47 protein-coding genes (2 of these 47 cut by a window edge) are annotated in these 57,671 nt (G+C 72.4%); 29 read left to right on the top strand and 18 right to left on the bottom strand.

The genetic code is table 11. The annotated features are described in order from the left end of the window. A protein-coding gene (locus ACFYYF_RS03920; RefSeq protein ID WP_388771110.1) for a DMT family transporter crosses the window boundary here: on the bottom strand, nt 1–786 show its 5' portion. It extends 687 nt beyond the left edge of the window; the window shows 786 of its 1,473 coding nt (coding positions 1–786); the start codon lies at nt 784–786; its stop codon lies off the left edge, out of view. Between the two features lie 210 nt (nt 787–996). Here ACFYYF_RS03920 and ACFYYF_RS03915 point away from each other — a divergent pair, with 210 nt between their 5' ends. From ACFYYF_RS03915 to ACFYYF_RS03890, 6 genes are all read left to right on the top strand, one after another. Next, the gene (locus ACFYYF_RS03915) at nt 997–1,764 is read left to right on the top strand and encodes a (2Fe-2S)-binding protein (protein ID WP_388771108.1); all 768 of its coding nucleotides are present in this window, start codon (nt 997–999) and stop codon (nt 1,762–1,764) included. A gap of 110 nt (nt 1,765–1,874) precedes the next feature. After that, a complete protein-coding gene (gene glgA, locus ACFYYF_RS03910; protein ID WP_388771105.1) occupies nt 1,875–3,026 on the top strand; it encodes a glycogen synthase in 1,152 nt (383 codons plus the stop codon). 83 nt (nt 3,027–3,109) lie between these two features. After that, nucleotides 3,110–4,330 carry a glucose-1-phosphate adenylyltransferase gene (glgC, locus tag ACFYYF_RS03905; RefSeq protein WP_361675752.1) on the top strand — a complete coding sequence of 407 codons (1,221 nt, stop codon included), beginning with the start codon at nt 3,110–3,112 and terminating at the stop codon, nt 4,328–4,330. Nucleotides 4,331–4,707: 377 nt separating this feature from the next. Further along, nucleotides 4,708–7,041: a GH92 family glycosyl hydrolase gene (locus ACFYYF_RS03900; RefSeq protein WP_388771102.1), complete on the top strand. Its 2,334-nt coding sequence runs from the start codon at nt 4,708–4,710 to the stop codon at nt 7,039–7,041. Between the two features lie 155 nt (nt 7,042–7,196). Continuing rightward, entirely contained in the window at nt 7,197–8,525 is a 1,329-nt protein-coding gene (locus tag ACFYYF_RS03895) for a wax ester/triacylglycerol synthase family O-acyltransferase (protein ID WP_361675746.1), read from the top strand. Between the two features lie 102 nt (nt 8,526–8,627). Beyond that, complete coding sequence (locus ACFYYF_RS03890) at nt 8,628–10,142, top strand: SDR family NAD(P)-dependent oxidoreductase (protein WP_361675743.1); 1,515 nt, start codon at nt 8,628–8,630, stop codon at nt 10,140–10,142. A gap of 8 nt (nt 10,143–10,150) precedes the next feature. Here ACFYYF_RS03890 and ACFYYF_RS03885 read toward each other — a convergent pair whose 3' ends face one another. Further along, nucleotides 10,151–10,972 carry an SDR family oxidoreductase gene (locus ACFYYF_RS03885; RefSeq protein ID WP_388771099.1) on the bottom strand — a complete coding sequence of 274 codons (822 nt, stop codon included), beginning with the start codon at nt 10,970–10,972 and terminating at the stop codon, nt 10,151–10,153. Between the two features lie 194 nt (nt 10,973–11,166). Continuing rightward, a complete protein-coding gene (locus tag ACFYYF_RS03880; RefSeq protein ID WP_388771096.1) occupies nt 11,167–11,838 on the bottom strand; it encodes an HD domain-containing protein in 672 nt (223 codons plus the stop codon). Between the two features lie 525 nt (nt 11,839–12,363). Here ACFYYF_RS03880 and ACFYYF_RS03875 point away from each other — a divergent pair. Next, entirely contained in the window at nt 12,364–12,540 is a 177-nt protein-coding gene (locus tag ACFYYF_RS03875) for a hypothetical protein (protein ID WP_361675734.1), read from the top strand. Between the two features lie 197 nt (nt 12,541–12,737). Here the strand turns inward: ACFYYF_RS03875 and ACFYYF_RS03870 are convergent, their stop codons facing one another. Next, nucleotides 12,738–14,078: an amidase gene (locus tag ACFYYF_RS03870; protein ID WP_388771094.1), complete on the bottom strand. Its 1,341-nt coding sequence runs from the start codon at nt 14,076–14,078 to the stop codon at nt 12,738–12,740. Nucleotides 14,079–14,517: 439 nt separating this feature from the next. Between ACFYYF_RS03870 and ACFYYF_RS03865 the strand changes: the two genes are divergently transcribed. Genes ACFYYF_RS03865 through ACFYYF_RS03855 form a run of 3 tightly spaced genes read left to right on the top strand, consistent with a single transcriptional unit; the run spans nt 14,518 to nt 17,635 of the window. After that, on the top strand, nt 14,518–15,873 hold the full coding sequence (locus ACFYYF_RS03865) for an enolase C-terminal domain-like protein (protein ID WP_388771092.1): 1,356 nt from the start codon (nt 14,518–14,520) through the stop codon (nt 15,871–15,873). After that, nucleotides 15,870–16,634, top strand: coding sequence for an SDR family NAD(P)-dependent oxidoreductase (locus ACFYYF_RS03860; RefSeq protein ID WP_388771089.1), 765 nt, complete (start codon nt 15,870–15,872; stop codon nt 16,632–16,634). The genes ACFYYF_RS03865 and ACFYYF_RS03860 overlap by 4 nt, the downstream gene beginning before the upstream one ends. Further along, nucleotides 16,631–17,635 carry an aldo/keto reductase gene (locus ACFYYF_RS03855; RefSeq protein WP_388771087.1) on the top strand — a complete coding sequence of 335 codons (1,005 nt, stop codon included), beginning with the start codon at nt 16,631–16,633 and terminating at the stop codon, nt 17,633–17,635. Before ACFYYF_RS03860 ends, ACFYYF_RS03855 begins: the two co-directional genes overlap by 4 nt. On the opposite strand, the gene ACFYYF_RS03850 is transcribed toward ACFYYF_RS03855, so the two are convergent. Then, nucleotides 17,632–19,062, bottom strand: coding sequence for a lipase maturation factor family protein (locus ACFYYF_RS03850; protein WP_388771084.1), 1,431 nt, complete (start codon nt 19,060–19,062; stop codon nt 17,632–17,634). The two genes, ACFYYF_RS03855 and ACFYYF_RS03850, sit on opposite strands and share 4 nt — an antisense overlap. A gap of 116 nt (nt 19,063–19,178) precedes the next feature. Between ACFYYF_RS03850 and ACFYYF_RS03845 the strand changes: the two genes are divergently transcribed. From ACFYYF_RS03845 to ACFYYF_RS03835, 3 genes are all read left to right on the top strand, one after another. Next, a complete protein-coding gene (locus tag ACFYYF_RS03845) occupies nt 19,179–20,525 on the top strand; it encodes a DUF6777 domain-containing protein (protein WP_388771081.1) in 1,347 nt (448 codons plus the stop codon). A 79-nt stretch (nt 20,526–20,604) separates the two neighbouring features. Further along, nucleotides 20,605–22,680: a SpoIIE family protein phosphatase gene (locus tag ACFYYF_RS03840; protein ID WP_388771079.1), complete on the top strand. Its 2,076-nt coding sequence runs from the start codon at nt 20,605–20,607 to the stop codon at nt 22,678–22,680. A gap of 38 nt (nt 22,681–22,718) precedes the next feature. Further along, a complete protein-coding gene (locus ACFYYF_RS03835) occupies nt 22,719–23,579 on the top strand; it encodes a DNA-formamidopyrimidine glycosylase family protein (RefSeq protein WP_361675711.1) in 861 nt (286 codons plus the stop codon). Nucleotides 23,580–23,609: 30 nt separating this feature from the next. Here ACFYYF_RS03835 and ACFYYF_RS03830 read toward each other — a convergent pair whose 3' ends face one another. From ACFYYF_RS03830 to ACFYYF_RS03820, 3 genes are all read right to left on the bottom strand, one after another. Continuing rightward, the gene (locus ACFYYF_RS03830) at nt 23,610–24,290 is read right to left on the bottom strand and encodes a zf-HC2 domain-containing protein (protein ID WP_361675708.1); all 681 of its coding nucleotides are present in this window, start codon (nt 24,288–24,290) and stop codon (nt 23,610–23,612) included. Between the two features lie 220 nt (nt 24,291–24,510). Next, a complete protein-coding gene (locus ACFYYF_RS03825) occupies nt 24,511–25,026 on the bottom strand; it encodes a hypothetical protein (protein WP_361675705.1) in 516 nt (171 codons plus the stop codon). 135 nt (nt 25,027–25,161) lie between these two features. Then, entirely contained in the window at nt 25,162–25,710 is a 549-nt protein-coding gene (locus tag ACFYYF_RS03820; RefSeq protein ID WP_388771076.1) for a sigma-70 family RNA polymerase sigma factor, read from the bottom strand. A gap of 275 nt (nt 25,711–25,985) precedes the next feature. Here ACFYYF_RS03820 and ACFYYF_RS03815 point away from each other — a divergent pair, with 275 nt between their 5' ends. Beyond that, nucleotides 25,986–27,134, top strand: coding sequence for a CapA family protein (locus ACFYYF_RS03815; protein WP_388771074.1), 1,149 nt, complete (start codon nt 25,986–25,988; stop codon nt 27,132–27,134). Between the two features lie 15 nt (nt 27,135–27,149). Here the strand turns inward: ACFYYF_RS03815 and ACFYYF_RS03810 are convergent, their stop codons facing one another. After that, the gene (locus ACFYYF_RS03810) at nt 27,150–27,614 is read right to left on the bottom strand and encodes a universal stress protein (RefSeq protein WP_351869090.1); all 465 of its coding nucleotides are present in this window, start codon (nt 27,612–27,614) and stop codon (nt 27,150–27,152) included. A 100-nt stretch (nt 27,615–27,714) separates the two neighbouring features. On the opposite strand from ACFYYF_RS03810, the gene lysX reads away from it, so the two are divergent. Next, entirely contained in the window at nt 27,715–30,993 is a 3,279-nt protein-coding gene (gene lysX, locus ACFYYF_RS03805) for a bifunctional lysylphosphatidylglycerol synthetase/lysine--tRNA ligase LysX (protein WP_388771071.1), read from the top strand. Nucleotides 30,994–31,073: 80 nt separating this feature from the next. Next, nucleotides 31,074–31,907: a polysaccharide deacetylase family protein gene (locus tag ACFYYF_RS03800; protein WP_388771068.1), complete on the top strand. Its 834-nt coding sequence runs from the start codon at nt 31,074–31,076 to the stop codon at nt 31,905–31,907. A gap of 114 nt (nt 31,908–32,021) precedes the next feature. Here ACFYYF_RS03800 and ACFYYF_RS03795 read toward each other — a convergent pair whose 3' ends face one another. After that, entirely contained in the window at nt 32,022–32,687 is a 666-nt protein-coding gene (locus ACFYYF_RS03795; protein ID WP_388771066.1) for a class F sortase, read from the bottom strand. A 331-nt stretch (nt 32,688–33,018) separates the two neighbouring features. Between ACFYYF_RS03795 and ACFYYF_RS03790 the strand changes: the two genes are divergently transcribed. Then, entirely contained in the window at nt 33,019–33,510 is a 492-nt protein-coding gene (locus ACFYYF_RS03790; protein WP_388771064.1) for a hypothetical protein, read from the top strand. A gap of 129 nt (nt 33,511–33,639) precedes the next feature. On the opposite strand, the gene ACFYYF_RS03785 is transcribed toward ACFYYF_RS03790, so the two are convergent. From ACFYYF_RS03785 to ACFYYF_RS03775, 3 genes are all read right to left on the bottom strand, one after another. Beyond that, nucleotides 33,640–34,176 (bottom strand): hypothetical protein, encoded by a 537-nt coding sequence (locus tag ACFYYF_RS03785; protein ID WP_388771062.1) that lies wholly within the window; start codon nt 34,174–34,176, stop codon nt 33,640–33,642. A gap of 225 nt (nt 34,177–34,401) precedes the next feature. After that, nucleotides 34,402–35,166, bottom strand: coding sequence for a hypothetical protein (locus tag ACFYYF_RS03780; protein ID WP_388771059.1), 765 nt, complete (start codon nt 35,164–35,166; stop codon nt 34,402–34,404). A gap of 16 nt (nt 35,167–35,182) precedes the next feature. Then, nucleotides 35,183–35,380: a hypothetical protein gene (locus ACFYYF_RS03775; protein ID WP_388771057.1), complete on the bottom strand. Its 198-nt coding sequence runs from the start codon at nt 35,378–35,380 to the stop codon at nt 35,183–35,185. Nucleotides 35,381–36,117: 737 nt separating this feature from the next. On the opposite strand from ACFYYF_RS03775, the gene ACFYYF_RS03770 reads away from it, so the two are divergent. From ACFYYF_RS03770 to ACFYYF_RS03755, 4 genes are all read left to right on the top strand, one after another. Continuing rightward, nucleotides 36,118–37,059 carry an SCO0930 family lipoprotein gene (locus ACFYYF_RS03770; protein WP_361675676.1) on the top strand — a complete coding sequence of 314 codons (942 nt, stop codon included), beginning with the start codon at nt 36,118–36,120 and terminating at the stop codon, nt 37,057–37,059. Between the two features lie 493 nt (nt 37,060–37,552). Beyond that, on the top strand, nt 37,553–38,365 hold the full coding sequence (locus ACFYYF_RS03765) for an SAM-dependent methyltransferase (RefSeq protein ID WP_365488500.1): 813 nt from the start codon (nt 37,553–37,555) through the stop codon (nt 38,363–38,365). Then, nucleotides 38,362–40,497, top strand: a complete 2,136-nt coding sequence (locus tag ACFYYF_RS03760; RefSeq protein ID WP_361675669.1) for an EAL domain-containing protein — start codon at nt 38,362–38,364, stop codon at nt 40,495–40,497. Before ACFYYF_RS03765 ends, ACFYYF_RS03760 begins: the two co-directional genes overlap by 4 nt. Before the next feature lie 137 nt (nt 40,498–40,634). Continuing rightward, a complete protein-coding gene (locus ACFYYF_RS03755) occupies nt 40,635–41,414 on the top strand; it encodes an SDR family oxidoreductase (protein ID WP_388771053.1) in 780 nt (259 codons plus the stop codon). An 18-nt stretch (nt 41,415–41,432) separates the two neighbouring features. Here the strand turns inward: ACFYYF_RS03755 and ACFYYF_RS03750 are convergent, their stop codons facing one another. After that, nucleotides 41,433–42,320, bottom strand: a complete 888-nt coding sequence (locus ACFYYF_RS03750; RefSeq protein WP_388771553.1) for a LysR family transcriptional regulator — start codon at nt 42,318–42,320, stop codon at nt 41,433–41,435. Nucleotides 42,321–42,440: 120 nt separating this feature from the next. On the opposite strand from ACFYYF_RS03750, the gene ACFYYF_RS03745 reads away from it, so the two are divergent. From ACFYYF_RS03745 to ACFYYF_RS03725, 5 genes are all read left to right on the top strand, one after another. Next, a complete protein-coding gene (locus ACFYYF_RS03745; RefSeq protein WP_388771551.1) occupies nt 42,441–43,112 on the top strand; it encodes a succinate dehydrogenase in 672 nt (223 codons plus the stop codon). Nucleotide 43,113: 1 nt separating this feature from the next. Then, nucleotides 43,114–45,066 (top strand): fumarate reductase/succinate dehydrogenase flavoprotein subunit, encoded by a 1,953-nt coding sequence (locus ACFYYF_RS03740; RefSeq protein ID WP_388771050.1) that lies wholly within the window; start codon nt 43,114–43,116, stop codon nt 45,064–45,066. Continuing rightward, nucleotides 45,063–45,833, top strand: coding sequence for a succinate dehydrogenase/fumarate reductase iron-sulfur subunit (locus ACFYYF_RS03735; protein WP_388771048.1), 771 nt, complete (start codon nt 45,063–45,065; stop codon nt 45,831–45,833). The genes ACFYYF_RS03740 and ACFYYF_RS03735 overlap by 4 nt, the downstream gene beginning before the upstream one ends. Before the next feature lie 286 nt (nt 45,834–46,119). Beyond that, a complete protein-coding gene (locus ACFYYF_RS03730; protein WP_388771046.1) occupies nt 46,120–46,890 on the top strand; it encodes a GNAT family N-acetyltransferase in 771 nt (256 codons plus the stop codon). After that, entirely contained in the window at nt 46,890–47,891 is a 1,002-nt protein-coding gene (locus tag ACFYYF_RS03725) for a lysophospholipid acyltransferase family protein (RefSeq protein ID WP_388771044.1), read from the top strand. The genes ACFYYF_RS03730 and ACFYYF_RS03725 overlap by 1 nt, the downstream gene beginning before the upstream one ends. A gap of 327 nt (nt 47,892–48,218) precedes the next feature. On the opposite strand, the gene ACFYYF_RS03720 is transcribed toward ACFYYF_RS03725, so the two are convergent. From ACFYYF_RS03720 to ACFYYF_RS03710, 3 genes are all read right to left on the bottom strand, one after another. Continuing rightward, a complete protein-coding gene (locus ACFYYF_RS03720; protein ID WP_388771041.1) occupies nt 48,219–48,935 on the bottom strand; it encodes a PH domain-containing protein in 717 nt (238 codons plus the stop codon). A 188-nt stretch (nt 48,936–49,123) separates the two neighbouring features. Further along, nucleotides 49,124–51,478, bottom strand: a complete 2,355-nt coding sequence (locus ACFYYF_RS03715; RefSeq protein WP_388771038.1) for an ATP-binding cassette domain-containing protein — start codon at nt 51,476–51,478, stop codon at nt 49,124–49,126. 358 nt (nt 51,479–51,836) lie between these two features. Next, nucleotides 51,837–52,337, bottom strand: a complete 501-nt coding sequence (locus tag ACFYYF_RS03710; RefSeq protein WP_388771035.1) for a methylated-DNA--[protein]-cysteine S-methyltransferase — start codon at nt 52,335–52,337, stop codon at nt 51,837–51,839. A 204-nt stretch (nt 52,338–52,541) separates the two neighbouring features. Here ACFYYF_RS03710 and ACFYYF_RS03705 point away from each other — a divergent pair, with 204 nt between their 5' ends. The 3 genes from ACFYYF_RS03705 (at nt 52,542) to ACFYYF_RS03695 (ending at nt 57,039) form a co-directional block, all read left to right on the top strand. Next, nucleotides 52,542–53,315, top strand: coding sequence for a nuclear transport factor 2 family protein (locus ACFYYF_RS03705; protein WP_388771033.1), 774 nt, complete (start codon nt 52,542–52,544; stop codon nt 53,313–53,315). Nucleotides 53,316–53,399: 84 nt separating this feature from the next. Next, nucleotides 53,400–54,368 carry an aldo/keto reductase gene (locus ACFYYF_RS03700; RefSeq protein ID WP_388771030.1) on the top strand — a complete coding sequence of 323 codons (969 nt, stop codon included), beginning with the start codon at nt 53,400–53,402 and terminating at the stop codon, nt 54,366–54,368. Nucleotides 54,369–54,834: 466 nt separating this feature from the next. Next, on the top strand, nt 54,835–57,039 hold the full coding sequence (locus ACFYYF_RS03695) for a ricin-type beta-trefoil lectin domain protein (protein ID WP_388771027.1): 2,205 nt from the start codon (nt 54,835–54,837) through the stop codon (nt 57,037–57,039). 35 nt (nt 57,040–57,074) lie between these two features. Here ACFYYF_RS03695 and ACFYYF_RS03690 read toward each other — a convergent pair whose 3' ends face one another. Then, nucleotides 57,075–57,671, bottom strand: partial view of a hypothetical protein gene (locus ACFYYF_RS03690; RefSeq protein ID WP_388771024.1) — the 3' portion only. Its footprint extends 651 nt past the window's final position; only the last 597 of its 1,248 coding nucleotides appear in the window; the start codon falls outside the window, past its right edge — the gene reads right to left on this strand; the stop codon is at nt 57,075–57,077.

Here is a 57,671-nt window from a genome sequence, read left to right as displayed (position 1 = left end):
CGCGACGACGCCGCAGCCCAGGGCGAGCGCGGTGCCGGCGGTGCCGTAGCGGAAGGTCTCGCCGAACATCGTGATGCCGACCGCGGCCGCCACGACGGGGTTCACGACCGTCAGCGTGGCCAGCGGTGCCTCCAGGCCCGCACCTCGGTAGGAGGCCTGCGAGATCAGCATGCCGGCCGTCGCGAACACGCCGATGGCCGCGAGGCTCGACAGGTCCGCGAGCGAGACGTGCTCCGACCAGTCGACCGCGACGGTCTTGGTGAACACGGAGGACATGCTGAAGGCGACACCGGCGGCGACCGCCAGCAGCACGCTGCGCACGGCCGGGTGCCGGTGCGCCGCGCGCCCCGCGACCATCAGGGCCGCGACCGCGCCGCCCGACACCACGCCCAGCGCCAGCCGCTGGGCGTGGCTCAGCGACTGCGCGTCGGAGGCGCCGACCAGCGACAGCAGGCCGGCGAGGCCCACGGTGGCCATGATCGCGCCGCGCCAGGCGCCGGCTCCGGCCTTGCGGCCGACGAACAGGGCCGCCATCGGAAGCGCGAAGACGATGGTGAGCGCGCCGAGCGGCTGTACGAGGCTCAGCGGGCCGAAGGCGAGGGCGACCACGTGCAGCAGCCCGCCCAGGCCGGTCAGCGCGACGGCCGCCCACCAGCCCGGCCTGCGCAACGGAGCGTAGGTCTGGCCGGGAGAGGTCACCGCGACCTGCTCCTGGATGATCGCGCCGCCCGCGTACGCGACGGCTGAGACGAACGAGAGCACCACGGACAGGGCGAGGGCACTCATGAGTCCCTCCTCTGCGTACGGCGCGGAGCGGCGGCCCGGCGCGACGAACGGTCGGCTTCCATGCAAACAACGATGCCGTGCGATTTAGTTCTCGTCGTCGTCCCTGAGCAGTCAATGGGTCCTACTGCCGATGGAGTACGAATCGCCCGGTGTCCTCCCCAGGGTGGGCGACACCACGGTCCGATCCACTGGTGGTCACCCCTAGGGGGCTTGGTACTACTGCTCTTCGTGGACCTCGACCCCCGGCTCTCCGCGCTCGACGCGCTCGGCGGATTCTTCGTACTACGCACCGGCGTACCGCCGGGCGGCCCGCTGCCGACCCTCGCGAGCGCGTGCGCGGACCCCCGATCCAAGACAGCCTCGGAGGTTTACGGAGATCCGCTAACTTTCCGTGTCCAGAAGGTCGTGCAGAGTATCCGGGCGCCGGAAGCGCGGGTCGCGGTCTCGGTGGCGCAGCAGGGTCTGGCGGCCCGTTTCTGGTCGATCGCCCTCGGTGCCGCCGTGCTCTGCGGCCAGGTGCCCGACCTCGATCCGGAGCTGCTGCACTGGGACCCCGACGCCGGCGCTCCGGACGACCTGTGGCTCCGCGAGGTCCGCTTCCGGCCCGTGTCCGATCTCGACGCGGTCGTGCGCGCCGGGCTCCTCCTGCCGCTGAGCGCCGCCCTGCGCGCACGCCACCGTGTGTCGCCCGCCCTGCTGTGGGGCAACGCGGGTTCCGCCCTGGCGGGGACCGTCCGCCAGCTGGAGCGCTGGGCGCTCGTCCACGACCGCCCGGACGTGGCGGAGCGGGCCGGGGCGCTGGCCGGCCCGCTCTTCGCGCACCCCGGCCTCGCCGGCACCCTCGACCCGGACACGCTGCGCCGCCGCAGCTGCTGTCTCTACTACCGGGTGCCCGGCGGCGGAGTCTGCGGGGACTGCTGTTTCGAGCGTCCACCGCGTCCGCCGCGTCCACCGCGCCCGGCACCGCGCCGGACCTGACACGGGGGTGATCGTCGCGGCCTTCCGTACCGGCTTCAACTGGCGGTCTTCCGTATCGGCTTCAACTGAGTGACCATGAGGGCACCAACCGGCTAGGACGGGGGTTCTGTGTGCGCGTGGGACTGCTGACCCGGGAGTATCCGCCGGACGTCTACGGCGGCGCGGGCGTCCATGTCGAGTTCCTCGCACGGGAGTTGCGGGCCCTGACGGAACTCGACGTGCACTGCTGGGGTGAGGGTGCCGCCGGCGGTGTCGTCCGCCACCGGCCCTGGAGCGCGCTCGACGGCGCCAACGACGCCCTGCGCACCTTCTCCGTGGACCTGTCCATCGCCGCCGCGCTCGAAGGCCGCGACCTCGTGCACTCCCACACCTGGTACGCCAACCTCGCGGGACACCTCGGAAAGCTCCTGCACGGCATTCCGCACGTGATGACCGCCCACTCCCTCGAACCGCTGCGCCCCTGGAAGGCCGAGCAGCTCGGCGGCGGCTACGCCCTGTCCGGCTGGGCGGAGCGCACCGCCATCGAGGCCGCGGACGCCGTGATCGCCGTCTCCGGCGCCATGCGCGACGACATCCTCGGCTGCTACCCGGGGCTGGACGCCGACAGGGTGCACGTCGTGCACAACGGCATCGACACCACCCTCTACCGGCCCGACCACGGCACCGACGTCCTGGAGCGGATCGGGCTGGACACCACGCGCCCGTACATCCTGTTCGTCGGACGCATCACCCGGCAGAAGGGGGTGCCCCCTCTGCTGCGCGCGGTACGGGACATCGACCCGGCGGCCCAGGTGGTGCTGTGCGCGGGCGCTCCCGACACCCCGGAGATCGACCGCGAGTTCCGTGAGCTGTACCGGGAGCTGAGCGCGGTACGGGACGGCGTGCACTGGATCCCGCAGATGCTGCCGCGTCCCGATGTCATCCAACTCCTCACCCACGCCGCCGTGTTCGTCTGCCCCTCGGTGTACGAGCCGCTCGGCATCGTCAACCTGGAGGCGATGGCCTGCGGAACGGCCGTGGTGGCCTCGCGGGTCGGCGGCATTCCCGAGGTGGTCGAGCACGGCGAGACGGGCCTTCTGGTGCCGCTCCAGGACGACTTCGAGGCGGGGCTCGCGGCGGCGCTGGACTCCGTGCTCGCCGATCCCGGCGCGGCGCGGCGCATGGGGGAGGCCGGACGGCGGCGCGCGGTCGGGGAGTTCGGCTGGGACGCCGTGGCGCGCAGGACCGTCCGGCTGTACGAGGAAGTCCTCAAAGCGGGGTAACCGTTCAGACAGGCGAACTTCGGAACGCGGGGCGGGGCCCGGGCAGCCGGGTGTGACCCCAACGGGCGTAGAGGGGCGGCGGCATGCGGCGCGGTGGACCTTCGGTGCTGGGAATCGTACTGGCGGGCGGTGAGGGCAAGCGGCTGATGCCGCTCACCGCGGACCGGGCGAAACCGGCGGTGACCTTCGGCGGCACGTACCGCCTCGTGGACTTCGTCCTCTCCAATCTCGTGAACGCCGACATCCTGCGCATCTGCGTGCTGACGCAGTACAAGTCGCACTCGCTGGACCGGCACATCACCACCACGTGGCGGATGTCGAGCCTGCTCGGCAACTACGTGACCCCGGTGCCGGCCCAGCAGCGGCTCGGGCCCCGCTGGTATCTCGGCAGCGCGGACGCGATCCTCCAGTCGCTGAACCTGATCCACGACGAACAGCCCGAGTACGTCGCGGTGTTCGGCGCCGACCACGTCTACCGGATGGACCCCCGGCAGATGCTCGCCCAGCACATCGAGAGCGGGGCGGGTGTGACGGTGGCCGGAATACGGGTGCCGCGCGCCGAGTCGTCCTCCTTCGGGGTCATCAGTCCGGGGTCCGACGGCCAGAGCGTGCGGGGCTTCCTGGAGAAGCCCGCCGACCCGCCCGGTCTCGCGGACGACCCCGAGTGCGTCTTCGCCTCGATGGGCAACTACATCTTCACCACCAAGGCACTGACCGAGGCGCTTCAGCGGGACGCCGAGGACGTCAACTCCCTGCACGACATGGGCGGTTCGATCCTGCCCGCGCTCACCGAGCGCGGCGAGGCGCAGCTGTACGACTTCAGCGACAACCACGTACCCGGCGAGACCAGCCGCGACCAGGGCTACTGGCGTGACGTGGGCACCCTGGACGCCTACTACGACGCCCACATGGACCTGATCGCCGAGCGTCCCGTGTTCAACCTGTTCAACCGGAGCTGGCCCGTCTACACGAGCTCGGGGCAGCTCTCGCCGGCGCGGTTCAACGCCGGCGGCATCGCCAGCGAGTCCATCATCAGCGCGGGGTGCCTGATCCGGGGGCAGGTGACGCGGTCGGTGCTGTCGCCGGGCGTGGTCGTCGACCCCGGAGCGGTGGTGCAGGGATCGGTCCTGCACGACAACGTCAAGATCGGGCGGGGTGCCGTGGTGCGCGGGGCGGTGCTCGACAAGAACGTCGAGGTCCCGCCGGGCGCGACGATCGGGGTCAACCCGGAGCGCGACTCCGCCCTCTACACGGTCTCCAAGGCGGGCGTGATCGCCCTGGGGAAGGGCCAGCGAGTCCCCTGACCGGCCCCCAGGCCTCGTTGACCGGCCCACGGGCCTCGTCGGCCTCCGCAGGCCCCCCGGGACCTCCGGGGGCCCTTGCGGGGGTTTCGTGAGGCCGTTCGTGGGCCGTGTGGGGCTCACGGCGACTTCCGGCCGTTGTCGGATCGAGCTTGTCATGTCCCTGGACGGGCCGGGGAACCCCGTGCTGTCATGCCAACTGCCGCCGATGACAACGTTGTACAACCTGACAACGATGTCATCGTTCGGGGCGGTCCCGCCGTGCCGCGCCACCGCGCGACGCGTCCCGCGGGATCCCCTCCGGTTGCCCGGAAAGCCGGTCCCCCGCCCCGACCATGCATGAGGACAACGATGTCGATCACCCACCGGAGGTCTCCCGCATGAGATGGACCCGGCGCCTGCGTCTGTGCACGGCGGGACTGGTGACAGCGTCCGCGCTGTTCGCCCTGCCCACCGCACAGGCCGCCGAGCCGCGCGACGGCCAACTCACCGACCTGGTCAATCCGTTCATCGGCACCCAGAACGAGGGCAACACCTACCCCGGCGCCGCCGTGCCCTTCGGCATGGTGCAGTTCTCGCCGGACACCGGTCACAACACCGGCTACGACCACTCCCAGAACCACATCCGCGGCTTCTCCCTCGTCCACCTCTCGGGCGTCGGCTGCGGCCTCGGCGGCGACCTGCCCGTGCTGCCCACCACGGGGGACGTCACTCAGACGGACTACGCGAAGTACGCGGCGGAATTCGGCCACGAGACCGAGGAGGCGCACCCCGGCTACTACCGTGCCGACCTGAAGTCCGGCATCGAGGCCGAGCTGACGGCCACCGCGCGCACCGGCGTGCAGCGCTACACCTTCCCGGCCACCGACAAGGCCAACGTGCTGCTGAACGCGGGCCAGTCGCTGCACAGGACGGTGGCCACGAAGGTCGAGATCCTGGACGACCGGACGGTCCGCACGGCGATCACCGGCAGCGGCTTCTGCCAGGCGACCGGGCCCTACACGGTGTACACGATCACCCGCTTCGACCGGCCGTTCACCACCTCCGGTACCTGGAACGGCGGCACCGTCACCGAGGGGTCGAAGGAGACGGCCGGCACGACCGGGCGCACCGGCGCCTTCGTGCGCTTCGACACCACCGAGGACCGCACGGTCGAGGCGACCACCGCGCTCTCGTACGTCGACGCCCGCGGCGCGGCCGTCAACCTCCGCTCCGAGGGCGGCCGTTCCTTCGACCGGGTCCGCGCCGACGCCGGCCGTGCCTGGGAGGACCGGCTCGACGACGTCCGCGCCGAGGGCGGCACCGACACCCTGCGCCGCACCTTCTACTCGTCGCTCTACCGCTCCTTCCTCGCGCCCAACATCGGCAGCGACGCCGACGGCCGCTACACCGGCTGGGACCGGCGGATCCACCGGGCGAAGGGCTTCACGTACTACCAGAACTGGTCGCTGTGGGACACCTACCGCACCCAGTCGCAACTGCTCTCCCTGCTCGCACCCCGCGAGGCCCGGGACATGGCGATCTCGGTGATCAGGATCGACGAGGAGAGCGGCTGGCTGCCCAAGTGGGGTTACGGCACGGTCGAGACGAACATCATGACCGGCGACCCGGTCACCCCGTTCCTCACCAACGCCTACCAGCAGGGCCTGCTCGCAGGCTATGAGGAGCGGGCGTACCGCGCGCTGAAGAAGAACGCCGACGGCGTGCCGCCCGCCGACTCGCCCGCGGTGGGGCGCGAGGAGAACCGGGAGTACATCGCGAACGGCTTCGCCCCCTACGTCAGCGGCCGCCCGCATGCCAAGCCCGGCGACTCGGACTACGACCACGGGGCCTCCGTGACCCTGGAGTACGCCCTGTCGGACGCCGTGCTCGGCGCGATGGCGCGGGACCTCGGCCACGCCGAGGACGCGGAACGCTATCTGGCGCGCTCCCAGAACTACCGTGCGATCCACGACCCCTCGACCGGCTTCTTCCGCGCCCGGGACGCCTCCGGCGCCTTCACCGGGCCCGCCGACCCGGCCCAGAGCGTCGCCTTCCACGAGGGCACGTCCTGGCAGTACCAGTGGCTCGTCCCGCAGGACCTGCCGGGCATGGTGGACCTGATCGGCGGCAAGCAGGCCGCGAACGACCGGCTCGACGCGTTCTTCGCCTATGACCGGCTGCTGGCAGACCCCGCGAAGACGGCCCGCGAGGTCTGGGTCAACGGCCCGTACGCCTACTACAACGCCGACAAGTACAACCCCCAGAACGAACCCGACCTGATCGCCCCGTACACCTACCTGTCCACCGGACAGCCGTGGAAGACGACCGACGTCGTGCACGCGGCGCTGACCCTGTTCACCGACGCGCCGACCGGCATGACCGGCAACGACGACCTCGGCACGATGTCCGCCTGGAACGTCCTGTCCTCCATCGGGATCTTCCCGGTGCAGCCCGGCTACGACACCTGGGGACTGTCCACGCCCGTCTTCGAGCGGGTCGACCTCAGCCTCGACCGGCGCTACTACCCCCGCGGCGCCCTGACGGTCACGGCCCCCGGCACCTCGGACACCGACCGGTACATCCAGGCGGCCCGCCTCGACGGCTCGCCGTACGGCCGTACGTATCTGACGACCGACACGCTGAAGGACATCCGCTCCCTGCGCTTCACGGTCGGCTCCGAGCCGTCCGAGTGGGGAACCTCGGCCTCGGCGGCGCCCCCGGTCCTGAAGTGACACCCGGCACGCACTGAGGACAATGAGTCCCGCCCCTGTTCCGAGGGGCGGGACTTAATGCGCTGTTAACTGTGCGTAACTTGATCGTACTTGACCGTAATCACCAGTCCGGGTTTGACTGCACGTTCACCCGTCGTCGACGCGAGAGAAAGCCCTTGATCTCCGACCTCCTCGCACCACTCGACCTGGCGTTCTGGAACATCGAGTCCGACCGGCACCCGATGCACCTCGGAGCCCTCGGCGTCTTCGCCGCGCACTCGCCCACCGCCGGCGCCCACGCGGCGGACCTGCTCGCGGCCCGCGCCGCCGCCGTCCCCGGGCTGCGCATGCGCATCCGCGACGTCTGGCAGCCCACCGCGCCGCTCGCCTTCGGCAGCGCCGCCCGCGAGCCCGCGCCCGACTTCGAGCCGCTGGACCACGTCCTGCTGCACAAGCCCACCGCCGACTTCCACGCCGAGGCCGGCCGGCTCATGGAACGCCCGCTGGAGCGCGGCCGGCCCCCGTGGGAGGCGCATGTGCTGCCCGGCGAGGACGGCACGTCCTTCGCCGTGCTCTTCAAGTTCCACCACGCGCTCGCCGACGGGCTCAGGGCCCTGATGCTCGCCGCCGCCATCATGGACCCGATGGACCTGCCGGAACCCCGCCCGCGCCCCGCGGAACCGCCCCGGGGGCTCTTCCCGGACGTCCGCAGACTGCCGGGACTGGTCCGCGGCACCCTCTCCGACGTGAGCCGCGCCCTCGACATCGGCACCTCGGTGGCCCGCGCCACCCTCACCGCGCAGTCCTCGCCCGCCCTCACCTCCGCGCCCACCGGCACCCGGCGCACCGCGGGGGTGGTCCTCGACCTGGACGACGTGCACATCGTCCGCAAGACCGTCGGCGGCACCGTCAACGACGTCCTGATCGCCGTCGTCGCCGGCGCGCTCCGCCGCTGGCTCGACGAGCGCGGTGACGGCAGCGAGGGAGTCTCCCCGCGCGCCCTGATCCCCGTCTCCCGGCGCCGGCCGCGCACCGCGCAGCCGCAGGGCAACCGGCTCTCCGGCTACCTGATACGGCTTCCCGTCGACGATCCCGACCCGCTCGGGCGGCTGCGTGCCGTACGGACGGCGATGGACCGGAACAAGGACGCCGGACCCAACCGGGGCGCCGGCGCCGTCGCGCTGCTCGCCGACCACGTGCCGCCGCTCGGGCACCGGATCGGCGGGCCCGTCGTGGGCCAGGCCGCCCGGCTGCTGTTCGACATCCTCGTCACCAGCGTGCCGCTGCCCAGCCTCGGCCTGAAGCTCGGCGGCTGCCCGCTCGCCGAGGTCTATCCGTTCGCCCCGCTGGCCCGCGGCCAGGCCCTCGCGGTGGCCGTCTCGACGTACCGGGGGAAGGTCCACTACGGGCTTGTGGCCGACGCCGAGGCCGTCCCCGACCTCGATCTGCTGGCCCGTTCCCTGACCGAGGAGGTGCGCGTACTGATCACCGCCTGCACGCCTTGATCACCACGGGTTTGGTGCCGCGCGCGATTGGTCCGTAAAATTCCGCCTTCGAAAGCGAGCGCGGTTCGAACGCGGCGCACAACCCGAGGAACGGCAGCAGCGATGACGGTGACAGAGGACGGCCGGGCGACCCCCGCCGTGGACACGACAGAGATGGCGGACGTCGCGTTCGGTCCCGGCATCGACCCGGAACGACTGGCCGTCTGCCTCGGCGTGCTCGACGAACTCGAGAAGATCGAGGTCGACCACCCCGACGCCATCGCCGTGCGCCGCGCCACCGCCGGCATCTACCGCACCGTGAAGCAGCGCCGCCGCCAGGAGCGCCGCGCCGCCAAGACGGCCCACGACAAGATGGTCACCGAGGCCACCGCGACCGGTTCCGCGCAGCGCATCGACGACGAGACCGAAGGCATCCTCCCCTCGTCCGTGACCGACGCCGGCCAGATCGCGGGCATACTCCAGCGCCCGCGCTCCTGCTACACCTGCAAGACGCGGTACGTCGAGGTCGACTACTTCTACCACCAGCTCTGCCAGGACTGCGCCGCGCTGAACCGCTCGCGCCGCGACGCCCGTACCGACCTCACCGGCAAGCGGGCGCTGCTCACCGGCGGCCGCGCCAAGATCGGCATGTACATCGCGCTGCGCCTGCTGCGGGACGGTGCGCACACCACGATCACCACGCGCTTCCCGAACGACGCGATCCGCCGCTTCAAGGCCATGGACGACTCGGCGGACTGGATCCACCGCCTGGAGGTCGTCGGCATCGACCTGCGCGACCCGGCCCAGGCCGTCGCCCTGGCCGACCGCGTCGCCGAGCAGGGCCCGCTCGACATCCTGATCAACAACGCCACGCAGACCGTGCGCCGGCTGCCCTCCGCCTACGCCGCGCTCGTCGAGGGCGAGAGCGCACCGCTGCCGGCCGGTGAACTCCCCGCCCAGCACGTCATCGGCGCCTTCAACTCCGGTGCGGTCGACGGACTGCAGGCGCTGCCGGTCGGCGTCTCCGGCCTGGAGGCGCAGAAGGTGGCCGACCTCGCCCTGGTCGCCGGAAACGCCAGCGTGGTCCGCCACCGCGAGGGCACCGCCATCGACGCGGGCGGCCTGCTCCCCGACGTCGTCGAGAGCAACACCTGGGTGCAGACCATCGAGCAGATCTCCCCGGTCGAGCTGCTCGAGACCCAGCTCTGCAACTACACGGCGCCGTTCATCCTGATCAGCAAGCTGCGGCCGCAGATGGCCGAGGCCGCCCGCACGGCGTCCAGCGGGCGCGCGTACGTCGTCAACGTCTCCGCGATGGAGGGCGTGTTCGGCCGCGGCTACAAGGGTGCCGGTCACCCGAACACGAACGCCGCGAAGGCCGCCATGAACATGGTGACCCGAACCAGCGCCCAGGAGATGTTCGAGGCCGACGGCATCCTGATGACCTCGGTCGACACCGGCTGGATCACCGACGAGCGCCCGCACTACGACAAGCTGCGCCTGGCCGACGAGGGCTTCCACGCCCCGCTGGACCTCGTCGACGGCGCGGCCCGCGTGTACGACCCTGTCGTCCGCGGCGAACTGGGCGAGGACCTGTACGGCGTCTTCCTGAAGGACTACGCGCCCGGCAAGTGGTGAACCCGCGGCTACGGCGCGGACCCTCGCACGCCGGGGGTCCGCTGCCGCAGCCGTTCCTGGACGCCCGTCGCGGGGGAGTCGGCACTGGCCGCCCGCACGCGCGTCCCCCCGTCGACCAGCAGGTCGGCGCCGGTGATCCAGCCGGCCGCGTCGGAGACCAGCCAGGTCACGGCGTCGGCGACGTCCTCGGGCCGTCCGATGCGGCCGAGCGGGAGCGAGGCGCCCAGCAGGTCCTCCGAGCCCTCCCACACGAAGCGGGCCATCTCGGTACGGACGAGGCCGGGGGAGACCGAGTTGACCCGCACCCTCGGGGCCAGCTCTCCGGCCAGCTGCCGGGTGAGATGCAGCAGCGCGGCCTTGCTGGTGCCGTACGCCCCGACCTGGGGGCCGACATGTCCGGCGCCCTCCGTGCAGACGTTGACCACGGACCCGCCGTGTTCGCCCATCCACGCCCGCCACGCGCACTGCACCAGGCGCAGCGGCGCCTCGACGTTCACGGCGAACGCCTCGCGCCAGCGTTCCGGGTCGGCGTCCATGAGCGGGCCGTAGGGCTGGTTGGTCGCCGCGTTGTTGACCACGATGTCCAGGCGTCCGAAGGTGCGCACGGTCAGGTCGGTCAGTTCCCTCAGATGCGTTCCGTCGTCTACGGAACCGGCGAGTCCGATGCCGCCGATCCTCTCGGCCGCGCGCCGCACCGCGTCCGGGTCCCGCGCGCTCACGCACACCCGGACACCCGCTCCGGCGAGCGCCTCGGCGACGGCGAGACCGATCCCGCGCGAGGCGCCGGTGACGACGGCGGCCCTGCCCTGAAGTCCGTACGGCGACGTCATCCGCGTACCGTCTCATGACGGGCCGTCAGCCGACAGACCTCGTCGCCGACCACCGCGGCCCGCCATCCGGAGCCCTCTCCCCGGAGCCCGTCACCCGGAGTCCTCTCCCCAGAGCCCGCCGCTCGGAACCCGTCACCCGCTGCCGTCGTCGCCCGCCGGACGCGCGACGGCAGCGGGCCCCGCGGAGGTGACCGTCAGTCCGCGGCTCCCAGCCTCGCGGCGGGTTCCGCCGGGCCGGCCGGCGGAACCGGGCGTCGCGGATGCCGCGCGCCGGCTCGGTCGCCGGCCCACGCGGAACGTTCCGCCACCAGCTCCAGCAGCGTCCGCCAGTCCTCCATGTCCCCGGCGTACAGACCGGGGACCCGGCCCGCGTCGTCCGCCTGCCGCAGGGTCACCGCGTCCTCGGCCAGCGGGTCCTGCTCGAAGGCGGCCGCCTCGTGGCGGGTCATCGCGCCGCCCGGAACGGCCGGGGCGAGCGGGTCGCGCGGCGCCGGCCCGCGGCCCGACGAGGCGGCCGCCAGGTAGCGCTCGGCCGCGACGTGCAGACGGACGAGGCCCGAGACCCGCTCGCCGAGCAGCGGCCGCACCGCGTCGGCGGCGAGGCCGGCGTGCCCGGCGTCGTCGCCCGGCCTGAGCAGATGCCCGATGTCGTGCACCAGGCCCGCGACCTGGAGCTCCTTGTCGCTGGGATGGCTACGGCGCAGCAGCGCCGCGGTCTGCAGGGCGTGGTCGTGCAGATCGACGGGGTCGCCGACGGTCACCGGCCCGCCCGGGCGCGGCCGGGGGCGGGCGGGCCCGGGGATGTCGTGGACGCCCCGGCCCGCGTGCAGCAGATCCATCAGCTCCTCGACGCCGCGCAGCTCCATGCGTCAGTCCTCCCGCGAGAAAGGCCGTTGCCGTGCGACAGCACAGCACGGCCTCTTTGCGAACCGGCCAACGGGACCTGAACTGCGTGACGTCTTCGTGCCGGATGCGCGCGGCCGTCGGGCGATCGTGACCCAGTCCCGCCCGCCGGCCGGCCCCGACGCCCCCGTCCAGGGGCGAAATTGAGCCGAATGGGTGGTCGCGAAGAGGGCATCATGTTTCAAATCGCCGCAGATCGCGGCTTGATGGAGCCTGGAAGACGTGTGACAGTAACCTCACGTTTTCAGCCCCATAGAGCGGGGGCCCGCTCATTTGGTTAGGCTGTAGCCGACGGACAGACTTACTGGGGTCCACCCACACCCACGGTCCGTCCCGGGACATGCCGGTCACCACGGCCTGCTCTCACACGAGTTACCGGCGCCACCGCGTCCCTAACTGCTTCGACTCAGACCCGAGCGGACGTCAGGCGACCCGAGAGCACCGGGCCCTAGCGTCCCGAGGGTGACCCGACACATAAGGAGTGCGCGGTGACACCAGAGAAGACGAAACTCGATCAGGGCCCCAAGGAACGCAGGGAGCACCTCGGCGGTGGTTCCGACACCAAGCTCGGAAGCCTGGACGTGTGGGCCAGGTCCGCTCCCATCCGCCTCGCGGGCTACGAGGACGACCTCGCCGAGCCCCACATCCTGCCCAGCGTCGACTGACCGACGCCGGCAGCCGGCGGGATCGAGGGCGGCACGGGAGTGCCGGCCCCGCCGTCACGCCGAACAGGAGAAGCCGCGGCCGACGAACGGCCGCGGCTTCCGCATGTGACGCCACCTCCAGGCCGCACGCCGCAGCCCCCGCCGCCCTCCGTCCGGACGCCGACGGCCGCCTGCGGCCTCCGGCCCGACGCGGCTCCTCAGCCGAGCGGAGCCGTGCGTCGCCACGGGTGGAGTACCTCGAGTTGCCCGGCCACGTCGAGCAGGGTCTCCTCCGAGCCGGGCATGCCGACGAGCTGGACGGCACAGGGGGCGCCGTTCGGCAGCTTTCCGAACGGGACCGACATCGCGGGCCAGCCGGTGAGGTTCCAGGGCGGCGTCATCGGCGAGTAGTTGGTGTTGGCCAGGATGTTGCGCAGCCAGCCCCGCTTGTGCCAGTCGGCGGAGGCGGGACTGCGCCGGGCGAGCGCCGGGGTGAGCAGCACGTCGTACTCCGCGAAGAACGCCGCCAGGCGCCCGCGCAGCTGCTCGCGGCGTTCCCCCTTGCGCACGCCCGTCACGAAGCGGCGGCCGACCGCGGCGTGGACGCGGGTGCGCCGGGCCAGCCGGCGCGGGTCGAGGTCCTCGGCGTCGACCGCGGTGCCCGCCGTCCAGTGCGCGAGCGAGGTCGTGCTCAGCCACAGCGGGTACGGCGGGTTCGCGGTCCGCACCCGGTGCCCCGCCTCGGCGAGGAGCGCGCCGGCCTCCCGGGCCGCGTTCGTATACGGCCGCGTGACGCGTATTCCGGCCAGCGGGCTGCGCACCGACAGGGCGATCCTGCGGGTGGCGGGCTCCGCGGGCGGGGCCGGTTCGAGGTCGGCGAGGAGGGCGAACACCAGCCGCGCGTCCTCGACCGTCGTGGCCAGCGGGCCGTTCTCCGACATGCCGAACCAGTCGCCGTGACCGATCCCGGCGGGGATCACCCCGTGGCCCGGCTTCAGGGTCACCAGACCGCAGTTGGCGGCCGGTATGCGCAGCGAGCCCATGCCGTCGTTGCCGAGCGCGACCGGCACCATCGCGGCGGCGACCGCGGCCGCGCTGCCGCCCGAGGAGCCGCCCGCGGTGCGGGACAGGTCCCAGGGGTTGCGCGCGTTGCCGTACACGCCCTCCGTGGTGCCGAAGACGCAGAGTTCGGGCACGTTCGTCAGGCCCACCACGACGGCGCCCGCCGCACGCAGCCGGGCCACGGTGACGTGGTCCTCGTCGGCGAGGGTGTCCGGGGTCGCGGCGGATCCGTTGCGGGTCTGTTCGCCGCGTACCGCGAGGTTGTCCTTCACCGCGATCGGCACGCCCGCCAGCGGGAGCCGGTCCAGGTCCCTGCCGGCCAGCTCGTCGGCCTCGGCGAGGGCGGCCTCGGCGCGGACCGTGCGGAAGGCGCCGACGCGCCCGTCGAGGCGTTCGATCCGTGCGAGGTGTTCGGCCACCACCTCGCGGGGGGTGACCTTCTTCTCGCGAACGGCTGCGGCGATCTCGGTGGCGGTCCGGCCGGCCCAGGTGGTCACGGGCGCTCCTCACTCGTGTCGTACTGGTGAGTAGTTACGGGGAGCACTCTGCCCGCAGCCCGGGCACCGCGTCGAGAGCCCACGGCCCCCGACCTTCGGCCCGGCCTCCCGGTCCGCACGTGACGCGGCAAGCGGGCGCCCCCTCCCCGAGGACGGCCGACACGCCCGCGGCACGGCCGGACCGACCCGGGCGTGCTCAGGTCCGGCCCCGGGTGTGCTCAGGCCCGGACCGGGGTGTGCCCAGGCCCGGCCCCGGGCGCGGCCGGATCGGTCCCTGGTGTGCCCTGGTCGGTCCCTGGCGTGCCCGGTCGGCGACCCGGCCGCCGAACCGAAGCGCGCCCGACGCTGTACGCGGACGGGTGGGCGGGGAGATCCTCGGGACCGAGCACTCCGCCGTACCCGGCCGTGGAACCCCCTGACGCCGACGGAAAGGCCCGCCGTGTCCCCGAGCCCCGCCCGCGTCGTCGCGGTCGACACCCACGACATCCGCTTCCCCACCTCGCGCGAGCTCGACGGCTCGGACGCGATGAACCCGGACCCCGACTACTCGGCCGCCTACGTCGTGCTGCGCACCGACGCCTCGGACGGAACCGAGGGGCACGGGTTCGCCTTCACGATCGGGCGGGGCAACGACGTCCAGGTCGGCGCGATCGACGCGCTGCGGGGACACGTCGTCGGGCGGTCCCTCGACGAGCTGTGCGCCGACCCCGGCTCCCTCTCCCGCGACCTCGTCGGCGACAGCCAACTGCGCTGGCTCGGACCCGAGAAGGGGGTGATGCACATGGCGATCGGGGCCGTCGTCAACGCCGTGTGGGACCTGGCCGCACGGCGCGCGGGCCGTCCGCTGTGGCGACTGCTCGCCGAGGCGGATCCCGAATGGCTGGTCTCCCAGGTCGACTTCCGCTACATCACGGACGCGCTGACGCCCGACGAGGCGCTGCGCCTGCTGCGCCGGGGCAGGGAGGGCGCCGAGGAGCGCGCCGCGACCCTGCGCGCACGGGGCTACCCCGCGTACACCACCTCGCCCGGCTGGCTCGGCTACAGCGACGACAAGCTCACGCGGCTGGCCGTCGAAGCGGTCGCCGGGGGATTCCGGCAGATCAAGCTCAAGGTGGGCGCCGACCTGGAGGACGACCTGCGGCGCCTGCGCGCCGCCCGGGCCGCGGTGGGCCCGGACGTCCGTATCGCCGTCGACGCCAACCAGCGCTGGGACGTGGAGGAGGCGATCACCTGGACCAAGGCGCTCGCCCCGTACCGGCCGTACTGGATCGAGGAGCCGACCAGCCCCGACGGCATCCTCGGCCACGCGGCGGTGCGCGCGGCGGTCGCCCCGGTCAAGGTCGCCACCGGCGAGCACGTGCACAACCGCGTCGTCTTCAAGCAGCTCCTCCAGGCGGGCGCCCTCGACATCGTGCAGATCGACGCCGCACGGGTCGGCGGTGTCAACGAGAACCTCGCCATCCTGCTCCTCGCCGCCAGGTTCGGCGTCCCGGTCTGCCCGCACGCCGGAGGGGTGGGCCTGTGCGAACTCGTCCAGCACCTCTCGATGTTCGACTTCGTCGCCCTGTCCGGGACCACCGACGACCGTGTCATCGAGTACGTGGACCATCTGCACCACCACTTCACCGACCCGGTGGTGATCACCGACGGCCACTACACCGCGCCCACCGCGCCGGGCTTCTCCGCCGCGATGCGGCCCGGGTCCGTCGCGGAGTTCGGCTATCCCGGCGGCACCTTCTGGACCGCCGACCTCACCCGGCACCAGGCCGACGACCCGAAGGGGCACGCCGTATGACGGACTCTCAGGAACTGGACGGGCTCAGGGCCCTGGTGACCGGGGGCGCCTCCGGGATCGGCAGGGCGGCCGCCGGTCTCCTCGCCGCCCGCGGCGCCCGGGTCGCCGTCCTCGACCTCGACCCGTCGTCCGTCGGCAAGCCGCTGACCGGCCACCGGGCCGACGTCACCGACGACGGCTCCGTGCGCGCGGCCGTCGCCGCCGCGGCCGCGGACCTGGGCGGCCTCGACATCCTGGTCAACAACGCGGGCATCGGCGCCCGCGGCACCGTCGAGGACAACGACGACGCGGAATGGCACCGGGTCCTGGACGTCAACCTCCTCGGCATCGTGCGGACGACCCGCGCCGCCCTGCCCCACTTGCGGGAATCAGCGCACGCGGCCGTCGTGAACACCTGCTCCGTGGCGGCCACGGCGGGGCTGCCGCAGCGGGCGCTGTACTCCGCGTCCAAGGGAGCCGTCCTCGCGCTGACCCTCGCCATGGCCGCCGACCACGTCGGCGAAGGCATCCGCGTCAACTGCGTCAACCCCGGCACGGTGGACACCCCTTGGGTCGGCCGGCTCCTGGACGCCGCCCCCGATCCGGCGGCCGAACGCGCCGCCCTGGAGGCGCGCCAGCCCACCGGCCGCCTCGTGTCGGCCGCGGAAGTCGCGGGCGCCATCGCCTACTTGGCGAGCCCGCTGTCCGGATCCACCACCGGCACCGCGCTCGCGGTGGACGGCGGCATGCAGGGACTGCGGCCGCGTCGGGCGGTCCGGTGAACGCCCTCGGCGCCGCCGGCGTCCCCGTCAGCGCGCTGTCCTTCGGTGCCGCGGGCATCGGCAACCTGTACACCGAGGTCACCGACGAGCAGGCGTACGAGGCCGTCGGCGCCGCCTGGACGAGCGGCATCCGCTACTTCGACACGGCCCCGCACTACGGCCTCGGTCTCTCCGAACGGCGCCTGGGCGCGGCCCTGCGCGGCCTGCCCCGCGATCAGTACACCGTCTCGACCAAGGTGGGCCGCCTCCTGGAGCCCGCCGACGGGGGCGGTGACGACCGGGCGGACGGCTTCGCGGTGCCGGCCACCCACCGCCGCGTGTGGGACTTCAGCGCCGACGGCGTACGACGGAGCCTGGACGCCAGCCTCGAACGGCTCGGCCTCGACCGGGTGGACGTCGTCTACCTCCACGACCCCGACGACCACGAGGAGCAGGCGTTCCGCGAGGGCTTTCCCGCACTGGCCGAGCTGCGCTCGCAGGGCGTCGTACGCGCGATCGGCGTGGGCATGAACCAGACCCGGATGCTGACCCGGTTCGTCCGCGAGACCGATGTCGACGTGGTGCTCTGCGCGGGCCGCTACACCCTCCTGGACCACGACGCGCTCACCGGGCTGCTGCCCGCCGCACAGGCCCGCGGCACCTCCGTCGTCATCGGCGGCGCCTTCAACTCCGGCCTGCTGGCCGACCCGAGGCCCGGAGCGACGTACAACTACGCGGCGGCGCCGGGCGCGTTGCTGGAGCGTGCCCTGCGGCTGAAGGAGATCGCGGGACGCCACGGCACCACCCTGCGCGCCGCCGCCCTGGCCTTCCCGGCCGCCCACCCCGCGGTGGTGAGCGTCCTGGCCGGGGCCCGCTCGGCGGCCGAAGTCCGCGACTGTGCCGAGCGGTTCGCGGAGCCGGTGCCCCCGGACTTCTGGCGGGAACTGCGCACGGAGGGCCTGCTCCCCACCACCGCGCCCCTGGCAGCTCTCCCGGCGTCCGGGCCCGGCCCCGGGTCCTAGCGCCGGGCCCCCCGCTCGGCGGCGCCCTCCAGCCGGGTCGGGGGGAGGAAGTCGCGCACATAGGTCCGGTGCCAGCAGGCGCCCGTCTCGCGCAGCTCGCGCCAGGTCGTGTAGCGGTAGCGGAAGAGACGGGCGCGGACGTAGCGGGGCGGTGCGTCGGCCGGGAACGGGGAGCGGCGCAGCAGCCGCAGCGTGTCGCGGTCGTTCTCCAGCAGCCGCTCCACGAGGCCGGAGAACCAGGTGCCGGCGTAGCCGGGGGACAGCGCCACGAACCACATCAGCCAGTCGAGCCGCAGGTGGTAGGGCGCGAACTGGCGCGGCCAGTGCCGCGGATCACCCGGTTTGCCCTTGAACTCGTACTCCCGCCAGTCGGCGTCCTCGCGCGGCACCTCGTCCGCCGTGCCCTCGACGACCACCTCGTGACGCATCCTGCTGACACTGCCGAACGCCCCGTAGGTGTTCACCAGATGCAGCGGGTCGAAGGAGCGGTTCATGACCTGCCGCCGGGAGATCAGATTGCGTGCCGGGCGGTAGCTGAGGGCCAGCAGACCCGCGGCCACCACCAGCACGACCACCTCGTACCACAGCGGTGTCGCGGGGGTCCGGGGAGCGGTGACGGGAAGTTCGGTCACGCTCAGTGCGAGCACGATCGTCGTCCAGTTCAGCCAGGAGAAGTTGCCGGAGAGCACCAGCCAGAGCTGGGTGAGGATCATCAGCGAGGCCGCCGCCGTCGCGACCGGCTGCGGGGTGAACAGCAGAACCGGGAGAACGAGTTGGGTGAAGTGGTTGGCGGCCACCTCGATCCGGTGGAACGGCTTCGGCAGATGGTGGAAGAACCAGCTCAGCGGGCCCGGCATCGGCTGGGTCTCGTGGTGGTAGTAGAGGCAGGTCAGCTTCCGCCAGCAGGCGTCGCCCCGCATCTTGATCAGCCCCGCGCCGAACTCCACGCGGAACAGCACCCAGCGCATGAGGAACAGCACGACGACCGGCGGCGCCACCTCGTCGTTGCCGAGGAACACCGCGAGGAATCCCACCTCCAGCAGCAGCGACTCCCAGCCGAACGCGTACCAGGTCTGGCCGACGTTGACGACCGACAGGTACAGGGCCCACGGCACGAGCCACAGCAGCATCGCGCCCCAGAGCGGCAGCAGCCCGTCGAGTCCGGCGGCCAGCGCCAGCGACACCGCGCAGCCCGACCAGCACCAGGCGGCGTAGAACCGGTCCGAGTAGTACCGGTGGAAGACGCTCGGCGCGTCCCGGAACGCGACGTGCCGCACGAAGCGGGGCACGGGCAGCATCCCGCGCTCCCCGGTCAGCGCCCGGAACTGCAGGGCCGCGCCCAGGAACGCGACCAGGTACAGCACGGCCAGCCCCCGCTGGAACACCAGCCGGCTCAGCTCGTACCCGGGTGCGACGAACCACTCCATGGCGGGTGCTCCTCTCCCCTCCATTGTGACGCTGGGTGACCGTTTTCCGCTTGCGTGCGCCAAGAGAGTGACGCAGAGAATGAGGCACGGACAGCCCGGGACGAACGGGAGTACGCGTGCACATACCCACCAGGACCTTCGCCGCGGCCTGCGCGCTCGCGGCGGCACTCCTCGTCGTCGCGGGCTGTGGCGGCGGTGGCGGGGACACGGCGCCGAACGGATCCACCGGCGGCGACGTGCTGCTCCAGCCCCTCGCGGTCCAGGGGCCCGACCCCTTCACACAGCCCACCGACACCACCCCCGCGCCCCGGTCGCCCGTCACCCGAACGCCGCAGTCCCCGGACACCGGTGCTCAGCGGGCGCGCACCGTCTCGGGCGCCACCCCGGGTCTCTACGGCGGCACCCTGAACACCGGGAGCTGCGACGTGGAGCGGCAGATCCGGTACCTCGCCGCCGAACCGGCCAAGGCCCGGGCCTTCGCCGGCCTCTCCGGCGTCTCGGCGGGGTCCGTCCCCGAGTACCTGCGGCGGCTCACCCCGGTCGTGCTGCGCGCCGACACCGGCGTCACCGATCACGGCTTCGCCGCCGGACGGGCGACGGACTTCCAGGCCGTGCTCCAGGCCGGTACGGCCGTCCTCGTCGACGACCGGGGCGTACCCCGGGTCCGCTGCGCGTGCGGCAACCCGCTGGGCCGGCCGACCGCGCTCGACGCGAACCCGGACACCCGGGGCACGCCGTGGAGCGGGTACCGGCCCGCCGAGGTCGTCATGGTGACGCCGGCGCCCGACGCGATCACGGCCATCACGATCGTGGACGACGGCGACGACACCTGGATCGAGCGGCCGGTCGGCTACGACGGCCACCGCCACGACCACGCCGTGCCGCCGCCCGACGGCTCGGTGCCCGTGCCGCGGGACTCCGCCTCCGCGCGCGAGCCCTCCGCCGACACCTCGCAGGGCGGCCGGAGTCCGTCCCCCGACCCCTCCGACTGCGCCACACCGACCGCGACCGTGACCCCGACGCCGGGCGACGGCGAGGGCACCCCGGGCGAGAGTGCCGGGCCCCGCAGCACGCCCTCCGCCCGTCCGAAGCCCACCGCGCGTCCCACGCCCAGCGGCATCCCGACGGACGACACCGCCATGGACGTCGCCGCGCCGGGCCGCTCCGCGAGCCCGGGTGCCGAGTCCCCGCACTGTCCGGGAGCCACCGTCACGGCACCGCCGACCACGGGGTCCGCGACCACTCCGGCACCCCCGGGCGGCACCACGGCCCCGCCGACCGGCCCGTCCGCCCCCGGCCGCTCCGGCTCCCCGGAGCCACGGGTCCCGTCCGACGACCCGGGCACGCCCACCGAGGACACCGATCCGGACGAGCCCGACGCTCCCGACGACGGGTTGATCCCCGACGCGCTGACCGGTCCCGACAGCGTCTTCGAGGTCTCGGCCGACTCCCCCGGGACGTGAACACCCTCGCGTCCGGGGGGGCCCGGAACCATGCCCTCCAGAAGTCGAACAATCGGGCAAATGCTGGCATGGTGGCCCCATGGTTGATCGGGGAGCGAGCGCCCTGTCACTCCCGGACGACTGGCCCGCCCACCCGGATCCGATCCTGGCGCTCAACCGCATGGGCAGCTTCGACTGGGACCTGGACACCGGTCTGATGCAGATGGACGCCCAGGCCCACGAGATCTTCGACGTGCGCCCGGACGAATACGACGGGCGCCCCGCCACCCTGTCCATGCGCGTGCCGCCGGCCGAGTCGCGCCGCCTCGACACGATGGTCTCCCACGCCCTCAAGGACGGCAGCGAGAACTACGGCGCCTACTTCCGTATCCGGCGCCGTGACGGCGCCCTGCGCTGGACCCACACCCAGGGATACATCCGCCGCGACGAGAACGGCCGGCCGCGCCGGATCATCGGCATCGTCCGGGACGCCACGGCGGAGCTCGACGAGAGCGTGGCGCGCCGGGAACAGGCCGCCCGGCACGAGGTACGGCGCCAGCAGACCAGCGTCGTCCAGCTCACCACGGCCGCGCTGGCCCACGCCGTCACCGTGCAGGACGTCATCGACGTGCTCCAGGACACCCACGGCCTCACCCACCTCGGGGCGGCCAGCCTGGTGATGGGCCTGGTGGAGGCCGGCCGCATCCGCATGGTCGCCACGGGCCCCGAGCACAGCTACGTCCCCGGCACCCGCGTCACACGCCTGGACGCGCAGTACCCGATGAACGAGGTCGTAAGGACCCTCGTACCCCACTTCATCGAGTCGCCCGAGGAGTTCGCCGAGTCGTATCCGCTGCTGTGGCCGAACATCACCGGTCTGAAGATCACCTCGGCCGCGTATCTGCCGCTCATCGTGCAGGCCCGCCCCATCGGCGCGATCGGCCTCCTCTACAACGACCGGCACGGCTTCTCCGAGGACGAGCGCAACGTCCTCGTCGCGCTCGGCAGCAGCATCGCCCAGAGTCTCCAGCGGGCCATGTTCTTCGAACAGGAGAAGGACCTCGCCCAGGGCCTCCAGCAGGCCATGCTGCCGCGCTCCATCCCCAGCGTGAGCGGCGCCGACATCGCCGTCCGCTACCGGTCCGCCTCGCTCGGCCGCGACATCGGCGGCGACTGGTACGACCTGATCCCGCTGCCCGGCGGACGCGTCGGCGCCGTCATCGGCGACGTCCAGGGCCACGACACCCACGCCGCCGCGGTCATGGGCCAGCTCCGCATCGTCCTGCGCGCCTACGCGGCCGAGGGCCACACCCCGGCCACCGTGATGGCCCGCGCGTCGGTCTTCCTCCACGAACTCGACACCGAACGCTTCGCGACCTGCCTGTACGCGGAGATCGACCTGTCCACCGGGGTGACCCAGCTGGTCCGGGCCGGCCACATCGACCCGCTCGTCCGCTACGCCGACCGGAGCTGCCGGCGGCTGCCGCTGGAGGGCGGCCTGCCGCTCGGCCTGTCCGCCGAGTTCGGGCGCCTCGAATACCCGGTCGCCACCATCGAGCTCGACCCCGGAGAGACCCTGCTGCTGTGCACCGACGGGCTCGTCGAGGAGCCCGGTGTCGACCTCGACGAGGGCATGCGCATCCTCGGGGACGTCATCCGCGGCGGCCCGAACGACGTCAGCGACCTCGCCGACCGGCTCATCGACATGGCCGAGGACCGCGGCGGCGACGACGACGTCGCCCTGCTGCTCCTGCGCCGCCACGGACTGATCGACCAGCGCTCCGGCGGACGCCTCCAGCAGCATGTGGCGCCCGGCGACCCGGAGGCGCTGAGCGAGGCGCGCCACATGATCCGGGCCGCGGTGCGCGCCTGGGGGGCCGGGGACCGGGCCGACGAGATCGAGCTGGTCGCCGACGAACTGATCACCAACGCGCTCATGCACACCGAGGGGTCGGCCATCGTGACCCTGCGCGTCCTGACCGGATCCGAACGCCGGCTGCGCGTCGAGGTCGAGGACTCCTCCAGCGCGCTGCCGCGCCGCCGCGAGGCGGGCGAGTCCGGGGTCTCGGGCCGCGGACTGCTGCTCGTCGACCGCCTCACCGACGTCTGGGGCGTCGAGGCGCGCGGCGGCGGCAAGGTCGTGTGGTGCGAGTTCCTGGTCCGGGAACGCGGCTGATCCCGGGCGTCGTCGGCGCCGGATGGCACTCTGGACGTATGCCGGAACTGCCCGAGGTCGAAGCGCTCAAGGATTTCCTGGCCGGACATCTCGTCGGCCGCCGGATCGTGCGCGTGCTGCCCGTCGCCGTCAGCGTCCTGAAGACGTACGACCCTCCCGTCTCGGCGCTGGAGGGACGCGAGGTCACGGCCGTCCGCCGGTTCGGCAAGTTCCTGGACATCGGCACGGACGGCCCGCACCTCGTCACGCATCTGGCCCGTGCGGGCTGGCTGCACTGGAAGGACACGCTCCCCGACGGCCCGCCCCGGCCCGGCAAGGGGCCGCTCGCCCTGCGCGTCGCCCTGGAGACCGGCGAGGGCTTCGACCTCACCGAGGCGGGCACCCAGAAGCGCCTCGCCGTGTACGTCGCCGAGGACCCGGAGCAGATCCCCGGTGTGGCCCGGCTCGGACCCGACCCGCTCGCCGGTGACTTCGACGAGGAGCGGTTCGCCGGGCTGCTCCACGGCGAGCGGCGCCGGCTCAAGGGCGCGCTCCGCGACCAGAGTCTGATCGCGGGCGTGGGCAACGCCTACAGCGACGAGATCCTGCACGCCGCCCGGATGTCGCCGTTCAAGATCGCCTCCTCGCTGACCCCCGAGGAGACCCGGCGGCTGTACGAGGCGCTGCGCGGCACGCTCGCCGAGGCGGTGGAGCGCTCCCACGGTTTGGCGGCCGGACGGCTGAAGTCGGAGAAGAAGAGCGGGTTGCGGGTGCACGGGAGGACGGGGGAGCCCTGCCCGGTGTGCGGTGACATCATCCGCGAGGTCTCCTTCAGCGATTCGTCGTTGCAGTACTGCCCGACCTGCCAGACGGGAGGCAAGCCGCTCGCGGACCGGCGGATGTCCCGGCTGCTCAAGTAGGCCGACCGCCCCCGGTCTGCCGTGGCTCGCTCAGGGGGAGTTGAGCGTCACGAGGTGCTCGCCGTCCGCCGTGCGCACCTCGAATCTGCGGATCTCCTCGGTCCGCATCGACGAACCGCCCTGCATGGTGATGGTGGCCTCGTTGTGCGCGGGCTCCATCCAGCTCGTCACCGACTGCTCGGAGCCGTCCTTGCCGATGGCGACGAGCTCGCAGGAGCGGGGTCCGTCGGCGTCCTTGACCTCGACCTCGATGTCGCTGCCCCAGAGCCGTTCCCGGGTGGTCACCTGGGCCCACACGCCGGTCTCCGCGTCGGTCCTGGCCATCTGGCTCGACGGAGGGCCGTCCGCGACGATCCTGTCCGAGGGGGAGTCCTGCCCGGCGGTCAGCGCGACCGCGGTGCCGCTCACCGCGAGCACCACGGAAGCCGCCAGGGCGAACAGCATGCGCCGGCGCCCGGCCCGGTTGCGGGTGGCCACCTCGCCGAGCAGTCGGTCGAGCAGGCGCGGCCCGGGGGCGGCGAATGGGTGGACGCTGCGCGGCGTCGACTGCCGGTACAGCATCAACTGCCGTGTGGCGGGGCGGTACTCGCTGACGAACGCCGTGCACTGAGCGCACTCCACGAGGTGGTCCTCGAAGCGGAAGGCTTCCGCCTCGCCGAGCACGCCGAGCGCATACGCGCCGACGTCGCGATGCCGTTCCAGGGACCTCATACCGAATACCGAATCCTCGTGGCGTTGGTGCGGACTGTGAGTGGTGTTGCTGTTGCCCACGGGTACGCACCAGACCGTCGAATCACTCAAGACTCGTCAGGAATCGGGGTCAGGACATTCGGAGCGGGGGCGCTCGCGGATTGGTGCGAGCCCCGGAAAATTGTTCGCGGACGGGTCGTGGCCGCCGCCGGAAGCCGTTCCGGCGCGGTCACGCCCGTCGTCAGAAGAGGTGGATGGCCAGATGGCCGAGCGGCAGCCCCAGCCGCCACGCCGCCGTCCACACCTTGGGACCGTCGTCCTCACCAGGCACGGAGCCGCCGCCGGGCACCGCGTCGAGGTCCGGAGCGAGCAGTTCCGTCTCCTCCAGCCACCGCCAGGCCGCCGACGCCAGCTCCAGATCCGGATCGGGCGCCGCGCGACCGGTCGCCTCCGCGGCGCGCAACTCCAGGCGCTCGCGCACCCAGGTGTGCCAGGGCTGGTCGTACGCCGTCAGCGAAAGCCACGTCTCCAGCTGGGTGATGACCCGGATCCCGGAGAGTTCACCACCGCTGTCGGACAGGAAGATCGTCAGCGCGAGGGCGTCGCGCCCGGCGCGGAACTCGAAGGAGGTGGGCGGCATCAGGTCGCCCGTCCGCAGCAGTTCGTCGGCGATGTACTCGGCGTACAACCAGGCCATGGGGACGGTGAGTTCGCCTCCGCCGGTGCCGTCCGTGCTCTCTTGCCCTCTGTGCAGCATCCCTTCCTGCCTTCCTCCGGTGCGTGCGCGTCGCCCGACCCCGGGCCCCAGTCCGGAACACGGATGAGGCAAGCTGATTGCTCAACCATGGTCCTCAGCAAGGCGCTTTACGGAGGTTTGACTAAGCCTTCGGTTTCACCGCAGGTCGGCCGCATATCCCGGAAGAACCCGGCGCAGGGCGCGCAGCGCGTAGTACGCGCGGGATTTCACCGTACCGGGTGGAATTCCCAGCGCTGCGGCGGCCTCCGCCACACTGGCCCCCTGGAAGTACACGAGCACCAGGACTTCACGGTGTTCGGGCGTGAGAGTCTTCACAGCCTCCCGCACATCGAGCGTCGCCGCCGACCGTTCGGCGTGATCGGCGCAGATCCGCGCGTTGTCGAGGATGTGGTCGCCGACCTCCGCGGGCCGGGCCTGCCGGGCCCGCCGCGCGTCGATGGCCAGCCGCCTTCCGACGGTCATCAGCCAGGGCCGTACGGAGTCGAAGTCGTCGGCGCGCAGTGCCTCGGGATGCTGCCAGGCGCGTACGAACGTCTCCTGCACCAGGTCCTCGGCGCGCTGGCGGTCGCCGTCGGACAGCCGCAGCAGCAGCGCGAACAGGGGCCGCCCGTGGTCGCGTTGGAGCGCGGCCAGCTCGTGCTCGGCGGTCGTCCTGGGGGCGATGGTGGTGGTTCCGGCCGTCATGGCGTGTATGTCAGCGCCCCGCGCCCCGCGCGGACAGGCCGGGAACGCGGTTGTGCGGTGGGCGGTCGAAGCGGTCGGTGAACGGTGCGCCGAACGGTCGGCCGAGGTGGAGCCCCGAATTCCGGGACCGCCGTGGTCGTACCGCCGTTCGTCCGGCGGGCAGGCGGGCGAACGCCGTACGGGTGACCCGTGGGGGGTGGCTCCTTGACTGTCGGAGCCCCGTATACGTGGATTCATATCTATTAGTAGGTAAATGCGACCGCATGGGGCCCGGCATGATCACACGCGCGCGACAGATCAATCTGGTCCTGGCGGCCGCCCTCATCGCGGCCGCGGTGGCGAGCCGGGCCCACGACACGGCCACGCACCACCGCGACGGGCGGCCGGGGCCCGCCGCGCCCGCCCGCGGCTTCACCCTCGTGGCGGGCGGCGGCGTCCTGCCGGACAGCACGGTCCTCGAACGGGCCGGCTCCGACGCGGGAGGCGCCGGATACGACTTCCGGCCGATGCTCGCGGGCGTCCGGCCCGTCGTCTCCCACGCCGATCTGGCGATCTGTCAGATGCGGACCGTGTACGACACCGGCGCCGCCGCCACCGGCACGTACGCCTTCAAGACCCCTCCCCAGCTGGCCGACGGACTCGCCGCCACGGGCTACGACTCCTGCTCCACCGCCTCGAACCACACCCTGGACGACGGCGCCGACGGGGTCCGGCGCACCCTGGACGCACTCGACCGGGCGGGCGTGCGGCACGCCGGGTCGGCACGCAGCGCCCGGGAGGCGAGCGCCGTCACGCTGATGCGGGCGGGCGGCGCCCGTGTCGCCCACCTCGCCTACACCGACGGTCTCGCGCTCCCGCAGGGGCAGTCCTGGGCGGTCGGCCTCGCCGACCCCGACCGGATCGTCGCGGACGCCCGTGCCGCCCGGAAGGCGGGCGCCGACGTGGTCGTCGTCTCCCTCGACTGGGGCACCGAGTGGCAGGACGAGCCGGACGAGCGCCAACTGGCGCTGAGCAGGCGACTGACCGCCTCCCGCACCGGCGGGCGGCCCGACATCGACCTGATCCTCGGCACCCGCTCCCACGTCCCGCAGGCGTACGAGAAGGTCAACGGCACGTGGGTCGTCTACGGCACCGGCGACCAGATCGCCGGCGAGATGTACAACGACCAAGGCGTGCAGGACCCGCGCGGCGACCAGAGCACCATCGGCCGCTTCACCTTCTCCCCGCCCGCGGGGCCGTCGCGGCGCTGGGAGGTGACGAAGGCCGAGTTCGTCCCGCTGGCCTTCGACCTCGACGCCGGCCGGGTCGTCGACCTGGACGCGGCGCTGGAACAGGGCGCCACCGTCGGCGCCGTGCGCGACCGGATCCGCGACGTCGTCCTCGGCCGGGGCGCGGGCCGTTCCGGCCTCGTCATGGCCGATTGACCACCCGGGCTCTGGCTACGGCACGACGGTGACCGGCCAGCGGCCCGCCTTCACCAGCCGGACCGCCACCGAACCGATGATCCGGTGCCCGGACTGCTCGGAGGCCCCGACCACCACGGCGTCCGCCTTCAGCTCGTCCGCGGCGGTCACCAGCCCGTTGTAGGGATCGCCGCGGAAGGTGTGGAACTCCCACCGCACATCGAATATGTCCTTCACCCGCTCGGCGGCGTCGCGGATGTACTGCACCAGATCCTCGGCGATCTCGTCGGTCGTGTCCGCGACCGGCACCCCGAGCGCCGCTCCCGCGGCCATCACCGGCTTGACGTAGACCACCGCGAGCAGCGCCCGCTGCCGCCGGGCCAGACCACCGGCGTACGCCGCGGCGCGCAAGGAGGAGTCGGAGCCGTCCACCCCGACGACGATGACCTTGGGACCGTCCGTCCCGCGCTCGAACCGATGCGCGTGCTGCTCTTCCGTCACGGCTGCGAGGCTATCGGAACCCGCACGTCCGCCCGCCCCGGGGGAGCGGCGGAGATCCGCTCGACGGGCGGGGCGCCGCCGCTCTTCCTACAGTCGGACCATGAGTGCCACCGTGGAGGCCCGCCCGCCGAAGACCGCCGGCGACCGGCCACGGCCGCCGCAGAGCGGCTTCCTCAGCAAGGTGCCCGAAGGCTTCGCGACCTTCTTCGTCGCCATCGGCCTGCTCTGCACCCTGCTCGCCTTCATCCCCCCGCTGCGCAGGCTGCTGCGCCCCGTCGTGCGGTTCCTCGACCTGCTGATCATCCCGGTCAGCGCCAACCTGGCGTACGCCGTCTTCCTCTTCCTGCTCGCCGCCGCCACGGCCGCCCGCAAGAAGATCGCCTGGTGGCTCGTGGTCGTCTACCTCGGCCTGCTGGTCCTGACCGACCTCGCGGGGATCGCCGCCGGCCTGTACGCCGCCTCGATCCCCTCGCTGATCGTCTGCGGGCTCCTGCTCGCCCTGCTGATCGTGGCCCGCCGGGAGTTCTACGCCGACTCGCGGCGCGCCGCCGTACGACGGGCCCTGCTCGTCCTGGTCGTCGGCCTCGTCGTCGCGATCCTGCTCGGCTGGGGCCTGGTCGAGCTGTTCCCCGGCACCCTGCCGGAGAGTCAGCGGCTGCTGTGGGCCGCCAACCGGGTCTGCGGCGGACTCGTCTCCGCCCGCTCGTTCGACGGCCGGCCGCCGCACTGGCTGTTCTTCGTGCTCGGCCTGTTCGGCGCGCTGGCCCTGCTCAACGCGGCCGCCACCCTCTTCCGCTCCCAGCGCCTGGTCGCGGCCCTGCACGGCGACGAGGAGTCCCGGATCCGCGCCCTGCTCCAGGCCTACGGCGGCGAGGACTCCCTCGGCTACTTCGCCACCCGCCGTGACAAGGCCGTCGTCTTCTCGCCCAGCGGCAAGGCGGCCGTCACCTACCGCGTCGAGGCCGGCGTCTGTCTCGCCAGCGGCGACCCCGTCGGCGACCGGGAGGCCTGGCCGCACGCGATCGCCGCCTGGCTGGACATCGCCCGCCGCTACGCCTGGGCGCCGGCCGCGATGGGCGCCTCCGAGGAGGGCGCCAAGGCGTTCGCCCGCGCCGGGCTCGGTGCCCTCCAGCTCGGCGACGAGGCGATCCTGCACGTCGCCGGCTTCGACCTGTCCGGCCGCGACATGCGCGTCACCCGGCAGGCCGTCAACCGCGTCAAACGCTCCGGCGCCACCTGCCGGGTCCGCCGGCACTCCACCCTGTCCGACAGCGAGATGGAGGAGGTCGTCGGCCGGGCCGACGCCTGGCGCGACACCGAGACCGAGCGCGGCTTCTCGATGGCCCTCGACCGCCTCGGCGACCCCGAGGACGGCGACTGTCTGCTCGTCGAGGCGATGGGGTCCGACGGCAAGCTCCTCGCGCTGCTGTCCTTCGTGCCCTGGGGCCGCGACGGCATTTCCCTCGACCTCATGCGCCGCGACCGGAGCGCGCCCAACGGCGTCATGGAGTTCATGGTCGCGGAGGTGTGCGCGGTCGCCGGCAAGTTCGGCGTCCGGCGCATCTCCCTCAACTTCGCCGTGTTCCGCTCCGTCTTCGAGGAGGGCGCCCGCATCGGCGCCGGACCGGTGCTCAGACTCTGGCGCAGACTGCTGCTGTTCTTCTCCCGCTGGTGGCAGCTGGAGGCCCTGTACCGCTCCAACGCCAAGTACCACCCGGAGTGGTACCCCCGCTTCATCTGCTACGGCGACACCGGCGCCCTCGCCCGCATCGGGCTCGCCTCCGCCATCGCCGAGGGCTTCGTGTCCGTGCCCTCGCTGCGCAGCATGTGGGGCAAGGGCCATCCCAAGGGCGGGCCCGCACCGGCCACGACCGCGGGACTGCCGTCGCTGGCCGCCCTCGGCCTCGGCGCGGCCGGTGGCGCCGCGGCCGACGATCCCACCACCGGCCTGCCCGACCAGGTCCGCGTGCGGCACCGCAAACTCGACCGGCTGCGCGCCGAGGGCACCGACCCCTACCCGGTCGGCATCCCGCCGCGCACCCATGTGCTGGCCGAGGTCCGCGGCGGGGAGGACGTGACCGTCGCCGGACGCGTGATGCTCGTACGGGACTTCGGCGGCATCCTCTTCGCCGTGCTGCGCGACTGGTCGGGCGACCTCCAGATCGCCCTCACCCGTGACGGGGCCGGTCCCGCGCTCGGCCGCTTCCGGCAGGTGATCGACATCGGCGACCACATCAGCGCCGACGGTCTCGCGGGCGCCAGCGACACCGGCGAACCCACGGTCTTCGTCACCGCGTGGCGGCTCACCGCCAAGTGCCTGCACCCGCTGCCCGACAAGCGCAAGGGTCTCGCCGACCCCGAGGCCAAGGTCCGCCGCCGCTATCTCGACCTGGTGTCCAGCCCCGCCGCCCGCGAGGTCGTGCGCGCCCGCTCCACGGCCGTCCAGGCGCTGCGCCAGGGACTGCTGGACCGCGGCTATCTGGAGGTCGAGACCCCGATGCTCCAGCAGATCCACGGCGGAGCCAACGCCCGGCCCTTCACCACCCACATCAACGCCTACGACCTGAACCTCTATCTGCGCATCGCCCCCGAGCTCTACCTCAAGCGGCTGTGCGTCGGCGGCATGGAGAAGGTCTTCGAGCTGGGCCGCACCTTCCGCAACGAGGGCGTCTCCTACAAGCACAACCCCGAGTTCACGATGCTGGAGGCGTACCAGGCGTTCGCCGACTACGACGTGATGCTCGATCTCGTCCGCGAGCTGATCCAGGGCGCCGCGACCGCCGCGTTCGGCACTCCGGTCGCCCGCAAGGACGGTGTGGAGTACGACATCTCCGGGGAGTGGCCCGTCAAGACGGTGTACGGCGCGATCTCCGAGGCCCTGGGGGACGAGATCGACGCCGACACGTCCCTGGAGAGGCTGCTGCGGCTGTGCGACCGCGTGGGCGTGCCGTACACCGCCGACGACGGCCACGGCGACGTCGTCCTGGAGATGTACGAACGCCTGGTCGAGGAGAAGACCGGGCTCCCCACGTTCTACAAGGACTTCCCGACCGACGTCTCCCCGCTCACCCGGCAGCACCGCACCGACCCGCGGCTCGCCGAGCGCTGGGACCTCGTCGCCTTCGGGACGGAACTCGGCACGGCCTATTCGGAGTTGACCGACCCCGTCGAGCAGCGCCGCCGGCTCACCGAGCAGTCCCTGCTGGCCGCCGGGGGAGACCCCGAGGCGATGGAGCTCGACGAGGACTTCCTGGACGCGCTGGAGTACGCCATGCCGCCCACGGGCGGGCTCGGCATCGGCGTCGACCGGCTGGTCATGTTCCTGACCGGTCTGACGATCCGTGAGACGCTGCCGTTCCCGCTGGTCCGCCGCCGCTGAATGGGCCGGGCGGGTGCATTCGAGGGGCCCTACCGGTGTTGCTCGGCGTGGTGGGCTCTCCGCCGGGTGACTGATTGGTCATGAAAAAGGATCAGCTGATTAATCGGCGCCGGGCGTTGATCGCCGGCGCCGCAGTCCTGGGGGCGGCCGGAGCGGCGGGCACGGCCCGTGTCCTGACCGCCGGTCAGGCCGCGGAACCGGCGCGCGGCGCTCCGCTGTCCGGCCCGCAGGCGAACCGGGCGCTCAAGCCCTCCGCCTACCGCCTCCAGCCGCTCGCCGGGTACGGCCCGCCGAACACGCAGCTGCGGACCCTCGTCCGGCACGAGCCCTTCATGCGTGTGTCCGGGCGGGGCCGCACCATGGTGCTGACCTTCGACGACGGCCCCGACCCGCAGTACACCCCCGAGATCCTGCGGACCCTGCGCGAGTACGACGTGCACGCCATGTTCTTCGTGTGCGGGCAGATGGCCGCCGACAACAAGGACCTGCTGGGCGAGATGGCCGACGACGGACACATCGTCGGCAACCACACCTGGAGCCATCCGCTGCTGACCAAGCTCTCCCGCTCCGCGATCCGCTCCGAGATCGAGCGCACCAGCGAGGTCATCGACGACGCCTACGGCGAGCCGCCGTCCTGGTTCCGCGCGCCGTACGGCGAGTGGAACCGGGCGACCTACCAGATCGGCGCCGAACTCGGCATGGAGCCGATGGCCTGGACGATCGACACGAACGACTGGGCGAGGCCCGGGACCCGCGCGATCGTCGGCACGATCCAGAAGGAGGCCGCCCCGGGGGTCGTCGTCCTCTCCCACGACGCGGGCGGCGACCGCTCGCAGAGCGTGCAGGCGCTGCGCACCTATCTGCCCCGGCTGCTGGACGCCGGCTACCACATCACGGTGCCGCGCCGGAAATAGGGCAGGAACCGAAAAGGGCCCCGCGTACCGAGTTCGCGGGGCTTTCGGCCGGGCCGGCCGGCGGGAGGCGGAACGCCTCGCCGACCGGCTTTCGCGTACCCGGTCCGGGAACGCTCAGCGCACCTCGGAAAGGCGCGCGAAGACGACCACGTTCCCGTCGTAGCCGTGCTGCTTGGAGAAACCGCCCCCGCACGTGATGACACGCAATTCGGGGGTTCCCTTGCTGTTGTACACACGGCCGCCGGGGAAATTGCTCTTCGCGAAGACCTCGATGCCGTAGATCTCGAACACCGCGGTCTTCCCGTCCTTGCGCAGGACCTCGACCTTGTTCCCCTTCTTGAGCGCTCCGAGCCCGTAGAAGACGGCGGGACCCTGCATGTTGTCCACATGGCCCACGACCACGGCCGTGCCCTTCTCGCCCGGCGAGACCGCGCCGGTGAACCAGCCGGCCAGGTTCGGGTCGTCGGGCGGCGGCGCGTCGACCCAGCCGTCCGCGTCCAGCCCCACCGGCATCACCGGGGCGTCGACACGGATCGCCGGGATCCGCACCCGGTCGACCACGGAGTACGGCAGCGCGGCGGGCGTCTTGGAGAACGTGCCGCCCGGCGTGCGGCTGTCCGCCGCGGCGGCCGAGGCCGGCTGCGGGGGACCCACGTCGAACTCGCCGGAACCGTTCCGAATGAGTGCGAGGCCGGTCAGCAGAACAAGCGCTATGACGCCCCAAGGAGCGCGCTTCCTCTGCCGCTCCTCCTCTTCGGCCAACTCGTCGGACGCAGACATTCGCAATCCCCTCTCGACGCGGCCGTCGCCTCGTCATCCGCGCATATGAGCACGCTAATGGCACCGGGGCCGCCCGGCGACGGGGCACGGGCGAACGGGTGGCGGGGGGAATGCCCCGTGCGCCATCCGAGTTGCCGTGACCAGGAATTTTCTGACAGTCCGTGACCTGCGGCAATATCCGATTGTGTGGAATTCCTTCGGCGTGTCCTCTCACCAGGACGGACCATTCCCGAAATGCGGCCCCGTGCACGGCATCTGAGGGTCTGACTGGGAGGCGCTTTCTCGCCGATCCACCGGGGACGGTTCCCGGGGCGCCCCCGCGGAGGATCACATGCGTACTACTCGTGCCCTGGCGGTGTCCGCCGCCGCGGTCGCCGCCGTGGGGCTCGCCGCCCCGATGGCCGCGGCGTGGAACACGCCGAGCAACATCGTCGCGCAGCCCAGCGTCATCGCCCAGGGAGGCCAGCTCACCGTGACGGTCGACGGGTGCCCGAGGGGAGGCACGATGACCTCTCCCGCGTTCCGCCAGGCGAGACTCTCGCCGCTCCTGGGCAGCCGCACCGAGGCGTCCAGCGGTACGGCCACCATCAACCAGGACGCCCGTCCCGGCTCGTACGACATCACCGTCAACTGCGAGGGCACGGGCCCGCTGACCCGCCCGGCCGCCTTCACCGTCATCGGCGGTGTGCGCGGTGGCCTCGGCGGCAGCAGCACCACCGGCGCCACGCCCACCGACATCGCGATCGGCGGCGGCCTGGTGGCCGCGGCGGCCGTCGGCGGCGGGCTGTTCTGGATGCGGCGCAGGTCGGAGCGGCACATCTGACCGTTCCGACGGCGAGCGGCCGGTCCCGCCCCCTTCGGAGGCCGGCCGCCGCCGCGCGGAGCCGCACGTGAGAGCCCTTCGCTCCGGACCCGCCCGAGCGGGTCCGGGGTGAAGGGCTGTGCCGCTGTGTCAGGTCTCGTCGGAGGAGGTCCGCCGGCGGGACAGGTACCAGGCGGCGCCTACGGAACCGGCGATGAGTGCCGCGCCCATCCCGATCTGCTTGAGGTCGAAGCCGCCGGCGCTGCCGCCGACGCCGGCCCGGACACCCCGCTGCAGGGGCACCGGGGTCGGTGTGACGGGCCGGCCGCCGGCGATGGTGAGACCGGTGCTGCCGCTCGCCCCGCCGCACGAGAACGTCACGTCGTACACGGCCCCGGGTCTGGCGTCCCAGTCGACCGTGGTGGTGGCCGAGGACTGCCCCGGCGGGATGCTGACGGTGTCGAAGACTCCGGAGGTGACCGTGGCGGTCCCCCTGCACTGGCCGTCCCGCTTCAGCAGCAGCGACACCTGGCCGCCGGCCGCGACGGTCGACGGCTGCACGCTGAAGGCGAACGGGGTGATCGGGGTGAGTCCGTGGTCCCCGTCACCGGCGAGCGCGGCGGGTGCGGCGAAGGTCAGGGCGGTCACGCCCAGCAGTGCGGCCGAAGCGACGCGTATCGCGCGCATGGTGAGCCTCCAGGTCCCCGAGGAGCCTTGCTGCGGACCTTTTCCGCTTGCGCCAGAAATGCACCTCGATGACCGGAACGCTAGAAAAGGGCGAACAGAGGCGCGATCCCAGTAGCGCGAACGGGGCAATTGTGTGGGCTGTCCGGGGGACGGCGCGCGTGCGGACGGGGGACGCGTACGGCGTGGCGCCCGTCCCCCGTCCGGAAAGGTCCCCGTGAGGGCGCGTCACCCGGGAAGCTGCGGGAACAGTGCCGTGAAGGGTTCGGCCGACGCCGTGATCCCGCGGCTGTAGGGCGCGTCGAAGTCCCAGATCAGGAACAGCAGGAACGCGATCAGGGCGGAGAACAGCCCGGCCAGGACCAGTTCCCGGGCGGTACGCCTGATCTGCAGCGCGAAGATCATGCCCACCGTGACCACGGCACCGGTGATCAGTCCGAACCACACCACACCGGGCATGGTCGCCCCCGTCGAGTCGGCGCGGGCGCTGCGCGCGGTGTCGGCCGCCGTCACCTGGTCCAGGAGCGGCTGGTAGGCCTGCGCCTCGAAGTCCGATTTCGGCTGGTAGTCGGTGACGTCGTGCCGTACCCGGTCCAGGAGCCGTCCGCCCTCGTCGGTCACCCGGCCCCGCTCGGCCATGCTCTTCCACTCGACGGTGACCACGTGGTGGACGTACGCGTCGACGTCGCCGCGGATCCGGTCGCGGACGTCGGGCGGGTAGACCCGGACCCGTTCGGAGATCTCGTGCAGGGCCTGCGCCTCCGTCTGCACCTGGCTCTGGGCGCTGCCACGGGCCTCCCAGACGCCGGCGATGGCCAGGCCGAGGACGATGGCGTACACCACGCCGATCATCATCGTCATGTACTCGATGACGTCCGGTGTCTCGGTGGGGTCCTCGTCCTCACGGGCCCTGCGATGACGCACGAGGGTCACGGCCAGGACCACGAGGCACGCGGCCATCATCGCGAGGGCCAGAACAAGCCAATCCGACACAGTGTGCCTCCAGGGGTCAGCGCGGGCGCAGCGCGGCGACGGCGAGCACCGCGGGCGCTGTGATGAGCAGGGTGAACGAGACCAGCGACGGACCACCGCGGGGCGGGTGCTTGTGCGCCGGGGCGTGGTACGCCGGATAGCTGACCGGGACCGGCCGCGGCGCGGGCCGCGCGCTCGGTGTCGGCGTGGGCTCGGGCGCGGGTCTCGCCGCCACGACCGGAGCCGGCCGTGGCGGTGGGGGCTTCGGTTTCGGCGCCGGCGGGGGCGGGGGCGGTGGGGGTGGAGGCGGTGGCGCGGGTTTCGGCGCGTGGGTGGGTGGAGGCGGTGGCGCCGGCTTCGGCGTCGGTTCGGGCTTCGGTGTCGGCTTCGGCGGGGGAGGGGGTGCGGGCGCCGGAGGGGTCGGCGTGGGTGTCGGCGGGCAGGGCGGGGTCGGCGTCGGGGCCGGGCACCGGACGGTGCCTCCGACGACGGCGACCGCCCCGTCGCCCGTCACGGCCACCGCCACGTCGCCCGCCACGGCCACCGCCGTGATCCCGTCGCCGTCCGGACCCGTCGAGACGTACGCGCAGGCGTCGGCCGCGGCCGTTCCGCTCGGCGCGCCGACGAGGAGCCAGGTGAGCGCCGTCAGCGCCAGTACCCGTATGACGAGGGCGGATCGGGTCCGCTGGGGTGCGTGCACGACGGAGATCATGGAGTGCGAGCGGCCCGGTCACGCCGAAGTGTCCTGGAATGGCCACGAATTGGGTACCTCCGGTGCCCGGCGGCTTGACGCGCATGGCCGGGAATCGCTGCCGCGGATCGAACGCGCGCCCGGTCCGCGTCGAACGCGCCAAAGGTTTCCGAAAGAAATTTGAGACCCCTTTGAACGCTCCTGCGCCTCCCGCCCGTACCTAGGGCCATGCGCGGCGCTGCAGGGCGCTGCAAAACTTATGCGAACAGCGGGAGTTACCAATGAAGACCTCCTGGCGGAGCGCCTCACTCGTAGCGTCAGCTGCGGCCGTGCTGGCGCTCACGACGGCGTGTGGTCAGGAAAATGGCACCTCGACGGGTGCCCAGAACGTGGGTGCCACCGCGGCGGCGGGGGGTTACGGGACCAGCACCACCGCCGGTGCGGGCAACGGCTATGGAGCCGATTCCAATGAGAGTGCCGGTGCCAAGCCGGAAGCCGCGGGCGAACTGGCCGTGAGTGAGAGCGCCAAGCTCGGCAAGGTGCTGACCGACGGCGCCGGATACACCCTTTACCGCTTCGACAAGGACACGGCCGAGCCGCCGAAGTCGAGTTGTGACGGCGACTGCGCGAAGGCCTGGCCGCCGGTGCCCGCCGAGGGTGCCGAGGCCGCCGCCGGCGTCGACAAGGCGCTGCTCGGCGAGGTCACGAGGACCGACGGCAGCAAGCAGCTGACCATAGGCGGCTGGCCCATGTACCGGTATGCCAAGGACACCAAGGCCGGTGACACCAACGGCCAGAACGTGGGCGGCACTTGGTTCGCCTCGGCGCCCGACGGCAAGAAGGCCACGCTGGCCTCCCTGCCCGGTCTGTCGGTCCGCAAGGACCCGAAGCTCGGCGAGATCGTCGTCGACAAGAACGGCATGACCGTCTACCGCTTCATGAAGGACCAGGCCTGGCCCGTCTCGAAGTCGGCCTGCACCGGCGCCTGCCTGGAGAAGTGGCCCGCGGTCGCCCCGGTGGACGAGGACGACACCAAGGGTGTCAAGAAGAAGGGCCTGATGCCCTTCACGCGCCCCGACGGCGTGAAGCAGATGACGGTCAACTGCTGGCCGATCTACACCTTCTCCGGTGACAGCGCTCCCGGTGACACCAACGGTCAGGGAGTGGGCGGCACGTGGTACGCCGTCTCGCCCGACGGAAAGCCGGTCGGCGCGGCCGAGTAGGGCGTCGACACCCCACCGTCGACCGGCTCGCCCGAACGAACGCGCCGCCCAGGGTCCGCCCCCTCCGCCGGAGGGGGCGGACCCTTGGGCGTCCCGGCCGGCGGACCTTCGTGCGTCCCGGCCGGCGGACCTTCGTGCGTCCCGGCCGGCGGATCCTCGCGCGTCCCGGCGCGGGCGAAGCTTTCCGGCCGTCGCCGGAACGTGAAAGATCCGGCTGCCGGCCGGGATGTGAAAGAACGCCACGATCCGCTACAGGACTTGGCCACACTTCGTGACTCCGCGGTGCTTTTTGCAATGCTTCGCAGGGATTTCCCGGGGGCGGTGAGTGGCGTGCGCCGTATACGTTCGCAGATGCCAATTCGGCACGTGCCTGAGGCAGTGACCGGGAACGGACGGCCAATTTCCGGTTTGACTCGCTCCTTTGGCGGGCGATCAGTAGCCTCTGCTCGAACACCGGATCGTCCGTGCCGTCGCCTACGCCTTGGAGAGATAGATGGAGCGTCCCGCCTGGGCCCCTCGCAGCATTGACATCTCAGTGCCGAGCGTGTCCCGGATGTACGACTACTACCTGGGCGGCTCGCACAACTTCGAGGTCGACCGGGAAGCGGCGCGCAAGGCGATGGAGTTCATGCCGGGCCTCCCCAAGATCATGCAGGCGAACCGGGCGTTCATGCGCCGGGCCGTCCGCCACGCCGCCGCCGAGGGCATCGACCAGTTCCTCGACATCGGCTCCGGCATCCCGACGTTCGGCAACGTGCACGAGATCGCCCAGGCCGCCCGGCCCGGCTCCCGGGTCGTCTACGTCGACCACGACCCGGTTGCCGTCGCACACAGCGAGGTCGTGCTGCGCGACAACGAGGACGCGGGCGTCGTCGCGGCGGACCTGCTCAAGCCGCAGGAGATCCTGGTGAGCCACCCGGTTCAGCGGCTGATCGACCTGAACCGGCCGGTCGCGCTGCTTCTCGTTGCCATACTTCACTTCGTGGAAGACGCGGACGACCCGTACCGGGCGGTGGCCGAACTGCGCGACGCCCTCGCGCCGGGAAGCATGCTCGTCGTCACGCATGCCTCGGTCGACGGCATTCCGCTCCTGCGGGAGCAGGCCGAGGGCACGGCCGACGTCTACAAGGACATCCGCAATCCACTGATCATGCGCACGCGCGACGAGATCGCGCGGTTCTTCGAGGGGTACGACATGGTGGAACCCGGACTGGTGCCGATGCCGAACTGGCGGCCCGACACGGCACCCGAGGACGAGGATCCCTACTCCTTCTCCGGGTTCGGCGGCGTGGGGCGCACCGCGTGAGGGCCGAGCCGGACGGGCCGGAGGACAGACTGCGCCGGTTCGCGACGATCTGGAGCCGCGCGGTCTTCCCGGTCACCTCCACCTCGCTGACCCGGCCGGAGTTCGAGGAACAACTGCTGCCGCTCGCCCGGCGGCTGAGCGAGGCCCTGCGGGCCAGGACCTTCGAGGCGTCCGAGGGGCGCTCCGTCGGCGCCGCCCTGGTCGCCGCGCACTGCACCGACCCCGAGGCCCTCAGCAGGGCCCTCGACTGCGTCGACGCCTACCTGGTGCTCTACTGCGGCGAGGACGGTCCCAAGGAAGCCCTGCGGACCCGCTCCGCACGGCTCCAGCACGCCATGGCCGCCGGATACGCCGAGGCGCTGCGCGAGCGGACCCTGACCGAGCAACAGGCCATCTCGCAGGCGGCGTTGACCGCACGCAGCGCCGTCGCCGAAGCCTTGCACGACAGCGAGGCCCGCTTCCGCGCGGTGTTCGAGGGCGCGGCCATAGGCATCGCCATCGCCGACCTCGAAGGAAACATCCTCCAGGCCAACGGAGCCCTGCTGCGCATGTTCGGCGGCTCCGAACAGACCATGCGCGGCCGCAAGGTCCCGGAGTGGACGCACGCCGAGGACGCCCCCCAGGTGTGGCGGCTGTACGAGGAACTCGTGCGCGGCGAGCGCGAGCACTACCACGTCGAGAAGGCGTTCTACCGCCCCGACGGCACCGCCCTGTGGACCAACCTGACGGTCTCCCTGCTCCGTGACGCGGACGGCCAGCCCCAGTACCAGCTCGCGCTGATGGAGGACACCACCGAGCGACGGCTGCTCAATCTGCGGCTGCGCTACGAGGCGACCCACGACGCGCTCACCGGACTGCCCAACCGGACCCTGTTCTTCGAGCGCCTGGAGAAGGCGCTGGCCGCGGGGGAGGGGCAGCGCTTCGGGCTCTGCTACCTCGACCTCGACGGCTTCAAGACCATCAACGACAGCCTCGGGCACGCCGCGGGCGACCGGCTCCTCGTCGAGGTCGCCGACCGCCTCCAGTCCTGCGCGACCGCCCCCGGCGAGATGGTCGCCCGGCTCGGCGGCGACGAGTTCGTGGCCCTCACCACCGGCCCGCACACCGAGCGCGAGGTCGACGAACTGGCCGGGCGCATCATGAACGCGCTCGTCACCCCGATCAGCATCGACGGCCGTGACCTGACCGTGCGGGGCAGCGTCGGCGTCGTCGAGGGCCCGGCCGGGGAGCGCGGCGCCGCCGAGGTGCTGCGCAGCGCCGACATCACGATGTACCGGGCCAAGTCCGCGGGCGGCAACCGCTTCGAGCTGGCCGACCCCGAGGCCGACGCCCGCGCCATCACCCGCAACGGACTCACCACCGCGCTGCCCGCCGCCCTGGACCGGGGCGAGTTCTTCATCGAGTACCAGCCGCTGGTGCACCTCGGCGACGGCAGTGTGCGGGGCGCGGAGGCGCTGGTGCGCTGGCTGCACCCGCAGCACGGCGTCCTCGGCCCCGACCGTTTCATCCCGCTCGCCGAGCACACCGGACTGATCGTGCCGCTCGGCCGCTGGGTCCTGGAACAGTCGGTGCGTCAGGCCCGCAGCTGGCAGGAACGGCACTCCGACGCGGGCCCGCTGCGCGTCAACGTCAATCTCTCGCCCTGCCAGCTCACCCACCCCGGTCTGGTCCAGGACACCGTCGACATCCTGGAGCGCGAGGGCCTCGACGCGCAGGCGCTGTGCCTGGAGGTCACCGAGTCCGCGCTGATCGGAGCGGACGACGACCTGCTCAAACCGTTGCGCAGGCTCGCCGAGATGGGCGTCGACATCGCGCTCGACGACTTCGGCACCGGGTACTCGAACCTGGCCAACCTCCGTCGCCTGCCGGTCAGCGTCCTCAAGCTGGACCGGTCCTTCACCCAGGGGATGCAGCAGTTCCCGGCGGATCCGGTCGACCTGAAGATCGTCGAGGGCATCGTCTCCCTCGCGCACAGCCTCGACCTGGCGGTCACGGTCGAGGGCGTGGAGACCGGCGCGCAGGCCGAACAGCTGCGGATCCTGGGCTGTGACACCGCCCAGGGCTGGTACTACGCCCGTCCGGGACCGCCGGAACGGCTGCACGAGCTGGCGCTGGTCGACGCGGTCGGCTGAGCGCCCCGGCGCGGCGCGCCCCCGGAACGGAGACGCGCCGCGCACCGCCGCCGGAACCACGGCACGCCTCGCGCGTCCAAAGCCCCGTGTGCCTCACTGTGGCAGGACGTACCTCCCACGGACGGAGCCGAACAACGATGACCACCGAACTTCAGGGCAGGACCGCCGTCGTCACCGGAGCCAGCAAGGGCATCGGACTCGCGGTCACGGAGGCGCTGGCCGGCGCGGGCGCCACGGTGATCGCCGGCTCCCGCGGCACCTCGGCGGGTCTCGACGCCCTGATCGCCAAGGGGAACGTGACCTGGGTGCCGGTCGACCTCGCCGAACCGGAGGCCGCGGCCGGGCTGGTCGAGGCGGCGGGCGGACGGATCGACGTCCTGGTCAACAACGTGGGCACGGCCCCCGCCCGCACCGGCGGCTTCCTGTCGGTCACCGACGAGGAGTGGCGGCGCGGCATGGAGCTGAACCTGTTCACCGCCGTACGGGTCACCCGCGCGGCCCTGCCGTCGATGCTGGCCGCCGGTGAGGGCTCGGTCGTGACGATCGCCTCGGTCAACGCCACACTGCCGGACCCCCTGGTCATCGACTACAGCGCGGGCAAGGCCGCCCTGGTCGCGTTCTCCAAGGCGCTGTCCAAGGAGGTCGGCCCGCGGGGCGTCCGCGTCAACACGGTGAGCCCCGGCCCCGTGAAGACCGACCTGTGGCTCGGCGGCGGGGGAGTGGCCGCGACGGTCTCGGCCTCCGCCGGGCTCACCCCCGACGACGTGGTCGCCAAGGCGTCCGACGCGACCGTCACCGGCCGCTTCTCCGAGCCGTCCGAGGTGGCCGAGCTGGTTCTCTTCCTCGCCGGGGACCGCGCGCGCAACATCACCGGCAGCGACTTCGTCATCGACGGCGGTCTCATCCCGACCTGGTGAGCCCGGGGCGGCCCGCCGTCAGCGTTCCAGGAGCATCCGCTGCAGCTCCCGGGCCGCCCGGGGCGGCGCCACGTCACTGCGGTGCGCCAGCGCGATCGTCCGCTCCAGCCCGGGCGGCGCCAGCGCCGTCACCCGCAGCCCGGGTCCGGACCGCGCGGCCACCATGCGTGGGACGACGGCAACGCCGAGGCCCGCCCGGACGAAGCCGAGCACCGCGTCCATCTCGCCGCCCTCGACCGCGAAGTCGGGCTCGAAGCCCTCGGCGCGGCAGGCGGCGACGGTCAGTTCCCGCAGGTCGTAGCCGTGCCGGAACATCACCAGACGCTCGCCCTCCAGATCGGCGACCCGCACCGCGCGCCGGCCGCCCCCACCGGGCGCCGGGGCGTCCGGCGACGACACCACCACCAGGTCCTCGCGCAGCAGCTCCACCGTGGTCAGCGCGGGGGACGGGGTGGGCAGCGGCAGGACGACCAGGGCGAGGTCGAGCGCGCCGCGCGCGAGCTCCCGTACGAGATCGTGCGAGCCGCCCTCCTCGATCAGCAGCCGGATGCCCGGATAGCGGTCGTGGAAGGCGCGCAGCACATCGGGCAGCAGACCCGTGCACAGGCTCGGGGTCGCGCCGAGCCGCACCCGGCCGCTGCGCAGCTGCGCCAGCTCCTGCACCTCGTGCCGGGCCGTGTCGGCGTCGGCGAGGATGCGCCGGGCGAGCGGCAGCAGCGCCTCGCCCGCGTCGGTCAGCGTGATGTTCCCCCGCGCCCGCAGGAACAGACCGGCCCCCAACTCCCGCTCCAGCGCCTTGATCTGCTGGGACAGCGAGGGCTGCGCGACATGCACCAGCTCGGCGGCCCGGGTGAAGTGCCGGGTCTCCGCCACGGCCACGAAGTACTGGAGCTGGTGGAACTGCACCCTTCGACAATAGCCCAGGTCTATGGAAACGAGCCGTTTCATGTCTTGGACCGATCGGTACCGCGCGACCTACCGTCTCTTCTCATGGCTCTGGCAACGCGGACGGACCGACGGCCGTCCATGGCGCGCACCGTGTGGGACAGCTCCGTCGGCAAGAAGACCGTGATGGCCGTCAGCGGCCTGATCATGCTGCTCTACCTGGTCGCCCACATGATCGGGAACCTGAAGATCTACTTCGGAGCGGGCGAGTTCAACCACTACGCCCACTGGCTGCGCACCATCGGCGAACCGTTCATGCACTACGAGTGGACCCTGTGGCTCGTCCGCGTGGTCCTGGTCGTCGCCGTGGTCGCGCACGCCACCTCCGCGTACCAGCTCAGCCGGCGCGACATCAAGGCCCGGCCCAGCAAGTACGTCCACAAGAAGCGCGGCGCGAGCTATGCCACCCGCACCATGCGCTGGGGCGGGATCATCCTCGGCCTGTTCATCGTCTGGCACCTCCTCGACCTGACCACCGGCACCGTGCACTCCGGCGGCTTCCAGGAGGGCCACCCGTACCAGAACGTCGTGGACACCTTCTCCACCTGGTACGGCAACGTCGTCTACATCGTCGCGATGCTCGCGCTCGGCCTGCACATCCGGCACGGTTTCTGGAGCGCCGCCCAGACCCTCGGGGCCGGCAGTCGCACCCGCGACCGCGCCCTCAAGACCGTCGCCGACGTCCTCGCACTGCTGCTCACGGCGGGCTTCATCGCCGTGCCCGTGGGCGTCATGACCGGAGTGGTGAGCTGAAATGACCACCGAATACACCCACTTCACGACCGGCGAACCGCTCGCCGACACCAAGGCCCCGGCCGGGCCGGTCGAAGAGCGCTGGGACAGGCGCCGCTTCGAGGCCAAGCTGGTCAACCCCGCCAACCGGCGCAAGCACACCGTGATCGTCGTCGGCACCGGCCTGGCGGGCGGCTCCGCGGGCGCCACCCTCGCCGAACAGGGCTACCACGTCGTCCAGTTCTGCTACCAGGACTCCCCGCGCCGCGCCCACTCCATCGCCGCGCAGGGCGGCATCAACGCCGCGAAGAACTACCGTAACGACGGCGACTCCGTACACCGGCTCTTCTACGACACCGTCAAGGGCGGCGACTTCAGGGCCCGGGAGTCCAACGTCCGCCGCCTGGCCCAGATCTCCGTCGAGATCATCGACCAGTGCGTCGCCCAGGGCGTGCCGTTCGCCCGCGAGTACGGCGGCCTGCTCGACACCCGGTCCTTCGGCGGCGTCCAGGTCTCCCGCACCTTCTACGCCCGCGGCCAGACCGGCCAGCAACTCCTGCTCGGCGCCTACCAGGCGCTGTCCCGGCAGATCGCCGCCGGCAACGTCGAGATGCACCCGCGCACCGAGATGCTGGACCTGATCGTGGTCGACGGACGCGCCCGCGGCATCGTCGCCCGCGACCTGATCACCGGCCGGATCGACACCTACTTCGCGGACGCCGTCGTCCTGGCGAGCGGCGGCTACGGCAACGTCTTCTACCTCTCGACGAACGCCATGAACTCCAACGCCACCGCCGTCTGGCGGGCCCACCGGCGCGGCGCCTACTTCGCCAACCCCTGCTTCACCCAGATCCACCCCACCTGCATCCCGCGCACCGGCGACCACCAGTCCAAGCTCACCCTGATGAGCGAGTCGCTGCGCAACGACGGCCGCATCTGGGTCCCCACGGCACAGGGCGACACCCGCCCGCCGAACGAGATCCCCGAGGACGAGCGCGACTACTACCTGGAGCGCATCTACCCCTCCTTCGGCAACCTCGTCCCCCGTGACATCGCCTCCCGCGCCGCCAAGAACGTCTGCGACGAGGGCAGGGGAGTGGGCCCCGGAGGCCAGGGCGTCTACCTCGACTTCGCCGACGCCATCCGGCGGATGGGCCGCGACAAGGTCGAGGAGAAGTACGGCAACCTCTTCGACATGTACGCCCGGATCACCGCCGAGGACCCGTACACCGTGCCCATGCGGATCTACCCCGCCGTGCACTACACGATGGGCGGACTGTGGGTCGACTACGACCTCCAGACCACCGTCCCCGGCCTGTTCGCCATCGGCGAGGCCAACTTCTCCGACCACGGCGCGAACCGGCTCGGCGCCTCCGCCCTCATGCAGGGGCTCGCGGACGGCTACTTCGTCCTGCCGTCCACGATCAACGACTACCTCGCCCGCAACCCCGGGCAAGCGCCCGTCACCGCCGAACACCCGGCCGTACGCGAGGTGCTGGCCGAGACCGAGGACCGCGTCAACCTGCTGCTCGCCGTCGACGGCGACCGCACCCCCGACTCCTTCCACCGCGAACTCGGCGAACTCATGTGGGAGTTCTGCGGAATGGCCCGCACGGAGAGCGGCCTGCGCAAGGCCCTGGAGCGCATCCCGCAGATCCGCGACGAGTTCTGGCGGCGCATCAAGGTCCCCGGCAGCGGCGAGGAGTTCAACCAGTCCCTGGAGAAGGCCAACCGCGTCGTCGACTACCTCGAACTCGCCGAGCTGATGTGCCTCGACGCGCTGCACCGCGCCGAGTCCTGCGGCGGCCACTTCCGCGAGGAGTCCCAGACCCCCGACGGCGAGGCGGCCCGCCGCGACGAGGAGTTCTCGTACGCGGCCGCCTGGGAGTTCACCGACACCGGTGCCGCGCCCGTCCTGCACAAGGAAGACCTGGTCTTCGAGTACGTCCACCCCACCCAGCGGAGCTACGCATGAAGCTCACCCTGCGCGTCTGGCGGCAGAAGAACGCCGACGCCGACGGAGCGATGTCCACGTACGAGGTGGACGGCATCTCGGCCGACATGTCCTTCCTGGAGATGCTCGACACCCTCAACGAAGAACTCATCCTCGCCGGCGACGACCCCGTCGCCTTCGACCACGACTGCCGCGAGGGCATCTGCGGCGCGTGCAGCCTGGTCATCAACGGCGACGCGCACGGACCCGAGCGCACCACCACCTGCCAGCTCCACATGCGCTCCTTCCGCGACGGCGACACGATCGACGTCGAACCCTGGCGCGCCGCCGCCTTCCCGGTCGTCAAGGACCTCGTCGTCGACCGCTCCGCCTTCGACCGGATCATCCAGGCCGGCGGCTACATCACCGCCCCGACCGGCGCCGCCCCCGAGGCGCACGCCACCCCCGTCCCCAAGCCCGACGCCGACTTCGCCTTCGAGCACGCGGAGTGCATCGGGTGCGGCGCCTGTGTGGCGGCCTGCCCGAACGGCGCCGCCATGCTGTTCACCTCCGCCAAGATCAACCACCTGAACGTACTGCCGCAGGGCGCCCCCGAGCGGGAGACCCGGGTGCTCGACATGGTCGGGCAGATGGACGCGGAGGGCTTCGGCGGCTGCACCCTCACCGGGGAGTGCGCGACGGCCTGCCCCAAGGGCATCCCGCTCGTCTCCATCACCTCCATGAACAAGGAGTGGCTGCGCGCCACCCGCAAGGGGGCAGGCGTTAGCCGCAAGGGGAGCGGGCGTTAGCCGCGACGAGGACAGGCGTTAGCCGCAAAGTCGTTCGCCGTACGGTGCGGACGGGCGGGACCGGGCGTGGTGCTCATGCCCCGGTCCCGTCTCGCTTTCGAGGGCACCCCTGTCATTCAGCATCCTCACATCCGCCCTCCTGGCACTGGTCACGCAGGCGCCAACCGGCGTCGGAAGAACAGGAGCGCGCAGACCGTTCGGATCCGGCCTGCCTCCCCCGAGCTCCCGACTCCCGCCGAGCAAGGGGTACCCCTCCGCCGAACCGGCCCGTGACCAGGAGAGTGCCATGACCGGCGTTTCCACCCTCGCCAGCCCGCCCCAGACCGTCGCTCCCGCCCGCTACACCGTCACCCTGGCCCGCGACGAGGCCGACGTCCGGGCCGCGCAACGGCTCCGCCACGACGTCTTCGCCGGGGAGATGGGCGCCCTCCTGAACACTCCGCAGCCGGGCCTCGACATCGATGCCTTCGACGCGTACTGCGACCACCTGCTGGTCCGCGACACGGAGACAGGCCAGGTCGTCGGCACCTACCGGCTGCTGCCGCCCGAGCGCGCCGCGGTCGCCGGACGGCTCTACTCCGAGAGCGAGTTCGACCTCGGTCCGCTGGCCGGAATTCGCCCGGGACTGGTCGAGGTCGGCCGCTCCTGCGTCCACCCCGACCACCGCGACGGCGCGGTCATCGGCCTGATATGGGCCGGGATCGCCCGCTACATGATCGACGGCGGCCATGAATGGCTCGCGGGCTGCTGCTCCATACCGCTCGCCGACGGCGGCACCCTCGCGGCGGGCACCTGGGACCGGGTCGCGGCCAAGCACCTGGCCCCCGAGGAGTTCCGCGTCCGCCCGCTGCTGCCCTGGAGCCCCGAGGGCATCGCCCGCCCCGCCCGCACCGAACTCCCCCCGCTGCTGCGCGGCTATCTGCGCCTCGGTGCCTGGGTGTGCGGCGAACCCGCGCACGACACGGACTTCGGGGTCGCCGACATGTACGTGCTGCTGTCGATGCACCGGGTCAACCCGCGCTACCTGCGGCACTTCCTCTCGCTCGTCCCCGCCTGATGAGCACGCCCCGCACCGGAGCACTCCACCCCACCGTCCTCGTCCGTCCCCGGTCCGGCGGCGGCCAGGCGACGACACCGCTCCCCGAAGCCGCCCCACCGCCGCCCCGGCCGACCCCCGACCAGACCCCCGACCCGGCCACCGGTCCCGCCCCGCGCAGGCCGGCCGCCGGGCCCGTCCGGGGGGCCAGTGCCTGGCTGCCGACCGCGCCCTGTTCGCCGCGCGGCTGCGTGGAGTCCGCGCGGCCCTGGACGGGCGTGCCGCGCGCCGTCCTGCGGCTCGCCGCGCTGCTGGCCGTGGTCGTCCTCGGGGTGGCCCTGATCCCGCTCGCCGGACTGCTGCCGGACCAGCCGCGTCAGCGATGGATCCGCCGCTGGTGCCTGGCCGTGGTGCACACGGCCGGGGTCCGGACGAGGATCACCGGGGCGGCCCCGCCCACCGGCGGAGTGCTGATCGTGGCCGACCACGTCTCGTGGCTGGACATCCCGCTGCTCGCCGCCGTCCGCCCGGCACGGATGGTCGCCAAGACCGAGGTGCGCGGCTGGCCCGTGCTGGGTGCGCTGGCCGCCCGCGGCGGCACGCTCTTCATCGACCGCGACCGGCTGCGCGCCCTGCTCGGCACGGTGGACCGGGTCGCCGGGACCCTGCGCGGCGGCTCGGCCGTCGCCGCGTTCCCCGAGGGCAGCACCTGGTGCGGCCGGGCCAGGGGCCGCTACCGCAGAGCCCTCTTCCAGGCCGCGCTGGACGCCGGTGTCCCGGTCCAGCCGGTGCGCATCCGGTACCGGTCCGCCGACGGGGCGGCGAGCACCGCGCCCGCGTTCGTCGGAGAGGACTCGCTGCTCGCGTCGCTGTGGCGCGTGGTGTCGGCGCGCGGCCTGGTGGCCGAGACGGGTCTGTGTCCCCCGCTCCCGGCGGGCAGCCACCCCGACCGCCGCTCCCTGGCCGAGGCGGCCCAGGCCGCCGCGGGCACCCCCGGCCCGCGCCCGGGGACACACCCCTGAGATCCCGTGGCGCCCCGCCGGTTCCGCGGCACGGGAGACACCGGTCGCGGGGCCGGCCGACGGTCCGGGGCGCGGGTCCGGGATTCCGGACGTGTGCGTCGTTTCGTCGTCCGGGGCGGGCCCCTGCGATCCAGGGGTTCCGCCGCAGGGTCCGCCACTGGTGCCGTTCGAGCCTGCGGGCGGGGCGGAACCGGGCCGCCCCGCCCGCGCGGGCGATTCCGTCCCAAGTCCTCGCCGCGCGGGACCGCCGCGCGGGACTGCGGCCCGGGACCGCCGCCCTGGACCGTGGTCCGAGCACATCGGTGGTCCCGGCTCGGCGTGCGGGGTTCAGCCGTCGCGCATCCGTCGGCGGTACGTGGTGATCGCGGTCAGCGCGAAGACCAGCGGCAGGCCCACCCCCATCACCACGAGCGGCCGAAGCACAGACTCCAGCCATCCGGGCAGGTCCACGAAGAGCGGCAGCAGCATCAGCACCACCAGCGGGACGAACGCCAGCATCGTGACGGCGAAGGCGTTCATCATCGCGCCCTGACGGGCGTTGTGCCGGTCGATACGGACGGCGGCCGCGGGGTCGGGCGCCCAGTCCTCGCCGCGGAGTTCCTCCCAGACCTCCAGCAGTACCCCGACCTCGCGCTCCACGTTCACGTGCAGGTCGTCGAGGAAGGGCAGCAACACCTTCCTGCCACCCCGGTCGTAGGCGTACACGAGCACGCCGGGTGCGTTGTCCTGAAGCGCCGCGGCCGGATTCGGCTCCGCCCTGATGTCCTGGATGTCCTCCCAGGCCAGCCGGCGCCGTCTGACCATGGCGCGCACGTGGATCGCCTTGAGGTCCGCCGTGGTGGAGCAGCGCAGGGTGGCGTGGAAGAGCCAGCCCATCAGCGCCACCCACGCGGCGAGGAAGGGGTACGTGAACGAGGCGGGCAGGTCGTCCGCGCTCAGCAGCGCCAGCGCCACACTCACCGTGCCCACCGCGATGACCCACAGGAAGACACGCATCCTGGACCGCTTCAACCGGTACTCGCGCGGCAGCCTCTCGTACCCCATGCCCACCGCCCCGCTCCCCCCTGCCCCTGCCCCGGCCCCTTTCGCACCACCATGGTGATGTCTCAACTCCCTTGTGTCGAGGGCCGTTTGGGGCCTTGTGGTAGACGTTCACCGGCAGGGCGGCGCGTCCCTCGGACCGGGGAGCCGCCGGGCGGCCCGGACTTCGCGGACACGCCCTGGAGCGTGTCCTAGCGGTGCCCGCCGAGGGCTCGGGCGAGGTAGGGCGCCGTCCGCCCGGTGGTCGCCGCCACCTGCTCGGGCGGCCCGGCGGCCACGATCCGGCCGCCCTCGTCACCCCCGCCCGGGCCCAGGTCGATCACCCAGTCGGCGCCCGCCACCACCGTCATGTCGTGCTCCACCACCACGACCGTGTGACCGGCGTCCACGAGCCCGTGCAACTGACCCATCAGCACCTCGACATCGGCGGGATGCAGCCCCGTCGTCGGCTCGTCGAGCAGATAGAAGGTGTGTCCCCGGCGCACCCGCTGCAACTCGCTCGCCAGCTTGATGCGCTGGGCCTCACCGCCCGACAACTCCGTGGCCGGCTGGCCGAGCCGCAGATACCCGAGACCCACGTCGAGCAGCGTGCCGAGGCTGCGGGTGACGGCAGGGGTGTCGGTGTCGGCGAAGAACCGCGCACCCGCCTCCACCGTGAGATCCAGGATCTCCGCGATGTTCCGTCCCCGGTAGGTCACTTCGAGGGTCTCGGGGTTGTAGCGCGCGCCGCCGCAGTCCGGGCACGGAGCGTAGGTGCTGGGCAGGAAGAGCAGCTCCACGCTGACGAAGCCCTCGCCCTGACAGGTCTCGCAGCGCCCTCCGGTCACATTGAAGGAGAACCGTCCCACACCGTAGCCGCGCGCCCGGGCCTCCTCCGTCCCGGCGAACACCTTGCGCACGACGTCGAACAGCCCCGTGTAGGTGGCGAGATTGGACCGCGGCGTACGCCCGATGGGCCTCTGGTCGACACCGACCAGCCGTCCGACCCCCTCCAGGTCCTCGGTCAACTCGCCGATCAGCGTGGACTTCCCGGAGCCGGAGACCCCGGTGACCGCGGTGAGGACGCCGAGCGGGAACTCGGCGGTGATCCCGCGCAGATTGTGCCGGGTCACCGGGCCGACCGACACCAGCCCCCGGGGCGTGCGCGCCGGGCGTTCCGGTGCGGGGGAGCGGTCGAAGAGGAACCGTGCCGTCGCGGACTCCGGGACATCCGCCAGCGCGGCGACCGGACCGCTGTGCAGGACGTGCCCGCCGTGCTCCCCGGCCAGCGGTCCCACGTCGACCAGCCAGTCTGCGCCGCGCACGACGTCGAAGTGGTGCTCCACGACGAACACCGAGTTGCCCGCCGTCCTCAGCCGCTCCAGCACGGTGAGCAGGGCCTCGGTGTCCGCCGGGTGCAGCCCGGCGGACGGCTCGTCGAGGACGTACACCACACCGAAGAGTCCGGAGCGCAACTGCGTCGCCAGGCGCAGCCGCTGGAGTTCGCCCGCCGAGAGGGTGGGGGTGGCCCGGTCGAGACTGAGGTAGCCGAGTCCGAGCTCCACGACGGGCGCGATACGGGAGGCCAGGTCCTCCGTCAGGACGCGCGCGGTCTCGGATTCGCCCGTGAGGGACTTCGCCAGCTCGACGATCGGCAGCGCGGCCAGCTCCGCGATGGTCCGCCCCGCGAACGTCACCGCCAGTGCCTCGGGCCGCAGCCTGCCGCCGTGGCACGCCGGGCAGGGAGCGGCGGCGAGGAACCGCTCCGCCCTGGCCCGCAGGGTGGCGCTCTTCGTGTCGGAGAAGGTCTTCATGACATAGCGCCGGGCGCTCATGTACGTGCCCTGATAGGGGCGTTGGATCCGCTCGGCCTCGCGCACCGGATGCACGGTGACCACCGGCTGCTCGTCCGTGAACAGGATCCACTCCCGTTCCCCGGCGGGCAGTTCGCGCCAGGGCCGGTCCACGTCGTGGCCGAGCGTGTCGAGGATGTCCCGCAGGTTCTTGCCCTGCCACGCTCCCGGCCAGGCGGCGATCGCGCCCTCGCGGATCGACAGCGCCGGATCGGGGACCAGCAACTCCTCCGTCGTGCGGTGGACCTGGCCGAGACCATGGCACTCGGGGCACGCCCCGGCGGCCGTGTTCGGCGAGAACGCGTCGGAGTCGAGCCGCTCGGCGCCGGCCGGGTAACGGCCCGCGCGCGAGAACAGCATCCGCAGCGAGTTGGACAGATTGGTGACCGTGCCCACCGAGGACCGTGAGGTGGGAGCCGATCTGCGCTGCTGCAGCGACACCGCCGGCGGCAGCCCGGTGATCTCCCCGACCTTGGGCGCCCCCACCTGGTGGATCAGCCGCCGAGCGTACGGGGCGACGGACTCGAAGTACCGCCGCTGCGCCTCCGCGTAGATCGTGCCGAAGGCCAGCGACGACTTCCCCGACCCCGACACACCGGTGAACACCACGAGGAGGTCCCGCGGGATGTCGACGTCGACACCCCGCAGATTGTGCTCCCGGGCGCCGCGGACGCGGACGTACGAGTCGTGGGGGCGGCCGTCGGGGCTGGGCATCGGCGGGACTCCAGGGGGCGGCCCGTACCGCGGTCCGTGGGCCGCGGCCCGGCCGTCGGTGGGGGCAGGGGGCAAACCCCACGATTCTAGGCCGCGCCCGGTCCCGCTACCCGGGCGCGTCCCGCGGGACCCGGAAGCCCGTCCGGCCGCCCCGCCGCCCCGTCTGTCCCGCTCCCCCGTCTGTCCCGCTGTCCCGTCTGTCCGGCTGTCGCGGCCGTCCCGGCTGTCCGGGCCGGGCGGCCCCGCGCCTCTCAGGACGGCAGTCCTCCGGCCGTCCCTGTCCTGTTGCCCCGGCTGCCCCGGCTGCCCCGGCTGCCCCGGCTGCCCCGGCTGTCCCGGCCGGACGGCCCCGCGCCCCTCAGGACGGCACGTTCTCCAGGTCGAGGAGCTGGCGCTTGCGCTCCAGGCCCCCTGCGTAGCCGGTGAGTGCCCCGCTCGCGCCGATCACCCGGTGGCAGGGGCGGACGATCAGCAGCGGGTTGGCCCCGATCGCCGTCCCGACGGCACGCACCGCGGCCCTGGACGCGCCGATCAGCGCGGCGACCTCCCCGTAGCTGACCGTGGTGCCGTACGGGATGGTCTCCAGGGCCTTCCAGACGCGCCGCTGGAAGTCGCTGCCGCTGGACACGTACTCGATGTCGAAGGCGGTCAGCCGGCCGTCGAAGTACGAACCGAGCTGGGCGACGATCTCCCGGAACGCGGCCGGGTCCTCGTGCCAGCCGTCCTGGACGACCGCGCCGCGCTTCTGGTCCGGCACGGACAGGGCGGCCAGCGCCGTGCCGCCCTTGGCGGTGGCCGACTCCTCACCCACCAGCAGCAGTCGGCCGAGCGGGCTGTCCATGGTCGTGTAGACCGTCATCGGTCGGTCCTTTCCGAGTTCTCGCAGCGTGTTCACCCTCAACAATGCGCCCCGCGCCGGCTTCCGTCCGGCGGGATTCGGACACGGCGCTGAGCGGGGGCAGGCAGACGCCGGCGGATGCGTTCCGCCGCCCGCTGGGGTCGCGCCGTGGCCCGAGCGGGCACACGATCGAAGTCGACCACTCCGCACCGTCCAGGAGTCCCCATGGTCTGGATCCCGCAGATCCCCGACCTCGTCGGCCGGCTCGGCGCCGCCGAGCTCGCCGACGCCCTGCGCGACCCGGCGACGGCCACCGTACCCGTCGCCCTGGACGACCCGGAGGCCGGCCGGATCAGCGGTGTCGCCGTCCTGGCGGCCTGGCTGGCCGTGCAGGACACCTGGAGGGCGGAGCGGAAGGCGAAGATCGAGGAGGTCGCCGTCACGATCGGCGAGGGGCGGGCCGTGGGGGAGTGGGTCGTCCGTCTGGAGGGTGCGGAGGGCGAGCGCGTCGCGCTGCCCGTGGCCGTCGCCGTGGACCTCGCCTCCGCGCTGCCCGTGCGGATCCACCACTCCCGGCTGCCGCTGCTCGGCCGGCACGCCGAGCGCCGTCCGATGGTGCGGCCGGACCCGTCGGCCCGCCCTTCCGGCGCGGTGGGCGCCTACCTGGCCGCCCTCGGCGCGGGGGACACCGCGGCGGCCGTCGCCGCCTTCGCTCCGGACGGGTCCTTCCGGGGGCCGGCCGCCGACACGGACCGGTGCACCGGGACCGCGGAGCTGACCGAGCTCCACGACACCCTCTTCTCCGCGGGCGGCGGCATCCGGCTCTCGCTGTGCACGGTGACCGAGGACGGCACCCGCAGCGCGTTCGAGTACGTCGTCGACCGCTGGGGCGGCGCCGAACTGCCCCCGCAGCCGGGCCTCGCGGTCTGCGTGCGGGGCGGCGATGGCCTGATCACGTCGGCGCGGGTGTACGACGACGTGCAAGCACCCGTCGACTAGGGCTGCCGGGCCCGTGACGCGGGCAGGGTTCAGTCCTCGGATCTCCCCGCCCCACCTCCACCGGCACCGAGAGCAGGAGTGAGCATGCGGTACGTGAAGCTCGGTTCGACGGGTCTGGACGTCTCCCGGATCTGCCTTGGCTGCATGAGTTTCGGCCTGCCCGACCGAGGTGTCCACGCGTGGACCCTCGACGAGGACGCCTCGCGCCCCCTGATCCGCCAGGCCCTGGAAGCCGGGATCACCTTCTTCGACACGGCGAACGTCTACTCGGACGGCACCAGTGAGGAGATCGTCGGGCGGGCGCTCGGCGAGTTCGCGCGCCGCGACGAGATCGTCGTCGCCAGCAAGGTCAACGGCGCGATGCACGAGGGCCCCAACGGCCGTGGCCTGTCCCGCAAGGCGATCATGACGGAGATCGACAACAGTCTGCGCCGCCTCGGCACCGACTACATCGACCTCTACCAGATCCACCGTTTCGACCGCCACACCCCCGTCGAGGAGACCATGGAGGCGCTGCACGACGTGGTCAAGGCGGGCAAGGCCCGTTACATCGGGGCGAGTTCGATGTACGCGTGGGAGTTCTCCAAGGCCCAGTACACGGCCACGCTGCACGGCTGGACGCGCTTCGTCTCCATGCAGAACCACTACAACCTCCTCTACCGCGAGGAGGAGCGCGAGATGCTGCCGCTCTGCGCCGACCAGGGCGTCGGCGTCCTGCCCTGGAGCCCGCTCGCCCGCGGCCGGCTCACCCGCGACTGGGACACGGTCACCGAAAGGACCCGGGGCGACGCGTTCGGCCGGAACCTGTACCTGGACGGCGACCGCGAGATCGTCGACGCGGTCGCGCGCATCGCCGCCGGGCGCGGGGTGCCGCGCGCCCGGGTCGCGCTCGCCTGGCTGCTGCGGCAGGACGCCGTGACCGCGCCCATCGTCGGCGCCACCAGGGCCGCGCACATCGAGGACGCGGTCGCCTCGCTGGACGTGGAGCTCTCGGACAAGGAGGCCGAGGAACTGGAGGAGCCGTACACACCCCGGGCGATCAGCGGTCACTGACGCGGACGGGTCGGCCGTCGTCGGGCGTGCTTCACGCGTCCACGGCGGCCGGCTCCACTCCGACCGGGAATTCCGTGCGGAATGACGCTCGGATGAGCGCGTGAGAGCGCTCCCATTGCGGAGACTCCGGACGGAAGGGTGAGCCGCCGGGTTTCCGAATTTCTTTTCGCACGACCCCGCTGACATTTGGTCAATATTCCCGGCCGGGCCGAATTGAGGGAAAATCCGGGATCGCTTGTTCCGGCTCGGCGCCCTGTGCAAAGGTGGACGTTGTCGGCGTGCAGACAATAGTGGGTTCGTTCTGCACGCGTGCGGTGTGCCCGCTCCCTCTCCTGCCCGAAAGGGCTGTCGGGGGCGGTCGTTCGCGGCGCCGGCTCTCGTGGGCAGACCCTCCGGTTCCGACGGGCGGTCTGCATACCCGTTGGTATGGACTTTTTGCCGCGCTGCCTTTGGAAGGAAAGCGGACGTGAATGACGGAACGCTGCCTGATTCGTCCGACCCCGACAGAGTGTTCGAGGTTTCGGATGAACGGCTCGCGGCCGAGCTGAAGAGGCAGGGTGGCGCGACGGCCAACTATCCCGTCGGAGAACTCCTGGACCGCCACTGGGAGGCGGTGTTCTCTTACGCGCGACTGTGCACGGGCGGCGTACGTCCCGCCGGAATGCTCACCACTGCCTCCTTCACGCGACTGTTCGGGGATTTGCTGCACCAGAGCGGCCCCAGCGCCGCCTGGCGCCCCCAGTTGCTCGTCACCGTCCGCCGCATCGCCGCCGAGTGGCTGATGGACCAGCGGCGCGAACTGCTCCATCCCGGGCTCCTGGCCGAGGCCGACCGCGGAGAGCGGGCGGCGGCTCGCCTGCTGCCCCCGGAGAACAGGCGCCTGATGTCCAGGGCGTTCCAGCGCCTGCCCGAACCGGCCCGGTGCCTGCTGTGGCACGGAGAGGTGGAGGCCGAACGGCCGGAGGTCCCCGCGGCCCTGCTGGGGATCTTCCCCGAGGACGCGGTCACCGAACTGGAGCGGGCCAGGGAACGGCTGCGTCAGGGCTGCCTGGAGATCCACCACGAACTCGCCCCCAGCCAGGAGTGCCGCCGCTACCACCGCATGCTCGACGCCTCCTTCCGGCGCGGCGGCAACGGCCTCGACCCCGACCTGCGGAACCACATGGACGCATGCGGCCACTGCCGGTACGCGGGCGACCAGTTGAGCCAGTTCAACGGCGAACTCGCCCTCCCGCTCGCCGAAGCGGTGCTCGGCTGGGGCGCGCACGCCTACGTGGCCTCCCGGCGGGAGCGGGCCGCGGCCGCCGCCGCCCGGGAGCCGGAGCACGGCCAGGACGGGGCCCTCGCCGACGGAACGCCGGGCACCGGCGGTGGCCCGGCCGCCGGGGCCGCCCACATCGTCGAGTTCCTGCCCGACGACGACCCACGTCTCCCGGGACTTCCCCCGCGCACCCCGCAGGACGCCCATCAACCCACCGGCACCCCGTCCACGGGCCATGGAGCCGCGTCGCCCGGACCGGCCTCGCCGTCCGGACGGAGCACCCCCGCGCCTGTCGGGGACGACCGGCCCCTCCGCCGCCGGGACGGCCGGCCCTCCCGCCGTCGGGGCGCGCGCCGCTCCGGCGCCGGAACGCGCACCGGCGGCTCGGCGGGAGATGCCGGAACCCGCGCCTCGGACCCTTCGGCGGGCGCCGCGGCCGGCACCTCCGCCTCCCTGTCCGACGCCGGAACCCGGGCCTCCCGCAGGGCCGCAGGGCGCAAGGCCTCGCGCCGCGCGCCCGGACGCCGCACCGTCGCCGTCGCCGTGCTGACCCTCGGCGCGCTGATCGCGGTCCCCCTGGTTCTGTGGCTCTCCGACACCGGTTCCGACGGCCGGCACGACACGGCCGACGGCGCCCGCTCCGCCGACGCGCCGAGCCGCGGCACCGACCCGTCGTGGGCCCGGACCGGTGAGAAGAAGGACGGCACCGTGCGCGGCCGGCTGCGCAACACGGCGACCGGCCGGTGCGTCGGCTTCGCGGGGACGACACCGGCGAGCGGTGCCGAGGCCCGGCTCGTCCCGTGCTCCTCGGAGTCGGCGACGCAATGGTCGTACGGGACGGACGGGCTGCTGCGCGACGCGGACCGCCCCGGCCTGTGTCTGGACTCGCACCTGAGCTACACCGTCCAACTGGCCGCCTGCACCGACTCGTCGAAGCCGGGTGCCAAGAACGTGCGCTACGACTTCACCCTCCAGGGCATGCTCGTACCGCGCTGGAACCCGGATCTGGCCCTCGTTCCCGCGTCGGCCGAGGGCGAGTCGGCACTCGTCCTCAAACTCCGCGCGAACGAGCCGATCCAGCACTGGACTCTCGACACCTCGTCGCCCTCGCTCCAACTGGAGGTCGTCAACTGGGACTCCACGGACGGTGACGCCAAGGGCTCCACCACCGGGAAGCCGTCCGCCTCCACGACCACACCCACCGGCACCCGGACCTCCGCCCCGACGGCCGCGAACCCCGACACCGCCACGCCGTCCGCCGAGCCCTCCGCCGGCTCGTGCGCCTGGGGGTCCGCCTACTGCTCCGGGGACGGGCTCAACGGCGCTCCCCAGAACGGTGGTTACGGTACGGGATCCGGTTCCGGCGGCTACGGTTCGCTCGGCGGAGGGGGCCAGGGAGGCCACCGGTGACGCGGCGGGGATCCGGCGGCCCCTGTCCCGGATCCTCAGGAAGCCGCGGTGCCGGACGAGGAGGCCGTCGAGCCGGCCGTGCCCAGGAACTCGTCCCAGCCGCCGAGCGGCGACTGACCCGGGCCCAGCGTGCGCAACTTCCGCAGGACCGCGGGGTCCTGGGCCTCCAGCCAGGTCACGAGCTGACGGAAGGAGACCATGCGGACGTCGTCGTGGGCCGCCATCCGCGACAGCGCCTCCTCCACGGCGTCCATGTAGATGCCGCCGTTCCAGCGCTCGAAGTGGTTGCCGATGAAGAGCGGGGCCCGGTTGCTCTCGTAGGCGCGCCGGAAGCCGGCGAGGTAGCAGTCGCGGGCCTGGGTGCGCCAGGCGTCGTACCGGGTGCGGTCGCCGAGCGGGTTCGCACCCGACTGATTGGCCATCAGGTTGTAGTCCATCGACAGGACCTGGAAGGAATGACCGGGAAACGGGATGGACTGGAGCGGGAAGTCCCAGATCTTGCCGCCCTGCACCTTGGCGGGCCACATCTGGAGTCCGCCGGGCGAGCTGGCGTCGTACGTCCAGCCCAGCGCCGCCGCGGTCGGCAGCAGATTCGACTGACCCTCCAGACAGGGGGTGCGGCCGCCGGTCAG

The sequence above is a fragment of the Streptomyces sp. NPDC001914 genome (assembly GCF_042891215.1).
GTDB lineage: Bacteria > Actinomycetota > Actinomycetes > Streptomycetales > Streptomycetaceae > Streptomyces.
Note: the sequence above shows the minus strand (reverse complement) of the source record. Positions and strands in the feature narration are given on the sequence as shown.

What these genes read in the sequence shown, in the direction of transcription:
- ACFYYF_RS03710 (WP_388771035.1), bottom strand. Translation starts at nt 52,337, where the DNA reads ATGACGGTCTACACGACCATGGACAGCCCGCTCGGCCGACTGCTGCTG.
- ACFYYF_RS03885 (WP_388771099.1), bottom strand. Translation starts at nt 10,972, where the DNA reads ATGACGTCGCCGTACGGACTTCAGGGCAGGGCCGCCGTCGTCACCGGC.
- ACFYYF_RS03765 (WP_365488500.1), top strand. Translation starts at nt 37,553, where the DNA reads ATGGAGCGTCCCGCCTGGGCCCCTCGCAGCATTGACATCTCAGTGCCG.
- ACFYYF_RS03740 (WP_388771050.1), top strand. Translation starts at nt 43,114, where the DNA reads ATGACCACCGAATACACCCACTTCACGACCGGCGAACCGCTCGCCGAC.
- glgC (WP_361675752.1), top strand. Translation starts at nt 3,110, where the DNA reads ATGCGGCGCGGTGGACCTTCGGTGCTGGGAATCGTACTGGCGGGCGGT.
- ACFYYF_RS03835 (WP_361675711.1), top strand. Translation starts at nt 22,719, where the DNA reads ATGCCGGAACTGCCCGAGGTCGAAGCGCTCAAGGATTTCCTGGCCGGA.
- ACFYYF_RS03795 (WP_388771066.1), bottom strand. Translation starts at nt 32,687, where the DNA reads ATGTCTGCGTCCGACGAGTTGGCCGAAGAGGAGGAGCGGCAGAGGAAG.
- ACFYYF_RS03830 (WP_361675708.1), bottom strand. Translation starts at nt 24,290, where the DNA reads ATGAGGTCCCTGGAACGGCATCGCGACGTCGGCGCGTATGCGCTCGGC.
- ACFYYF_RS03815 (WP_388771074.1), top strand. Translation starts at nt 25,986, where the DNA reads ATGATCACACGCGCGCGACAGATCAATCTGGTCCTGGCGGCCGCCCTC.
- ACFYYF_RS03715 (WP_388771038.1), bottom strand. Translation starts at nt 51,478, where the DNA reads ATGCCCAGCCCCGACGGCCGCCCCCACGACTCGTACGTCCGCGTCCGC.
- ACFYYF_RS03705 (WP_388771033.1), top strand. Translation starts at nt 52,542, where the DNA reads ATGGTCTGGATCCCGCAGATCCCCGACCTCGTCGGCCGGCTCGGCGCC.
- lysX (WP_388771071.1), top strand. Translation starts at nt 27,715, where the DNA reads ATGAGTGCCACCGTGGAGGCCCGCCCGCCGAAGACCGCCGGCGACCGG.
- ACFYYF_RS03770 (WP_361675676.1), top strand. Translation starts at nt 36,118, where the DNA reads ATGAAGACCTCCTGGCGGAGCGCCTCACTCGTAGCGTCAGCTGCGGCC.
- ACFYYF_RS03700 (WP_388771030.1), top strand. Translation starts at nt 53,400, where the DNA reads ATGCGGTACGTGAAGCTCGGTTCGACGGGTCTGGACGTCTCCCGGATC.
- ACFYYF_RS03800 (WP_388771068.1), top strand. Translation starts at nt 31,074, where the DNA reads ATGAAAAAGGATCAGCTGATTAATCGGCGCCGGGCGTTGATCGCCGGC.
- ACFYYF_RS03900 (WP_388771102.1), top strand. Translation starts at nt 4,708, where the DNA reads ATGAGATGGACCCGGCGCCTGCGTCTGTGCACGGCGGGACTGGTGACA.
- ACFYYF_RS03825 (WP_361675705.1), bottom strand. Translation starts at nt 25,026, where the DNA reads ATGCTGCACAGAGGGCAAGAGAGCACGGACGGCACCGGCGGAGGCGAA.
- ACFYYF_RS03880 (WP_388771096.1), bottom strand. Translation starts at nt 11,838, where the DNA reads ATGGAGCTGCGCGGCGTCGAGGAGCTGATGGATCTGCTGCACGCGGGC.
- ACFYYF_RS03785 (WP_388771062.1), bottom strand. Translation starts at nt 34,176, where the DNA reads ATGCGCGCGATACGCGTCGCTTCGGCCGCACTGCTGGGCGTGACCGCC.
- ACFYYF_RS03755 (WP_388771053.1), top strand. Translation starts at nt 40,635, where the DNA reads ATGACCACCGAACTTCAGGGCAGGACCGCCGTCGTCACCGGAGCCAGC.
- ACFYYF_RS03725 (WP_388771044.1), top strand. Translation starts at nt 46,890, where the DNA reads ATGAGCACGCCCCGCACCGGAGCACTCCACCCCACCGTCCTCGTCCGT.
- ACFYYF_RS03840 (WP_388771079.1), top strand. Translation starts at nt 20,605, where the DNA reads ATGGTTGATCGGGGAGCGAGCGCCCTGTCACTCCCGGACGACTGGCCC.
- ACFYYF_RS03720 (WP_388771041.1), bottom strand. Translation starts at nt 48,935, where the DNA reads ATGGGGTACGAGAGGCTGCCGCGCGAGTACCGGTTGAAGCGGTCCAGG.
- ACFYYF_RS03820 (WP_388771076.1), bottom strand. Translation starts at nt 25,710, where the DNA reads ATGACGGCCGGAACCACCACCATCGCCCCCAGGACGACCGCCGAGCAC.
- ACFYYF_RS03735 (WP_388771048.1), top strand. Translation starts at nt 45,063, where the DNA reads ATGAAGCTCACCCTGCGCGTCTGGCGGCAGAAGAACGCCGACGCCGAC.
- ACFYYF_RS03860 (WP_388771089.1), top strand. Translation starts at nt 15,870, where the DNA reads ATGACGGACTCTCAGGAACTGGACGGGCTCAGGGCCCTGGTGACCGGG.
- ACFYYF_RS03790 (WP_388771064.1), top strand. Translation starts at nt 33,019, where the DNA reads ATGCGTACTACTCGTGCCCTGGCGGTGTCCGCCGCCGCGGTCGCCGCC.
- ACFYYF_RS03890 (WP_361675743.1), top strand. Translation starts at nt 8,628, where the DNA reads ATGACGGTGACAGAGGACGGCCGGGCGACCCCCGCCGTGGACACGACA.
- ACFYYF_RS03745 (WP_388771551.1), top strand. Translation starts at nt 42,441, where the DNA reads ATGGCGCGCACCGTGTGGGACAGCTCCGTCGGCAAGAAGACCGTGATG.
- ACFYYF_RS03730 (WP_388771046.1), top strand. Translation starts at nt 46,120, where the DNA reads ATGACCGGCGTTTCCACCCTCGCCAGCCCGCCCCAGACCGTCGCTCCC.
- ACFYYF_RS03850 (WP_388771084.1), bottom strand. Translation starts at nt 19,062, where the DNA reads ATGGAGTGGTTCGTCGCACCCGGGTACGAGCTGAGCCGGCTGGTGTTC.